At 71.7% G+C, this 54,430-nt stretch carries 64 protein-coding genes and 1 tRNA gene (1 of these 65 running past the window's edge); 53 read left to right on the top strand and 12 right to left on the bottom strand.

Annotated features, from left to right (window positions below; translation table 11 throughout):
- Window positions 1-161 precede the first annotated feature (161 nt).
- Window positions 162-1,250 (bottom strand): ABC transporter ATP-binding protein, encoded by a 1,089-nt coding sequence (locus tag ACIP5W_RS16355; protein WP_392243359.1) that lies wholly within the window; start codon window positions 1,248-1,250, stop codon window positions 162-164.
- Between the two features lie 243 nt (window positions 1,251-1,493).
- Between ACIP5W_RS16355 and ACIP5W_RS16360 the strand changes: the two genes are divergently transcribed.
- A tRNA-Thr gene (locus ACIP5W_RS16360) sits at window positions 1,494-1,566 on the top strand.
- 43 nt (window positions 1,567-1,609) lie between these two features.
- Here the strand turns inward: ACIP5W_RS16360 and ACIP5W_RS16365 are convergent.
- Together ACIP5W_RS16365 and ACIP5W_RS16370 are read right to left on the bottom strand one after the other, a co-directional pair.
- A complete protein-coding gene (locus ACIP5W_RS16365) occupies window positions 1,610-3,172 on the bottom strand; it encodes a tyrosine-type recombinase/integrase (protein ID WP_401472917.1) in 1,563 nt (520 codons plus the stop codon).
- The gene (locus ACIP5W_RS16370) at window positions 3,169-3,978 is read right to left on the bottom strand and encodes a hypothetical protein (RefSeq protein WP_401473344.1); all 810 of its coding nucleotides are present in this window, start codon (window positions 3,976-3,978) and stop codon (window positions 3,169-3,171) included. The genes ACIP5W_RS16365 and ACIP5W_RS16370 overlap by 4 nt, the downstream gene beginning before the upstream one ends.
- Window positions 3,979-4,026: 48 nt before the next feature.
- Between ACIP5W_RS16370 and ACIP5W_RS16375 the strand changes: the two genes are divergently transcribed.
- The 40 genes from ACIP5W_RS16375 to ACIP5W_RS16570 all read left to right on the top strand — a co-directional run bounded on the left by ACIP5W_RS16375 (window position 4,027) and on the right by ACIP5W_RS16570 (window position 34,545).
- Window positions 4,027-4,269 carry a helix-turn-helix domain-containing protein gene (locus tag ACIP5W_RS16375; protein WP_401473324.1) on the top strand — a complete coding sequence of 81 codons (243 nt, stop codon included), beginning with the start codon at window positions 4,027-4,029 and terminating at the stop codon, window positions 4,267-4,269.
- On the top strand, window positions 4,266-4,589 hold the full coding sequence (locus ACIP5W_RS16380; RefSeq protein ID WP_401472920.1) for a DNA-binding protein: 324 nt from the start codon (window positions 4,266-4,268) through the stop codon (window positions 4,587-4,589). The genes ACIP5W_RS16375 and ACIP5W_RS16380 overlap by 4 nt, the downstream gene beginning before the upstream one ends.
- 14 nt (window positions 4,590-4,603) lie before the next feature.
- On the top strand, window positions 4,604-5,074 hold the full coding sequence (locus tag ACIP5W_RS16385) for a hypothetical protein (protein WP_401472923.1): 471 nt from the start codon (window positions 4,604-4,606) through the stop codon (window positions 5,072-5,074).
- A complete protein-coding gene (locus ACIP5W_RS16390) occupies window positions 5,071-5,313 on the top strand; it encodes a hypothetical protein (RefSeq protein ID WP_401472926.1) in 243 nt (80 codons plus the stop codon). The genes ACIP5W_RS16385 and ACIP5W_RS16390 overlap by 4 nt, the downstream gene beginning before the upstream one ends.
- Complete coding sequence (locus ACIP5W_RS16395) at window positions 5,310-7,976, top strand: bifunctional DNA primase/polymerase (protein ID WP_401472929.1); 2,667 nt, start codon at window positions 5,310-5,312, stop codon at window positions 7,974-7,976. Before ACIP5W_RS16390 ends, ACIP5W_RS16395 begins: the two co-directional genes overlap by 4 nt.
- A gap of 330 nt (window positions 7,977-8,306) precedes the next feature.
- Complete coding sequence (locus tag ACIP5W_RS16400) at window positions 8,307-9,932, top strand: DEAD/DEAH box helicase (protein ID WP_401472932.1); 1,626 nt, start codon at window positions 8,307-8,309, stop codon at window positions 9,930-9,932.
- Window positions 9,933-9,943: 11 nt separating this feature from the next.
- Window positions 9,944-10,702, top strand: coding sequence for a hypothetical protein (locus ACIP5W_RS16405; RefSeq protein WP_401472935.1), 759 nt, complete (start codon window positions 9,944-9,946; stop codon window positions 10,700-10,702).
- Window positions 10,699-10,905 carry a hypothetical protein gene (locus ACIP5W_RS16410; protein WP_401472938.1) on the top strand — a complete coding sequence of 69 codons (207 nt, stop codon included), beginning with the start codon at window positions 10,699-10,701 and terminating at the stop codon, window positions 10,903-10,905. The genes ACIP5W_RS16405 and ACIP5W_RS16410 overlap by 4 nt, the downstream gene beginning before the upstream one ends.
- Window positions 10,902-11,522 (top strand): hypothetical protein, encoded by a 621-nt coding sequence (locus ACIP5W_RS16415; protein ID WP_401472941.1) that lies wholly within the window; start codon window positions 10,902-10,904, stop codon window positions 11,520-11,522. Before ACIP5W_RS16410 ends, ACIP5W_RS16415 begins: the two co-directional genes overlap by 4 nt.
- Window positions 11,523-11,563: 41 nt before the next feature.
- A complete protein-coding gene (locus tag ACIP5W_RS16420) occupies window positions 11,564-11,773 on the top strand; it encodes a hypothetical protein (protein ID WP_401472944.1) in 210 nt (69 codons plus the stop codon).
- Window positions 11,774-11,868: 95 nt separating this feature from the next.
- Window positions 11,869-12,030 carry a hypothetical protein gene (locus ACIP5W_RS16425; protein WP_401472947.1) on the top strand — a complete coding sequence of 54 codons (162 nt, stop codon included), beginning with the start codon at window positions 11,869-11,871 and terminating at the stop codon, window positions 12,028-12,030.
- Window positions 12,027-12,371 (top strand): hypothetical protein, encoded by a 345-nt coding sequence (locus ACIP5W_RS16430; protein ID WP_401472950.1) that lies wholly within the window; start codon window positions 12,027-12,029, stop codon window positions 12,369-12,371. The genes ACIP5W_RS16425 and ACIP5W_RS16430 overlap by 4 nt, the downstream gene beginning before the upstream one ends.
- On the top strand, window positions 12,368-13,498 hold the full coding sequence (locus ACIP5W_RS16435; protein ID WP_401472953.1) for a hypothetical protein: 1,131 nt from the start codon (window positions 12,368-12,370) through the stop codon (window positions 13,496-13,498). Before ACIP5W_RS16430 ends, ACIP5W_RS16435 begins: the two co-directional genes overlap by 4 nt.
- Window positions 13,495-13,797, top strand: a complete 303-nt coding sequence (locus tag ACIP5W_RS16440) for a hypothetical protein (RefSeq protein ID WP_401472956.1) — start codon at window positions 13,495-13,497, stop codon at window positions 13,795-13,797. Before ACIP5W_RS16435 ends, ACIP5W_RS16440 begins: the two co-directional genes overlap by 4 nt.
- A gap of 97 nt (window positions 13,798-13,894) precedes the next feature.
- Window positions 13,895-14,077: a DUF6257 family protein gene (locus ACIP5W_RS16445; RefSeq protein ID WP_401472959.1), complete on the top strand. Its 183-nt coding sequence runs from the start codon at window positions 13,895-13,897 to the stop codon at window positions 14,075-14,077.
- 88 nt (window positions 14,078-14,165) lie between these two features.
- Window positions 14,166-16,364, top strand: a complete 2,199-nt coding sequence (locus ACIP5W_RS16450; RefSeq protein ID WP_401472962.1) for an FtsK/SpoIIIE domain-containing protein — start codon at window positions 14,166-14,168, stop codon at window positions 16,362-16,364.
- A gap of 123 nt (window positions 16,365-16,487) precedes the next feature.
- On the top strand, window positions 16,488-16,688 hold the full coding sequence (locus ACIP5W_RS16455) for a hypothetical protein (RefSeq protein WP_401472965.1): 201 nt from the start codon (window positions 16,488-16,490) through the stop codon (window positions 16,686-16,688).
- Window positions 16,689-16,774: 86 nt separating this feature from the next.
- On the top strand, window positions 16,775-17,068 hold the full coding sequence (locus ACIP5W_RS16460; protein WP_401472968.1) for an HNH endonuclease: 294 nt from the start codon (window positions 16,775-16,777) through the stop codon (window positions 17,066-17,068).
- A gap of 11 nt (window positions 17,069-17,079) precedes the next feature.
- Complete coding sequence (locus tag ACIP5W_RS16465; RefSeq protein WP_401472971.1) at window positions 17,080-17,250, top strand: hypothetical protein; 171 nt, start codon at window positions 17,080-17,082, stop codon at window positions 17,248-17,250.
- Between the two features lie 122 nt (window positions 17,251-17,372).
- Window positions 17,373-17,648, top strand: a complete 276-nt coding sequence (locus ACIP5W_RS16470) for a hypothetical protein (protein WP_401472974.1) — start codon at window positions 17,373-17,375, stop codon at window positions 17,646-17,648.
- Window positions 17,611-19,173: a terminase large subunit domain-containing protein gene (locus ACIP5W_RS16475; RefSeq protein ID WP_401472977.1), complete on the top strand. Its 1,563-nt coding sequence runs from the start codon at window positions 17,611-17,613 to the stop codon at window positions 19,171-19,173. The genes ACIP5W_RS16470 and ACIP5W_RS16475 overlap by 38 nt, the downstream gene beginning before the upstream one ends.
- A gap of 12 nt (window positions 19,174-19,185) precedes the next feature.
- Entirely contained in the window at window positions 19,186-20,400 is a 1,215-nt protein-coding gene (locus ACIP5W_RS16480) for a phage portal protein (RefSeq protein ID WP_401472980.1), read from the top strand.
- Complete coding sequence (locus ACIP5W_RS16485) at window positions 20,397-21,071, top strand: HK97 family phage prohead protease (protein WP_401472983.1); 675 nt, start codon at window positions 20,397-20,399, stop codon at window positions 21,069-21,071. The genes ACIP5W_RS16480 and ACIP5W_RS16485 overlap by 4 nt, the downstream gene beginning before the upstream one ends.
- Before the next feature lie 136 nt (window positions 21,072-21,207).
- On the top strand, window positions 21,208-22,599 hold the full coding sequence (locus ACIP5W_RS16490; protein ID WP_401472986.1) for a hypothetical protein: 1,392 nt from the start codon (window positions 21,208-21,210) through the stop codon (window positions 22,597-22,599).
- A gap of 11 nt (window positions 22,600-22,610) precedes the next feature.
- Complete coding sequence (locus tag ACIP5W_RS16495; RefSeq protein WP_401472989.1) at window positions 22,611-22,772, top strand: hypothetical protein; 162 nt, start codon at window positions 22,611-22,613, stop codon at window positions 22,770-22,772.
- A 100-nt stretch (window positions 22,773-22,872) separates the two neighbouring features.
- Window positions 22,873-23,082 (top strand): hypothetical protein, encoded by a 210-nt coding sequence (locus tag ACIP5W_RS16500; RefSeq protein WP_401472992.1) that lies wholly within the window; start codon window positions 22,873-22,875, stop codon window positions 23,080-23,082.
- A 1-nt stretch (window position 23,083) separates the two neighbouring features.
- Window positions 23,084-23,677, top strand: a complete 594-nt coding sequence (locus ACIP5W_RS16505; RefSeq protein ID WP_401472995.1) for a phage gp6-like head-tail connector protein — start codon at window positions 23,084-23,086, stop codon at window positions 23,675-23,677.
- An 11-nt stretch (window positions 23,678-23,688) separates the two neighbouring features.
- Window positions 23,689-24,138 (top strand): hypothetical protein, encoded by a 450-nt coding sequence (locus tag ACIP5W_RS16510; RefSeq protein ID WP_401472998.1) that lies wholly within the window; start codon window positions 23,689-23,691, stop codon window positions 24,136-24,138.
- The gene (locus tag ACIP5W_RS16515) at window positions 24,135-24,365 is read left to right on the top strand and encodes a hypothetical protein (protein ID WP_401473001.1); all 231 of its coding nucleotides are present in this window, start codon (window positions 24,135-24,137) and stop codon (window positions 24,363-24,365) included. Before ACIP5W_RS16510 ends, ACIP5W_RS16515 begins: the two co-directional genes overlap by 4 nt.
- Complete coding sequence (locus tag ACIP5W_RS16520) at window positions 24,362-25,099, top strand: hypothetical protein (protein ID WP_401473004.1); 738 nt, start codon at window positions 24,362-24,364, stop codon at window positions 25,097-25,099. The genes ACIP5W_RS16515 and ACIP5W_RS16520 overlap by 4 nt, the downstream gene beginning before the upstream one ends.
- A 70-nt stretch (window positions 25,100-25,169) precedes the next feature.
- Window positions 25,170-25,580: a phage tail tube protein gene (locus ACIP5W_RS16525; protein WP_401473006.1), complete on the top strand. Its 411-nt coding sequence runs from the start codon at window positions 25,170-25,172 to the stop codon at window positions 25,578-25,580.
- Between the two features lie 4 nt (window positions 25,581-25,584).
- Complete coding sequence (locus ACIP5W_RS16530) at window positions 25,585-26,091, top strand: hypothetical protein (protein ID WP_401473009.1); 507 nt, start codon at window positions 25,585-25,587, stop codon at window positions 26,089-26,091.
- Window positions 26,092-26,105: 14 nt separating this feature from the next.
- Window positions 26,106-26,495, top strand: coding sequence for a hypothetical protein (locus ACIP5W_RS16535; RefSeq protein ID WP_401473012.1), 390 nt, complete (start codon window positions 26,106-26,108; stop codon window positions 26,493-26,495).
- Between the two features lie 164 nt (window positions 26,496-26,659).
- On the top strand, window positions 26,660-28,939 hold the full coding sequence (locus ACIP5W_RS16540; protein ID WP_401473015.1) for a phage tail tape measure protein: 2,280 nt from the start codon (window positions 26,660-26,662) through the stop codon (window positions 28,937-28,939).
- A gap of 14 nt (window positions 28,940-28,953) precedes the next feature.
- Window positions 28,954-32,145 (top strand): hypothetical protein, encoded by a 3,192-nt coding sequence (locus ACIP5W_RS16545; protein WP_401473018.1) that lies wholly within the window; start codon window positions 28,954-28,956, stop codon window positions 32,143-32,145.
- A 13-nt stretch (window positions 32,146-32,158) separates the two neighbouring features.
- Window positions 32,159-32,596: a hypothetical protein gene (locus ACIP5W_RS16550; protein ID WP_401473021.1), complete on the top strand. Its 438-nt coding sequence runs from the start codon at window positions 32,159-32,161 to the stop codon at window positions 32,594-32,596.
- A gap of 88 nt (window positions 32,597-32,684) precedes the next feature.
- The gene (locus tag ACIP5W_RS16555) at window positions 32,685-33,611 is read left to right on the top strand and encodes a peptidoglycan-binding protein (protein ID WP_401473024.1); all 927 of its coding nucleotides are present in this window, start codon (window positions 32,685-32,687) and stop codon (window positions 33,609-33,611) included.
- A 45-nt stretch (window positions 33,612-33,656) separates the two neighbouring features.
- A complete protein-coding gene (locus ACIP5W_RS16560) occupies window positions 33,657-33,839 on the top strand; it encodes a hypothetical protein (RefSeq protein ID WP_401473027.1) in 183 nt (60 codons plus the stop codon).
- Window positions 33,839-34,273: a hypothetical protein gene (locus ACIP5W_RS16565; protein WP_401473030.1), complete on the top strand. Its 435-nt coding sequence runs from the start codon at window positions 33,839-33,841 to the stop codon at window positions 34,271-34,273. Before ACIP5W_RS16560 ends, ACIP5W_RS16565 begins: the two co-directional genes overlap by 1 nt.
- The gene (locus tag ACIP5W_RS16570) at window positions 34,273-34,545 is read left to right on the top strand and encodes a hypothetical protein (RefSeq protein WP_401473033.1); all 273 of its coding nucleotides are present in this window, start codon (window positions 34,273-34,275) and stop codon (window positions 34,543-34,545) included. Before ACIP5W_RS16565 ends, ACIP5W_RS16570 begins: the two co-directional genes overlap by 1 nt.
- Before the next feature lie 52 nt (window positions 34,546-34,597).
- Here the strand turns inward: ACIP5W_RS16570 and ACIP5W_RS16575 are convergent, their stop codons facing one another.
- Window positions 34,598-34,837, bottom strand: a complete 240-nt coding sequence (locus ACIP5W_RS16575) for a GntR family transcriptional regulator (protein WP_401473036.1) — start codon at window positions 34,835-34,837, stop codon at window positions 34,598-34,600.
- Between the two features lie 159 nt (window positions 34,838-34,996).
- Between ACIP5W_RS16575 and ACIP5W_RS16580 the strand changes: the two genes are divergently transcribed.
- The 5 genes from ACIP5W_RS16580 (at window position 34,997) to ACIP5W_RS16600 (ending at window position 38,808) form a co-directional block, all read left to right on the top strand.
- A complete protein-coding gene (locus ACIP5W_RS16580) occupies window positions 34,997-35,209 on the top strand; it encodes a hypothetical protein (RefSeq protein WP_401473039.1) in 213 nt (70 codons plus the stop codon).
- Entirely contained in the window at window positions 35,206-35,508 is a 303-nt protein-coding gene (locus ACIP5W_RS16585) for a hypothetical protein (RefSeq protein ID WP_401473042.1), read from the top strand. Before ACIP5W_RS16580 ends, ACIP5W_RS16585 begins: the two co-directional genes overlap by 4 nt.
- Before the next feature lie 413 nt (window positions 35,509-35,921).
- Window positions 35,922-37,319: an NAD(P)/FAD-dependent oxidoreductase gene (locus ACIP5W_RS16590; protein ID WP_401473045.1), complete on the top strand. Its 1,398-nt coding sequence runs from the start codon at window positions 35,922-35,924 to the stop codon at window positions 37,317-37,319.
- A gap of 122 nt (window positions 37,320-37,441) precedes the next feature.
- A complete protein-coding gene (locus ACIP5W_RS16595) occupies window positions 37,442-38,146 on the top strand; it encodes a pentapeptide repeat-containing protein (RefSeq protein WP_401473048.1) in 705 nt (234 codons plus the stop codon).
- Between the two features lie 5 nt (window positions 38,147-38,151).
- Window positions 38,152-38,808, top strand: a complete 657-nt coding sequence (locus ACIP5W_RS16600; protein WP_401473050.1) for a hypothetical protein — start codon at window positions 38,152-38,154, stop codon at window positions 38,806-38,808.
- A 71-nt stretch (window positions 38,809-38,879) separates the two neighbouring features.
- Here the strand turns inward: ACIP5W_RS16600 and ACIP5W_RS16605 are convergent, their stop codons facing one another.
- The gene (locus ACIP5W_RS16605; RefSeq protein WP_401473053.1) at window positions 38,880-39,380 is read right to left on the bottom strand and encodes a hypothetical protein; all 501 of its coding nucleotides are present in this window, start codon (window positions 39,378-39,380) and stop codon (window positions 38,880-38,882) included.
- Between the two features lie 189 nt (window positions 39,381-39,569).
- Here ACIP5W_RS16605 and ACIP5W_RS16610 point away from each other — a divergent pair, with 189 nt between their 5' ends.
- The gene (locus tag ACIP5W_RS16610; protein ID WP_401473056.1) at window positions 39,570-40,982 is read left to right on the top strand and encodes a M1 family metallopeptidase; all 1,413 of its coding nucleotides are present in this window, start codon (window positions 39,570-39,572) and stop codon (window positions 40,980-40,982) included.
- Window positions 40,983-41,354: 372 nt separating this feature from the next.
- Here ACIP5W_RS16610 and ACIP5W_RS16615 read toward each other — a convergent pair whose 3' ends face one another.
- Complete coding sequence (locus tag ACIP5W_RS16615) at window positions 41,355-41,930, bottom strand: TerD family protein (protein ID WP_055636540.1); 576 nt, start codon at window positions 41,928-41,930, stop codon at window positions 41,355-41,357.
- A gap of 147 nt (window positions 41,931-42,077) precedes the next feature.
- Between ACIP5W_RS16615 and arfB the strand changes: the two genes are divergently transcribed.
- Window positions 42,078-42,515: an alternative ribosome rescue aminoacyl-tRNA hydrolase ArfB gene (gene arfB / locus ACIP5W_RS16620; RefSeq protein WP_401473060.1), complete on the top strand. Its 438-nt coding sequence runs from the start codon at window positions 42,078-42,080 to the stop codon at window positions 42,513-42,515.
- A 49-nt stretch (window positions 42,516-42,564) separates the two neighbouring features.
- Here arfB and ACIP5W_RS16625 read toward each other — a convergent pair whose 3' ends face one another.
- A complete protein-coding gene (locus ACIP5W_RS16625; protein ID WP_401473327.1) occupies window positions 42,565-43,098 on the bottom strand; it encodes a GNAT family N-acetyltransferase in 534 nt (177 codons plus the stop codon).
- A gap of 6 nt (window positions 43,099-43,104) precedes the next feature.
- Window positions 43,105-43,683, bottom strand: a complete 579-nt coding sequence (locus ACIP5W_RS16630) for a flavin reductase family protein (RefSeq protein WP_401473330.1) — start codon at window positions 43,681-43,683, stop codon at window positions 43,105-43,107.
- A 356-nt stretch (window positions 43,684-44,039) separates the two neighbouring features.
- Between ACIP5W_RS16630 and cdgB the strand changes: the two genes are divergently transcribed.
- Together cdgB and ACIP5W_RS16640 are read left to right on the top strand one after the other, a co-directional pair.
- A complete protein-coding gene (gene cdgB, locus ACIP5W_RS16635; RefSeq protein WP_401473063.1) occupies window positions 44,040-45,728 on the top strand; it encodes a diguanylate cyclase CdgB in 1,689 nt (562 codons plus the stop codon).
- 153 nt (window positions 45,729-45,881) lie between these two features.
- The gene (locus ACIP5W_RS16640) at window positions 45,882-46,826 is read left to right on the top strand and encodes a carbohydrate-binding protein (protein ID WP_401473066.1); all 945 of its coding nucleotides are present in this window, start codon (window positions 45,882-45,884) and stop codon (window positions 46,824-46,826) included.
- A 6-nt stretch (window positions 46,827-46,832) separates the two neighbouring features.
- Here ACIP5W_RS16640 and ACIP5W_RS16645 read toward each other — a convergent pair whose 3' ends face one another.
- The 3 genes from ACIP5W_RS16645 to ACIP5W_RS16655 all read right to left on the bottom strand — a co-directional run bounded on the left by ACIP5W_RS16645 (window position 46,833) and on the right by ACIP5W_RS16655 (window position 50,071).
- On the bottom strand, window positions 46,833-47,777 hold the full coding sequence (locus ACIP5W_RS16645) for a 1-phosphofructokinase family hexose kinase (RefSeq protein ID WP_401473069.1): 945 nt from the start codon (window positions 47,775-47,777) through the stop codon (window positions 46,833-46,835).
- 138 nt (window positions 47,778-47,915) lie between these two features.
- Complete coding sequence (nagA, locus tag ACIP5W_RS16650) at window positions 47,916-49,127, bottom strand: N-acetylglucosamine-6-phosphate deacetylase (protein ID WP_401473072.1); 1,212 nt, start codon at window positions 49,125-49,127, stop codon at window positions 47,916-47,918.
- Window positions 49,127-50,071 (bottom strand): ROK family protein, encoded by a 945-nt coding sequence (locus ACIP5W_RS16655; protein WP_401473074.1) that lies wholly within the window; start codon window positions 50,069-50,071, stop codon window positions 49,127-49,129. Before ACIP5W_RS16655 ends, nagA begins: the two co-directional genes overlap by 1 nt.
- A 202-nt stretch (window positions 50,072-50,273) precedes the next feature.
- On the opposite strand from ACIP5W_RS16655, the gene ACIP5W_RS16660 reads away from it, so the two are divergent.
- The 3 genes from ACIP5W_RS16660 to otsB all read left to right on the top strand — a co-directional run bounded on the left by ACIP5W_RS16660 (window position 50,274) and on the right by otsB (window position 52,878).
- On the top strand, window positions 50,274-51,497 hold the full coding sequence (locus ACIP5W_RS16660) for an ABC transporter substrate-binding protein (protein WP_401473332.1): 1,224 nt from the start codon (window positions 50,274-50,276) through the stop codon (window positions 51,495-51,497).
- A gap of 35 nt (window positions 51,498-51,532) precedes the next feature.
- Window positions 51,533-51,787 (top strand): DUF3263 domain-containing protein, encoded by a 255-nt coding sequence (locus tag ACIP5W_RS16665; protein WP_401473077.1) that lies wholly within the window; start codon window positions 51,533-51,535, stop codon window positions 51,785-51,787.
- 224 nt (window positions 51,788-52,011) lie between these two features.
- Window positions 52,012-52,878 (top strand): trehalose-phosphatase, encoded by an 867-nt coding sequence (gene otsB / locus ACIP5W_RS16670; protein ID WP_401473080.1) that lies wholly within the window; start codon window positions 52,012-52,014, stop codon window positions 52,876-52,878.
- A gap of 558 nt (window positions 52,879-53,436) precedes the next feature.
- Here the strand turns inward: otsB and ACIP5W_RS16675 are convergent.
- Window positions 53,437-54,430, bottom strand: the 3' portion of a protein-coding gene (locus tag ACIP5W_RS16675) for a trehalose-6-phosphate synthase (protein WP_401473083.1). 419 nt of this gene lie beyond the right edge of the window; 994 of the gene's 1,413 nt are visible here — the last part of the coding sequence; the start codon falls outside the window, past its right edge; the stop codon is at window positions 53,437-53,439.

Raw genomic sequence — 54,430 nt, forward strand, 5'->3', positions numbered from 1 at the left:
GGGTGTGGGGTTTGCCCCCCCCGGCCCCCACCCGGGGGGGGGGGGGGGTTGGGGGGGGGGGGGGCGCCCCCGGGCGGGGTGGGGCCCCGGGGCCGGGGCCGGGGGGCCCCCTTCCCGTCGGTGCGGGTGGTTCGCCCGGCCGGGCGCGATCCGGTCGTCGCTCAGTCGGAGAGGCGCGCGCCCGTGGAGGTCGAGAACACGTGGGTCTCGCCGGCACGCGGCACGACGTGCAGCGTGCTGCCCTTCTCCGGGACGTTGCGGCCGCCGACGCGGACGACGAGGTCCTTCGACTCGCCGCCGACCGTGGCGGTGCCGTAGACGAAGGCGTCGGAGCCCAGCTCCTCGACCACGTTCACGACGACCGCGAGGCCCTGGTCGGAGTCGGCGCCGGCCACGTCGAAGTGCTCGGGACGCACGCCGACGGTGACCGTCTTGTCGGTGGCGGCGGAGAGCGCGTCACGCTGCACCGGCACGACCGACTTGCCGAACTTCACGCCGCCGTCGGCGATCGGGACCTCGACGAGGTTCATCGCCGGGGAGCCGATGAAGCCGGCCACGAAGAGGTTCGCCGGGCGGTCGTACATGTTGCGCGGGGTGTCGACCTGCTGGAGCAGACCGTCCTTGAGGACCGCGACCCGGTCGCCCATGGTGAGGGCCTCGACCTGGTCGTGGGTGACGTACACGGTGGTGATGCCGAGACGGCGCTGGAGCGAGGCGATCTGCGTACGCGTCGACACACGGAGCTTGGCGTCCAGGTTGGACAGCGGCTCGTCCATGAGGAAGACCTGCGGCTCGCGCACGATGGCGCGGCCCATCGCGACACGCTGGCGCTGACCGCCGGACAGGGCCTTCGGCTTGCGGTCCAGGTACTCGGTGAGGTCGAGGATCTTCGCGGCCTCCTCGACCTTCTGCCGGATCTCCGCCTTGTTGACGCCGGCGATCTTGAGCGCGAAGCCCATGTTGTCGGCGACGGTCATGTGCGGGTAGAGCGCGTAGTTCTGGAACACCATGGCGATGTCCCGGTCCTTCGGCGGCAGGTGCGTGACGTCGCGGTCACCGATGCGGATGGCACCGCCGTTCACGTCCTCGAGCCCCGCGAGCATGCGGAGCGAGGTGGACTTGCCGCAGCCCGACGGGCCGACCAGGACGAGGAACTCGCCGTCCGCGATGTCGATCTCGAGTGCGTCGACGGCGGGCTTGGTGGAACCCGGGTAGATCCGGGTCGCCTTGTCGAACGTGACAGTGGCCATGGTGATGGGCCCCCTTCTACCGGCAGGAACGTGCCGGACGATCCGTTGTAGGAAGGTGGTGAGCCCTCCCGGGCAGCACCCGGGAAGGTGTAGTCCACATGAGTGAACCGGATCTGGACGCTACCTGGCGTTCGCCCGGTCTGTCAGTACCCAAAGGCATGTGAACTTCGCGGAAATTCTCGACAGGGGCTCCCGGCGACCTGGGTACACTGCTCGGGCGCGCCCGCCGCACGCGACGCGCACGCCTCCTTAGCTCAGTTGGTAGAGCACCGCTCTTGTAAAGCGAAGGTCGTCGGTTCGAGTCCGACAGGGGGCTCCGTTTTCAAGCAGCTCAGGGCGCATCTCTCACCAAACGAAGATCACTCCGCAGTCTCCTGCGTGAGCGGTGCGTGAGCATCGGTGCTTTTCCTCGCCCTCGGCACGGCCGCCGCCGACCGCTCCGCGAGATCCTCCTCGTACTCCTCGAACAACTCCATGTAGGTGTTGCTCGTCAGCACGATCGTCGAGTGCCGCAGCTTCACCTTCGCGTCGTGCAGATCCCCGCCGCCCGCCTTCACCAGCGCCGCCGCGCCGTGACGCAGATCCCGCAGGTTGATCGGCGGCAGACCCGTCTCGTTGACGATCCGGCGGAACGTGTCGGACACGGAGTCGGGGTGCAACCACGTTCCGTCCTCCTGGACGAACACCTTGCCCGTGTCCTCCCACGGCAGCCGGTCTTCCAGCCGCTTCGCACGCTCCGCCTGCTGCCGCGCCTGGTGGGCCCGCAGGACGTCGACCGTGCCCCGGTCCACCTTCACGTCCGCCGCCGAACCCTCCGTCTTCGGGTCGGTCTCCACCGGCTTCCAGCCGTCGAGCACCGTCTCCCGCGCGACGCCGATCGTGCGGCCCTCGAAGCTGACGTTCTCCCAGTCCAGGCCGACCGCCTCGCCGCGGCGCAGCCCGTGGTGCGCGATGACGTGGAAGAGGGCGTACAGGCGATCCTGCTCGGCTGCGTCGAGGAACGCGCCCAGCTGCTCTGGCGTCCACACCATGACGGGGGAGGGCTTCTCCCCGGTCACCTTCCAGCGGGCCACCCGCTCCGCCGTCCACAGCATGCCCTTCGCCCGGCGGACGCCGCCGACCTCCACGAACGCGGCCGGGTTGAAGGTGATGTACTGCCGGCGGATCGCGAAGTTCAGTGCGGAGCGCAGGGTGTTGCGGATCTCCAGCTGCGTCGCCCGGCCCGTGACCTTCCGGTGCGGGGGCATCTCCGCCAGCTTGGCCTTCTCCGCGGCGAGCCGTTCCCGCTCGGCGGCCGGCGGGCGCGAGCGCTTCCCCCAGCGGGTGCGCGCCTCCTGCTCCCGCCGCTTCGCGTTGTCCGCCTTGATCTGCTCGTTGGCGTCGTTGATGCCGTCGAAGTAGGCCTGGCAGTGGCCGACGTTGAGGCGGTCGAGCCGGTAGTGCGCGAGCGCCGGCCGCAGGTGGCGGTCCACACGCGACTCGTAGTTGTTGACGGTGGTCACCGCGCGGGACTTCCGCTTCGCTTCCAGCCACTCGTCGAGCAGGTCGCCGACGGTCATCGTCGACGTCAGCTTCTGCCCGTGCACGAGGCGCCGGCGGATCTCCGCCACCTCGGGCAGCGGCGCGTCCTTGTCCTTGGAGATCCCTTCGAGCAGGTCGCCGACCTTGACCTGTGCCTCCGTGTCGTCGCTGTCGGGCAGGTCGAGGAGGGCGCGCACCTTGTCGAGGTCGCCCTGGGCGTCCTTGGCGGTGTCGTACCCGGAGCGGGAGAACGAGCGGCGGGTGCCGTCCTCGCGGGCGGGCAGCTCCTGGCGTACCGCCCACACGCCGTGGCGGCGGCTGGTCATCTGCGGGCAGGACTTGCCCAGCACCTTGCCGTCCGCGTCACGGCAGTAGCAGCGGCGGTACGTCGAACCCTTCACCTGTCCCCATCCTCGGTCGGTTCTGGATTTTCGGGAAGCTGGAAGAGCGGCAGCTGTGAAAGCCCTAGCTGGACCACCTTGTCTACACCCGCCTCTCGCGCCCTATGGAGCCAGGATCGCACAGTGGCTTTTGCTACGTCATTCTGCAGAGCCAGATTCGTGATTGGATCGGTATTTCCCTGGGCAAGCAGTTCCTCGTACTCAGTGTAAATCCTGACGTACCTCATAAGGCTGTTCCAACGACGCCGGGCGCCTGGACCTTGGTCCGGGTTCAGGTCCGGGGCAAGGAGCCTCACCACATCCTCCGGCTTGGGTTTTGGCAGATCAGGTGCCTTGCCTGCGGGTGTGGTCTGCTCCAGGGGTGCCGCTGCTGATCGCTCGACCGCAGGCTTTACGTTCATCATGCTTACGTGACTTGACTCTATCGAATGCCTAGCCCCTCGCAGTTCGTGTACTGCTCGCGACCTGCGAACGGCGGCTTGCGCAATTCGGTCCCACTGGCTCATAGGGAAATCTCGGATGAGGGCAGGAGTGAGCTGCAGCACATCTCCGGATTTCAAAATTTCAGCCCTGGGTTCGAACTGCACCACATGTAGTTTCGCGTCTTCCTCGCCTTCGAGTAGGTAGTCAAAGATCACCAGGATCTTTTCGTAACGCTCGTCGGCAATTGTCACTGTCGCCACAAGGGAGCCGGGACGCTCTTCGGCTTCCCCGATCTCGACGGACAGGCTCATTGCAGTCATGGCGCCCATCGTGACGGGGTCGGGACAGTTCTGCAACACTTCTCCATGATCATTCTGAAACATGTCCGGGAACAGTTGCGCAACGTCACCCGGTCATGTTTCGCTTCTCTCATGACCCCGGAAGAACTTCGGACGGTCGGTGAGCTGCGCTGTCTTGCCGCGAGCGGACGCGCCCGAGCCTTGAGAGAGGCGCAGCGCATCGGACTCCGTGAACTCGCACGCACCATCGGCACCAGCCCGTCGACCGTCTCCAGGTGGGAGACGGGAGCCACTCAGCCCCGTAGTGCACTGGCCCTCAAATGGGCTCAGGTGCTGGGGCTGGGGGGCGCAGCATCAGAGGCGGATGCGGCATGACTACCCCGGGCCTGACCATCGCCGAGATCCTCAACCAGCCCGCGGTCGTGCCTTTGTGGCCCATCGTCGGCAGGGCCCTGGGACTCGCGGAATCCACCACGTATCAATTGGCGGCCGAGGGCCGCCTGCCCATCGAGGTCATCCGCCTCGGGCGACGACGGGTCGCCCGGACCATCGACCTCCACCGCTTCCTCGGGCTGGTCCCGCAGGAGAACGGCGCCGGTCCCGCGTGCGAGGCGGGATCGTCTGCCGGAAACGACGAAGAGGCCGCGTGCGAGGCGGCCTCTCCAGTCGAGCAATCCATCCGTACCTCGAAGTAAGACAGGACAGCTCTATGCACAGCATTGCACAGACGTCAACGGCGACGTCTCGCCTGCCCGAGCAGGCCATCGTCGCCAGCCTCAACGCCGAGATCATGCATGACCTCGACGACGGCCAGCCCACGCTGATCGCCAGCACGCACGGAAACCAGGGTGACCTTCAGGTGGTCACCCCGACCCAACTGCTTGCCAAGGTCGCCGAGCAGCGCGAGCAGCTCGACCGCATCGAGGCGCTCGCCAACGAGTACGCCGAGAAGGTCGCGATCCCCGCGCTCCTCACCGAGTCCGGCATTGAGCTCGAGGAAGTCACCCTCGTCACCCTCGCCGAGATCAACCCCAAGGTGGCCGCCGCTTTCCAGGCCTTCGCCGGAACCATGGACGACGGCACGTTCGTCGTCGCCGTCCCCAAGGGGCAGGCGCCCGCCGAGCGGCTCGCCACGATCCGCGCCCTGGTCCTCGACCGGCAGAAGCGAGGACAGGCGTGACAGTCCTGACGCAGGCGATGGCGGCCGGCACCCCCGGCCGCCTGGCCGACGACAAGCAGCGCCCCGAATGCGGCCACTGGCTCGGCGCCGAACGCCGGTACTGCCGCGAGGTCGACGGCGTCCATCGCTTCCTCCCCGGCCTGCGCTGCCCCGCCCGCACCCCGCGCGCCCTCCAGGGCCTCGACGAGATCCCGCCCGGCTCCGGCTGGCCGATCCACCGCACCGGAGTGTCACGTTGAACGACGCACAGCCCACCGACCTCCGGGCTTCCGCCCGCGAGATGGACGACGCCGGCCTGTGCGTGCTGCCCATCAAGGCAGACGGCAGCAAGGCCGCCGACGTCCGCAGCTGGAGCCCCTACAAGGTCCAGCGCTCGGTCCCCGCCGAACACGACCAGTGGTTCGGCGGGGACCGCCCCCGCGGTATCGCAGTCGTCTACGGCGCCGTGTCGGGCAACGTCGAAATGATCGAGTTCGAAGGGCACGCCATCGCCGACGGCGTCCTCGACGAGGTCACCGAGATCATGGACGCCTCCGGACTCGGCGAACCCTGGGCGCAGATCCTGAACGGCTGGGCCACCGAATCTCCGTCCGGCGGCCGCCACTACCGCGTCCGCATCGAGGGCGGCGACGTCCCCGGCAACACCAAGCTGGCGTCCCGGCTCGCCCGCGAGGACGAGTACACCGACGAGGAGAAGCAGCGCCTCCGCCAGAAGCCGAACAGCCGGATCATCCGCGTGCAGATCGAGACGCGCGGCGAAGGGGGGTACGGCCTGGTCGAACCATCAAGCGGTACCGTCCACGCCTCCGGGAAGCCGTACCTCCGCCACGCCGGAGGCCCGGACAGTATCCCGACGCTGGACGCCGAGACCATGCAGGCCATCCGGGACATCTGCCGGATGGTCGACACGCTGCCTAAGCCCGAGACCCCCAAGACCGCACCGACCGAGCTCAAGCCGCTCCCCGGCGGTGGACTCCGGCCCGGCGAGGACTTCGACGCACGGGCCGACTGGGAAAAGATCATCGGCGCCCACGGCTGGGAGTGCCTGCACCAGCGCGGACGCACCCGCTACTGGCGGCGGCCCGGCAAGGACACCCGCGGTATCTCCGCGACCACCGGCCACGCCCCGGACAAAGACCGGCTGTTCGTCTTCAGCAGCTCCACCGAGTTCGACGCCTGGACGCCGTACTCGAAGTTCGCGGCCTACACCCTCCTTACTCAGGGCAGCAACACCACTCCGGCATTCAAGCGGGCGGCTGCCGACCTGCGCCAGCAGGGATACGGCTCCGAACCGCCCCGGCAGCGCCTCAGCTCCGTTCCCCGGCAGCTCGGCCCGTTCAACGACGGATCGTCTGCCCTCGACCCGGACAGCCTCCCGGACCCGGACGAGCAGGAGATGGCCGGCGGGCCGGACCTCCGGATCGTCCGGAGCAAGCCGGAGCTGGACATCACCAACGAGGCCGACGCCATCGACGGCCTGCTCGACATCATGGCCAACGAGCAGATGCCCGGCCTGTACAAGCGGTCCACCGGTCCGTGCTGGGTCTACGAGGACGATCAGGGCAACCCGCTCGTCAAGCAGTTGGGCACTGACAACCTGCGGGCCTACCTCGCCGAGCACGTCACCACCTTCCAGATCGTGCGCGATCCGTTCACCGAGGGCACCAAGGAAGTCCGCGAGCTGGTCATGCCCAAGACGTGCGGCACGATCCTGGGGCGCAGGGACTGGCCGCTGCTGCCGCTGCGGGGAATCGTCACGTCCCCGGTCGTCCGGCCGGACGGAACGCTGGTGAAGGCGCCGGGCTACGACCGCGGCACCGGCCTGTATATGCACCCGCGGGTGCCGCTCCGGCGGCTGCAGCCGCAGGTGTCCAAGGAGTCCGTCGAGCGGGCCAAGGACATCGTGCTCAACCAGATGCTGGCCGACTTCCCGTTCGTCGACGCATCCGACTGCGCCCAGTACCTCGGCGCCCTGCTGACTCCGATCATCCGCCCCTATGTTCCCGGCCCGACACCCGTCGTCGTCATCACGAGCACCTCCCAGGGCTCCGGGAAGACGCTGCTGAAGGACGCGTTCGGCTACGTCTACGGGCTCGCCGAAACGCCGTGGCCGGAGAACGACGCCGAACTCCGCAAGGCCATCACCGCCAAGCTGTGGGACTGCGGCGACCCGGTGATCGCCATGGACAACCTGCCCAACGGCCACATCATCAAGTCGCCGATCCTGTCGTCCCTCGTCACCTCCGCCAACTGGAGCGACCGGCTCCTCGGCAGCACCAGCAGCGTCAGCATCCCCAACGACCGGCTATGGGTCCTGACCGGGAACAACCTGCGCACCGGCGGGGACAACGCCCGCCGCACCCTCTGGGTCCGCCTGGACCCCGACTGCCCCAACCCCGACCAGCGTGACAACTTCGCAGTCGGCGACCTCCGCACGTGGCTCGCCGACAACGCGTCCACGGTCGTCGCCGCTCTCGTCACCATGGTCCGCGGGTGGCTCGCGGACGGCGCCAAGACCGTCAACACCCGCATGGGCGACTATTCCAGGTGGGCCTCCGTGATGGCCGGGATCCTCGCCTACCTGGAGGTCCCCGGTTGGCTCGCCAACCGCGAGGCGGCGGCCGCCGTCCTCGACGACGAGGCCGAAGAGTGGGCGGCGTTCCTGACCGCCTGGCACGAGACGATCCCCGCCGGCCGCGCGGTCCCCACCAAGGAGCTCTTGGGTCTCAAGGAGGACGTGCCCCGCCTCCACAACGGTGACCTCCCGTCCCCGAAGCAGCTCGGGCACTGGCTCAAAGCCAGGGAGGGCCGCTACTACGACGACCTGAAGGTCGTCCGCGTCCCCGACTCCCACCGGAAGCAGAACCTGTGGCGCGTCGCCAAGTACGGGGAGGGCCGGTGATCCCCACATCCCCGCAGTCTGCGGGAATGCTGCGGGGAAGCGAAACGGCCCCTGGCCTGCGGTTTCGCGGGGATGCGGGGATGTGCGGGATCGGGAGCTATTCCCCCGTATACGTAACCCCCTCATACACAACACCCGCAACACGTCTGTGCATGCGTCGCGTTCCAAAAAATCTCAGCCCCATACGTCAGACCAAAAAGACATTCCGCACTTACCCGCAAACCCCGCAGACCGGCAGGTCAGGGCGCGTCGAGCGTCGCGAGAAGAACCCCGCACGCATCCCCGCAACATCCCCGCAGAATCCCGCAGCCGAGAGCCGAGGTGACTGGCATGTCTGATACGCCCGAGACGTTCACCCCCCGCCCGTACCAGGCCGAGGCCATCAAGGCCCTCATCTCCGGCTGGCAGGGCCCGCACAACCGGCTCGCCGTCGTCCTCCCGACCGGCGCCGGAAAGACCGTCGTCTTCGCCAACCTCATCGACGAACTGCTCACCCAGCTCAACGGCAAGCGCGCCCTGGTCATCGCCCACCGCGAGGAACTCATCGAGCAGGCTGCCGCGAAGATCCGCGCAGTCCGCCCCGACCTCCGCGTCGGCGTCGTCAAGGCCGAACGCGACGAGCATCACGACGTGGACGTCATCGTCGCCAGCATCCAGACCCTCGCCGTCGAACGCCGCCGTAACGCCATCAGCAACATCGGCGTCGTCATCGTCGACGAGTGCCACCACGCTGCCGCCCGCAGCTACATGACCGTCCTCGAGCACTTCGGCGCCTGGCGCGGCCTGCCCGTCGCCGGGTTCACCGCCACCATGACCCGCACCGACGGAGGCCTGGCCGACGTCTGGGAAGAGGTCGTCTTCACCCTCGACATCCTGGAGATGATCGAGGACGGCTACCTGTGCGACGTCCGCGGCAAGCGCGTCACCGTCCCCGGCCTCGACCTGGACGCCGTGAAGTCCCGCGCCGGCGACCTTCAGGACGGGCAACTCGGCCAGGCCCTGGACGACTCCGGAGCCGCCGAGGTCGTCGCCGAGGCGTACCGGCAGCACGCCGGAGACCGGGCGGGCGTCGTCTTCACCCCGACGGTAGACACAGCCCAGTCCATGGCCGAGGCCTTCACCGCCGCGGGTGTCCCGGCCGCCGCCGTGTGGGGGGACATGCCCCGCGACGATCGTGCGGCCGCACTGGAGAAGTACCGGCGCGGCGACGTGCAGGCCCTGACCAACTGCATGGTGCTCACGGAGGGGTTCGACGCGCCATGGACGTCATGCGCGGTCATAGCCCGGCCGACCAAGTCCGCGGGCCTGTACTGCCAGATGGCGGGCCGCGCGCTCCGACTGTGGGAGGGCAAGAAGGACGCGCTGATCCTCGACGTGATGGGCGCCTCCACTCGCCACAAGCTCGCCTCGATCGTCGACCTCACCGGCCGCGACGTCGTGATGTCGGAGGAAGGCCAGTCGCTGCGCGAGGTGGTACGGGAGGCCGAGGAGAAGGCGAAGCGCCGCCTCGACCTCTCCCGGATCCAGGTCGAGGAGATCGACCTGTTCCACGGCTCGACGGTGCGCTGGCTGAAGACCGAGTCGGGGGTGTGGTTCATCCCGGTCACGGACGCCGCCTATGTCTTCCTGATCCGCAACCCGGCGGACCGCACGTACTGGCTGCGCCGCTTCGACTTCAACAACGGGCTCGTCGCTCCCAAGAACGACGTGCCGCTCCCTCTGACGGCAGCGAAGGCGTGGCTGGAGCAGCAGGCCCGAGCCATGGGTAGCCGATGGCTCGCATCCCGCTCAGCGCCCTGGCGTGACAAGCCGGCCAGCGTGAAGCAGCTCAACTTCTGCCGCCTGAAAGGCATCAAGGTGCCGCCTGGCAGCAGCGCCGGCGAGGTCTCCGACCTCCAAGCCGTCCACCAGTTCTCAACGATCCTCGCCCGACTGAACGCGCGGGCCGCGGCGTGAAGGGAGACCCCGTGCAGAACGACGCCGACGACGTGGTGATCGAGGTGACCGAGGCGGAGTTCCACGACGCCGCCGCGGGCGCGCTCGCCCGCCTCGGCCTCACCTACGCCGAGCTCGAAGACCAGGCCCGCCGCCGCGACTTCACCTCAGCCCAGGCCCACAGCCTGTGGGTGTCCATCGGCGGCGCCGTCCGCCCCGAACTCCTCGAGCGGCAAGTGGCACCCGCCCCTCGTAAGGCTAAGGTCCCGAAGGTGATCGGCCTGGACCTGAGCCTCACCTGTACTGGTGTGGCTGGCGAAGGCTGGACCGACACCATCCGGCCCCGGACCGGCGTCCGCGGTCATCCTCGGCTCGCGTTCATCGTCGAACGGGTCGTCGACCACATCGGCGGCGCCGACCTGGTGGTGATCGAGGGCCCGTCGTTCGGCGGTGGTGTCGCCCACCGGCACGAGGATCTCGCCGGCCTGCGCGTGATGGTCCGCCACGCCTGCTGGCGCCGCAGCATCCCCTACGCGGTTGTCCCGCCGTCCTGCCGGGCCTTGTACGCCACCGGCAAGGGCTCCGGCTCCAAGGGCGCCGTCCGCGACGCGGTGCGCACCCGCTACGGCGTCGACTGCGACGGGCCAGGCCGCTACGACCAGGCCGACGCCTACACCCTCTGCGCGATGGGCCTGCACCACCTCGGCTGGCCCCTAGCCGTCGTCCCCGACACCCACCGCCGCGGCCTCGACGGAAGCCAGTGGCCGGTCACGGAAGGACTTGCCACGTGACCCCGAGCGAGATCCAGATCCTCATCTGCGGCATCGGCATCGGCGCCCAGACCATGGCCGTCTGGCACATGGTCCTCGACATGCGCGACGCCCGCCGCAGCCTGGCCGAGTCCACCGAGGCGCGCCGACGCGCGGCCGCCGACCACTACCTCAGCAGCTTCCGCCTCTACCGGCTGCAGCACCGGACGGAGGCCCGCCGGTGAACTGCGGCCTGTGTGAAGACGAGGCTGGCGAGCGCTACCTGTGCGAGCGCGACACCCGCGCGCTCGCCGGGCGCCTCGCCGACCTCCCCACCCTGTACGACGAGGTCGGCCAGTGCCTCGTGCCCCGCGGCCACGGCTGGGGCGAGATCGTCGCCACCCGCAGCGGCGCCGGCCCGCGGTCCCCGCTCAACGAGGACGTCCTCGACACCGTCAACTGGGGCCGGGCCGCCGAGGTCGTGCACCTGTGGCGGGTCGACGTGCAGCGCGAACGCTGGCCGCACCACGGGGCGCCGCCGCCGGCCGACCTGCGCGCGGACTGCCGGTGGCTGGCGATGGAGCTGGAGTGGGTCGTCGCCCGGTACCCGGCCGCCGGGGACCTGGCGCGCGAAGTGCACGAGCTGGAGCGCCAGGCCCGCTCGGTCGTCGGCGACCCGGCGCCGCGGCCGCAGCGCCTCGGTACGTGCGTGGCGGTGGACGGCGAGGGCGTTGTCTGCGGCGCTGTGATCTCCCGGATGCCGGGGCAGAGCCGGTTGCAGTGCCGCTGGTGCTCCTACGTGTACGAGTCCGAGCGTGACTGGCTGCTGCTCCTGCACTTCCAGCCCGCGGAATCGGCGTGATCACCCCCATAGCACAGGGGGGGTGTGCTATTCTCGCAGAGGTGGAAACACCCCCATGGCGGGACCGGCTTCGCGCGGAAGATGAGCTGCTGGAACAGCTCGACAGACGCATGGAGCAAGCCCGCAGACGCAGGGCTCAGGCCCTCAGAGAAGGGGCCCAGGAGTTCGGCAGCGTCTACGCGCTGGCGAAACACCTGGGCCGCAGCGAGACCGCGATCCTCAACGCGATCAAGAAGTACCCAACCGAATAAGGCGAGGGCCGGACAGCAGCTCTCCGGGTGCTGGAACACCTGGAGGCGCGCGCGCCGTCCGACCCTCCAGCCCACGAACGAGATCGGACCTCGTCATGGACCACCAGCACCTTAGCGCGCCCGCATGCGCGCAGATCAGCCCCGGCCGGCGCCTCGTCGCCGCCGGGATCATCCGCCGCCGCCCGGACCGCACGACCACCGTGCGCGTCACCGCGGCCGGCGTCACCGGCACCATCCGCAAGGCGGTGGCCCGGTGACCACCCCCGCCCTCCCCGACGACGTCCGCGACCTCCTCGCCGCCGTCCTCGAAGCGATCGACCTCCCGCACCCCGCGACCATCGGCGGAGCCGAGGCCCACGACCGCCTCCTCAACACCCGCGTCGTCCACGCCCGCATCGCCCTGCGGAACCTCCTCGACGACGGCCCCGCCCTCGGCCCGGCCTGGACCGCCAGCTACCTGCGCGAGCGCCTCGCCGAGCACCCGATCGCCGGGTACGTCACCGTCGACCAGGCCGACGCCGCCCTCAACGCCGGCGCCACCTGGTCCGAGGCCGTCGCCCTCCCCGCACACGACGCCGAACGGGGTGAGCGCCCGTGAACACCCGGACCCTCACCCTCGGGCAGCGCGGCGTCCTCGGTACGGCGGCCGTCGTCATGGTCGCCGTCGGCGCGGCCGGCGCCATCGGCACCTACTCCAACGCCGTCACCGAGTTCGGCCGGGCCGCCACCGCCGCTGGCGTCGTCGCCGCCGGCGAAGGCCTCACCCTGATCCTCGCCCTCACCATGCTGGGGCTGACGCTGCTCGGTCAGTCCGCCCCCCTCTGGGTGCGCGCCGGCCTGTGGCTCGCCCCGCTCGCCGCCTGCGGCACCGGCCTCTCCCTCGCCGACAACCCCACCGAGGCCGTCGTCTACAGCGTCATGCCGCTCGGCATGTCCGGCGCCGCCGAGGGCCTCGGCCTTATCGCCCGCCGGGTCGTCATCTACTCCACCGGCGTCGACGCCGAGGCGCAGCGCCGCAACGCGCACGCCGTGCAGCAGCTCGCCTACCACCAGGCCGCCGCCGAGCGGCACCCCGACAAGGACACCCGCGAGGACGCGCTGCGCAAGTCGTGGAAGCTGGCCCGCAAGGTCGGCGTCGGCGACCAGGTCCTCGGCGCCGCCCTCGTCGACGTCCAGCGGACGCGCATCACCGGCGGAGCCGATGCGGCCCTCGGCTCCATGTACGGCCACCCTGCCTCGCCCGCGCCCGCCCAGCCGCCCGCCCGCCCGCGGCCGGCCTCCGCCACCGAGGTACTGCGGGCCCGCTTCGCCGAGATGGACCCGGTGGACGCCATCCGCCTCGCACACGATGCGCGACCTGATGCGGCACCGCCCGAGCTGGCCACCGTGCTGGCGTCCTACGGGGTGCACGTCGACGCCGTCGCGGTCGCCCTCGTCCTCGGCACCCGGCCCCCCGAGTACGAGGTGCACCGCCCTGATGCGCCCGCGCATCAGCAGGTCAGCGACCCCGTCACGGCCCTGGAGCCGGTCACGCTGGAGGCCGCCGTCGTCGAGGCCGCATCCACCCTCGGACCCGACGCGAAGGCCAAGGAGATCGTCGCCCACGTCGCCGAGCACCGGCGCCTGGTCGTCACCGAGCCCTACGTCCGCACCGCCCTCTCCCGAGCCGCGAAGAAGGAACAGCCGGAGACCCCGGCCACGCCGATGGAGGGCGGATACGCATGAGCGACGCCATCGAGAAGGCCGCCCGCGAGGCGGTCGAGGCCGCCGAGAACACGGAGCTGACCCGGCAGATCGCTGCGATCCTCGCCGCGCAGCAGCTGCTGCAGCAGCAGCCGGTTGTTGCTCAGCAGGCAACGACTCCGTTCAACGCCACCAGGTGGCTGGTGGTCGGCGGGGTGGTGGTGTCGGTCGGCCTGGTCGCCTCCCTGTTCGCCGTCGCCCTGGCCATCGGCGCGACCTGCGCCACCGTCTGCCTGCTGATCCTGCGCAGCGTCTGGCAGGACGTGCAGAAGGGCCGCTGACAGCCCTTCCGTCCCCCGCCAACCATGGTGCAGACGACCACGGTTGCGGGGGTGCGGTGGGGCCGGACAGCCCGGCCCGCAACCCGAGAGGAACCCCATGGACGACCTGACGTTCTCCGACTTCACCACCGGCGAGAAGCTCCGCGTCGCCACCCTGACGGCCCGGATCGCGAAACGGGGCCTGGCCGACGACGGCACCGACCGCGTCGACACCAGCGACCTCAAGCGGCGCATCGAGCGCATCGAGCGCGACGCCCTGCGCCGCAAGCACGGCAAGTAGCAACGCCCCGGGGCGGCCGTCACCGGCCAAGGAAACCGGCCGCCCCGGGTCTCCCGATCACCCTTACGAGCAACCGGAGATCACCAGCATGACGGACACCCTGCCGCGGCCCGTAGTCAACGGGCACGCCAAGCCCAAGATTTCCCTGATCAAGTTCGAGCCGGAGCCGCCGGCCGTCGTCGACGAGGCACCGGTCGTCGAGGCCGTCGACCGGCCGGACAACCCGCTCGCCGACTGGCTGACCGTCCCGGACCTGCCGATCCTGCCCGTGTGGGCCCGCTCCGTAGCCTCCCTGAAGGCCAACAGCCTTGCCCTGGGACGGCTGTGCGCCTGGCACGCCCGCTACCACTCCCTGCGCCTCCCCAAGTACGCGCTGCGCCTCACCTGGCTCGCCCTCAAGGGCGCGTGGCGCGGCGCGCGCGGGCTGTGGCCGACGCTGTCCGCACACGACCAGAGCGCGGCCGTGAAGGCGCTGCAGGCGCAGGTGAAGGCGAAGCCCGACGACGTCGACCTCGCCGTGCGGTACGCGCTGCTGCACCGGGAACGCACCCTCGCCCGCCGCAGCCGGTGGGGCGCCGCCGCAACCGCCGTCGCCGCAACCGCCGTCGGCTGGTGGCTGGCACCGCTCCCCGTACAGGCGGGCATGCTCGCCGCCGTCGCCCTGCCGCTCGCCTACCTCGGGCGCGGCGAGGACGCCCAGCTCCTCGACAACCCCACCCCGCCGCTGCGCGTTGACATGTCCGCCCAGCAGCTCAACGACGCACTGCGCGCCGCCGGGCTGCTGAAGGCGGGCAAGGGCGACGACGAGGGACCGCGCGTCACCTGCGTAATGGGCCCGGTCCGCGACGGCAACGGGTGGGCCGTCATCTTCGACCTGCCCAAGGGCGGCGGGAAGACGGCCGCGGACGTCCTCGCCAAGCGCACGGCGATCGCCGCCGAGTTGGGGGTCGACGAGATCCAGGTCATCGCCTCCCGGGTGCGGGCGGCGGCCGGCGGCAACGCCGGACGGGTGTCCATGTGGGTCGCCGACGATGACCCCTACCTGGGCACGCCGAACCCGTCGCCGCTGGTCAAGGCCGACACGTTCTCCGTGTGGGAGCCGATCCCGTTCGGGCAGGACGCCCGCGGCAACCGCATCACCGTCCCCGTCATGTGGCAGTCCCTCTTCTTCGGCGGCCTGCCCCGCCGCGGCAAGACCTTCACGCAGCGCCTCATGACCGCGGCCGGCCTGCTGGACCCTTTCGTGCGGCACTACGTCGCCGACGGCAAGGGCGGCGCCGACTGGATGCCCATGAAGGCCGTCGCCCACCGGCTCGTCATGGGCGCCGAGGACGACGCCGTCGAGGCCCTCAAGGCGATGCTGAAGGAACTCCTGAGCGAGATGGAACGCCGCTTCGTCCTGCTGCGCGGCCTGCCCGTGTCCGTGTGCCCGGAGGGCAAGCTGACGCCGGCGATCGTCGAGAAGTACAACCTGCCCGTCATCTTCGTGACCATCGACGAGCTGCAGGAGTACTTCACCGCGATGGACCGCGACGACCGTGATCAGGTCATCAACGACCTGTGCCGCATCGCACGGCGCGGCCCGGCCGCCGGGTTCGTCTCCAACTTCGCCAGCCAGCGCCCCGACGCCGAGAGCGTCCCGACGAAGCTCCGGGAGATCATCACCCTGCGGTACTGCACGCAGGTCGTCGACCAGACGTCCTCCGACATGGTGCTGGGCAAGGGCAAGGCCGCCCAGGGCGCGGACGCCTCCGTCCTCTCGGAGGACCACCGCGGTACGGGCGTCCTCGTCACCGGGCCGGCGTCGTTCGTCACGGTGCGGGCCGACTTCCTCGACGGGCCCGGCTTCTCCGAGCTGTGCCAGCGCGGCCGCGCCCTGCGGGTGAAGCACCAGCAGCTCACCGGGGACGCCGTCGGCGACGTCACCGCGGCGGCCGATCAGGCGGGCGTGACCATCGCGCCGGTCCTGTCGGACTGCCTCGACGTGATGCGGCACACCGACCGCATGCACACCGTCGACCTGCTCGACCGGCTCGTCAACGTCGACGAGGACCGATACGGCGACTTCGACGCCGAGCGCCTGGCCGCCGAACTGGAGGCCGCCGGCGTCGACCGCACCACCAAGCAGGTCAAGGTCAACGGCAAGAACCTGGCCGGCTACCGGCGGGCCGACCTCGAAGCCGCCGTGCCCGCCGAACTGCTGCTGGCCGCACGCCGGGTAGAGGCCACCCCCACTACGGACCCCGCTACCGACACCCCGTCCGGACCCGCCGCCGAGGGCGCCTGATGTAGAGGGGGCCCGCTACCCCGGTAGCGGGCCCGGTAGAGGGCTCCCACCTGCAAGGTAGCGCCCGTAAAGGGGGCCGCCGTCCACCCCCAGGGAGCGCGCTGAGGCGGCATCATGGACGGCATGGAGTCGCAGAACATCCGGCCCGGCCACCTCACCGCCCACCAGACCGCCCGCGTCCTCGGCGTCACCCTGGTGGGCCTGCGCAGCATCGTCCACCGCGGTCAGCTCACCCGCTCCGGCGGCACCCCACGCCAGCCCTGGTACGCCGCCGAAGACGTCGCTGCCCTCGCCGCCAAGCGCGCTGGACGCGCCGTCGCTTGACCGCAGGTCAAGCCGAGTGCAACGATCTCGGTGAACACCTGTGCCCTCAGCCAGCGCTGAGGGCATCGCCATGTCGGGGGGTGCACGTGGCCACCGACCGGTCAGAGCTCACGTCCTACGAGTTCCGCCAGATACGCGCCCGCGTCCTCGCAGGGTCCGACGTGTGCATCGTCTGCGGCCACGGCCATGCCGACGCCGTCGACCACATCCACCCCGTCAGCAAGGGCGGCGCCCGCCTCGACCCCGACAACCTCGCCCCCATCCACGGCGTGGCCGGCTGCCCCGTCTGCCTCCGCCGCTGCAACAACGAGAAGGGCGACCGGCCCTTGGCCGACGTCGTCCAGCTCCACACCAGCGTCGACTGGTTCGCCGGACCGTAGAGGGAGCATCCATGAAGACCATCAACCGCCTGCTGCTGCGCTTCGGCTACGTCCTGGCGCCTGCGCCACCGAGTGCGAAGATGCTGCGCGAGCACGCCAACGTGTCTGAGACACACCACCCCAGCCGCGGCGGCCGCACCGTGGCCTGGCTGCGCGGGATGGCCGACCTCGTGGAGCCGTGACCAGTCCGGTCCAGCAGTCTCCCAAGATTTTTTAGAAATCGGACATACCGCAACCCCGCGCCCCCCTTTTATTTTTCTCCCCCCGGGCCAATAACCCCCGGACGATCTTGGAAGGGGGCGTCATGGGCCCCGTCGAGAAAGCCGTCCGGGACGACGTCGAGCAGCTCGGCGACCTGGCCGGCATCGAGCCGTCCCTGTCCGAGATGGCGTACTCGCTGGCCCGGCGGATCGACGCTGCGGCGACCGGCGAGTGCGACACCTGCGGGGAGGCCGTGGCCGTCGAGGACAAGCTCCTGCCCCAGTTGAACCGCGAGCTACGGCAGACGCTCGCCCAGCTGTTGGAGGGGCGGGCCGCTGACGATGACGACGACCTCGGAGACCTGGGCTCCCCCGACTGAGTTCGCCGAGGACCTGCGGGAGCGGTACGGGCTGGAGTGCCCGCCGCGCTGGGGGACGCCGCGGCATCCGGATCGTCCGTCGCTGGGGCCGAAGCTGTGGAAGGTCATGGCCAAGCTCGGGGCTCCGCCGATGCCGTGGCAGAAGTACGTGTCCGACGTGGCCCTGGAGATCGACCCGGCCACGGGGCTGTTCGCGCACCGTGAGGTGGGCCTGTCGGTGTCCCGGCAGCAGGGCAAGACCGAGCTGTGCCTGGGCGCGCAAGTGCACCGGGCGCTGGCCTGGCCGCGGCAGAACGTGGTCTACGCGGCGCAGACGCGGGGCATGGCCAGGCAACGCTGGGAGGACGAGTTCTGGGAGAAGATCTCAGGCTCGGACCTGGCGAAGCTGGCGCGCATCCGGAAGTCGAACGGCAACGAGGCGATCCTGTGGGGCCGGACCCGCTCGCGGATGGGCATCACGGCGAACACGGAGAAGGCCGGCCACGGCCCGCCCCTCGACCTCGGCTTCATCGACGAGGCGTTCGCGCACGAGGACGACCGCCTCGAGCAGGCGTTCAGCCCGGCCATGCTGACCCGGGCCATGGGGCAGCTGTGGTGGGCGTCCGCCGGCGGCACGACGAAGTCGGTGTGGCTGAACAAGAAGCGGGAGAACGGCCGGGCCCTGATCGAGGCGCTGTTCGCCGCGCTCGCCGAGGACGCCGCCGCGGTCCGGCCGCGGGCTGCGTACTTCGAGTGGTTCGCGCCGGAGGACATGGACCGGGCGGACCCGGCGACGTGGCGGGCGACGCTGCCCGCGCTGGGGCACACGGTGACCGAGGCCATCATCGCGGCCGAGCTGGAGAAGATGGACCCGGCCGAGTTCGACCGGGCCTACCTGAACCGGACGCGGAAGCCGACACCGCCGTCGGACCCGAACGTGCCGAAGGCGAAGTGGCCCGGGCTGGTCGACGCGGCCAGCAAGCCGGTGGCGTCCAGCGTCGCCCTGGCCATCGACGTGTCGCAGGACCGGAAGCGGGCGGCGATCAGCGCGGCCTCGCTGCGGCCGGACGGCAAGGTGCACCTGGAGGTCGTGGCGCACCGGCCCGGCACGGACTGGGTGGTGCCCGCCGTGAAGCGGCTGCACAGGCTGTGGAACCCCGTCGCCGTGGCGGTCGCCTCGTCCGGTGCACCGGCCGGCTCCCTGATCGACGACCTGGTCGCGGCGGGCATCGAGGTGCCCAAGGACAAGGAGCACCCGGCGCGCGGCGACCTGGCCGTCATGCGGGCCGGGGACATCACCGAGGCGTGCGGGCAGATGGCCGACGCCATGAACCAGGGCACGGTGCAGCACCTCGACCAGGTGCCGCTCACGGCCGCCGTGAACGGGGCGCGCACGCGCCGCAACGGTGACGCGTGGACGCTCGATCGCACCAGCTCTCTGGTGGACATCAGCCCGTTGTGCGCCGCCACGTTCGCCCGGTGGGCGCTGCTCATCCGGGGCCCGCACGTGATCGACGACTACGACATCGCGGACTCGTTCGCGTGAGGGGAGGTGGACATGGGCGCCTGGTCCAGGCTCAAGGGCGCGTTCACCCGGGACGCCCAGATCAGCTCCGCCGAGGACGCCCTGACGCAGTCGCGGGAGCGGCGTTCCAGCAGGGTGCACGTCACCAGCGAGACGGCGCTGCGCAACAGCGCGGTGTGGGCGTGCCTGCGGCTGCGGGCCGACCTGATGTCCAGCTTCCCGATCGACGTCTACCGGTACGTCAACGGCATCCAGGTCGAGGTGCCCAAGCCGCCCGTCCTGGTCTCTCCGGGCGGCACCGAGGTCGGCATGAAGGAGTGGATGTACTCCACCGAGTTCGACCTGGACCGGGGCGGCAACTGCTTCGGGATCATCACCGAGCGGTCCGGGGTGATCGGCCCGGACGGCCGTGGCCTGCCCGGCCGGGTCGACCTCGTCGAGCTGGGGTCGGTGTCGGTGCGCGGCAACGGTTCGACGATCACCAAGTTCGTGATCGGCGGCAAGGAGTACGAGCCGTGGGAGGTCTGGCACGAGAAGCAGTACACCGTCGCGGGCTGCCCGCTCGGCCTGTCGCCGGTGGCGTTCGCCGCGTGGACGATCGAGGAAAGCTTGTCCGCGCAGCAGTTCGCCCGCGACTGGTTCGCCGGCGGGGCCGTGCCGCTGGCCGAGCTGAAGAACAACCAGAAGACCGTCGACAAGGACGGCGCCCGGATCGCTCGTGAGCAGTTCCGCGCCGCGGTCGACAGCTCGGGCCTGTTCGTCCACGGCATGGACTGGGAGTACAAGCCGATCCAAGCTGTCGCCTCGCAGTCGAGTTTCCTCGAGGCCCGCCAGTACGGGGCCTCGGACATCGCCCGCTTCTTCGGCGTCCCCGGCGACCTGGTCGACGTGGCCGTGTCGGGCAGCAGCATCACCTACGCCAACATCGGTCAGCGCAACCTCCAGTTCCTGATCATGAATCTGGGGCCGGCCGTCGGCCGCCGCGAGGACGCGTTCAGCCGCAGGCTCGTCTCGGGCCCGCGGTTCGTGAAGCTGAACACCGATGCGCTGCTGCGCATGGACCCCGAGGCCCGGGCCCGCACGATCGGCTCGCAGATCACCAGCCGGATCCTCGCCCCCTCCGAGGCGCGCGCGCTGGAGAACCGGCCGCCGTTCACGGACGACCAGCTCGCCGAGTTCGACCGGCTGTTCGGCTCGCGGTCCGTCCCCGCCCAGCCCACCACCGCCGTACCGGGAGCACCGTCATGACCACACCCACGCTCGCCGCGGCCGCGGCGGAACGAGCCCAGCACATCCGCCAGCGCGCCGACCGCCCCTCGCAGCGGAGGTGCGCCGAGCACGCCGGCGCCCGGGCCACGGTCCGCGCCGCGCTGTCCGGCGTCCAGGTCCGCGAGAGCGGAGACACCGGCGCGCTGGAGTTCGTCGGCCGGGCCTCGGTGTACGAGCAGGCCTACGAGATGTGGGACATGTTCGGCCCGTACACCGAGATCGTCACCGAGGGGGCAGGCTCTGACTCGCTCGCCCGCGCGGACCTCGACGTGCCGCTCGTCCTCGGGCACGACCAGCTGCGGCGCCTGGCCCGCACCACCACCGGCACGCTGTTCCTCACCGAGAGCGCCGACGGCCTGGACGTGCGCGCGCCCGCTCTGGACCCGGCGGACTACGACGTCGCCTACATCGCGCCGAAGCTGCGGTCCGGCCTGGTCGACGAGATGTCCTTCGCGTTCCGCATCGAGTCGGGCCAGTGGTCCCCGGACTACACCGAGTACCGGATCAACCGGTACGACATCCACCGCGGTGACGTCGCGATCGTCGGCTACGGCGCGAACCCCTACACCGGCGCGAGCATGCGGCAGCCCACGGCCGCGCCCACGTCGAGCCGGGCCCGCGCGCTGCTGGAGATCGCGCTCGCCCGCTGACCCTTGATCTTCCCGCCGCCCGGCGGGAGCTACTGCCCTGCGCTCTGCGCGCACGAGTCCACCCGGCGCACTGCCTCGGGTGGCCGTCTGTCTGGACCGGGGCGCCTGGAATCCACACTCAGAGAGGACCGACGAGATGACTCTCGCCGAGCTGATCGCCCAGGCGCGCACCGCGCTGGACACGGCGATCACCGCACGCCAGCAGGAGCAGGACGCGCTGATGGCGCTGCGCTCCGACGACAACCTGACCGAAGAGGCGGTGACCGCGCAGGTCGCCCGCCGCGACTCGGCCGACGCCGAGGTCACCCGCCGCCAGGACGCCCTCGCCGCCCTGGAGGCGGAGCAGGCCCGCGAGGACGAGCTGGCCGCGCTGCAGGCCCGCACCGTCCCGGCGGCCAACCGGGCCCCGGCCTACGACCGGGTCCACCGCGTCGGCCAGGACGAGCGCACCTACCGGCCCGACCAGGACCGGCGCGGCGCCCAGTTCGAGCGCGACGTCGCGGCCGCCTTCATCGGCGACTACGACGCCCAGGCCCGCCTCGCCCGGCACATGCAGGAGGAACGCGTCGAGCGCGGCGACCAGCTCCAGCGCGCGGTCGGCACGGGCGCGTTCGCCGGCCTGGTCGTGCCGCAGTACCTCACCGACATGTACGCCCCTCAGGCGCAGGCGAACCGGCCGTTCGCCGACGCGATGCGCACACACGACCTGCCGCCGCAGGGCATGCAGGTCAACATCTCCCGCGTCACGACCGGCTCGTCCGTCGACCTCCAGTCGGCGGAGAACGCGGCCGTGGCCGAGCAGGACATGGACGACACGAACCTGTCGATCCCGGTGCAGACTGCGGCGGGCCAGCAGACCATCGCCCGGCAGGCCGTCGAGCGCGGTGCCGGCGTCGAGGCCGTCGTCCTCGACGACCTGTTCCGCCGGTACAACACCAACCTCGACAACAAGGTCCTGAACCAGGCCAGCACCGGCCTGACCAACGCGGCCACCGCCGTCGCCTACACCAGTGGTTCGCCGACCGCGACCGCGCTGTACCCGAAGGTCATCGAGGGCCTCGCCGGGGTCGAGGGCGCCATGCTCGACATGGCGTCCGGGGACAACCTCGCGGTGATGCACTCCCGCCGCTGGTACTGGATGCAGAACGCGCTGGGCTCGACCTGGCCGCTGATCACCCAGCCGGGGATCATCGCCCAGACCCTCGGCGCGAACTACGCCACCGCCTACGGGCGCGGCATCCGGGGCGTCCTGCCCAACGGCACGCCGGTCGTCGTCGACAACAACATCGCGACGAACCTCGGCGCGGGCACGAACGAGGACGAGATCTACCTCGTCGACCGGCAGGAGTGCCACCTCTGGGAGGACCCCGACGCCCCGATGTACATCCGGGCGGAGCAGGCCAAGGCCGCCTCGCTGGGTGTCCTGCTGGTGGTCTACGGCTACTTCGCCTACACCCACCAGCGCTACGCCCACGCCCGGAAGGTCGGCGGGACCGGCCTGGTCGCGCCCGTCTTCACCGGCCAGTAGGGGGAGCGGAGATGGCGTGCAACATCGAGAGCTTCGCGTATCCGGCCTGGTGGTCCGGGGCTTCCACCGTGCAGATCAGCTACGTCAGCGGCGGCTCCACCACGGCCAACCGGGCCGACGTGGAGTTCCTGCCGCAGGGCGTTTCCACGGCGGCCGGTCTGCTGGTGCCGTAGTCGAACGTCAAGGACGTCCAGAAGCTCACCTGACCATGCCCGACACGTGGTGCCCGCCCTTCCCCGGGGGCGGGCACCCGCTCAACGCAGGAGCCAAGCAATGACCGAAGACACGATGATCGCTGCCCTTCGCCGTGAGCGGGAAGGGTACGCAGCCCTGGGCCTGGACGACCGCGTCGCCGAGGTCGACGAGCAGCTGCGGCTGCGGGGCGTTCAGCCGCCCGCCGCCGGCAGCGACGTGGCCGCCGGGCCGTCCACCCGCACGACGCCGCCGAAGGGCCGCCGGGTCCGGGGCGCCGAGCAGGCCTGACGTGGCCAACGAGTACGTCACCCTTGAGGAGCTGAAGGCCCAGTTCGACATCCCGGCCGACGACACCAGCCGGGACACGCAGCTGAACCGGGCCCGCGCCGCCGCGTCCCGCAGTATCGACAAGACCACCGGCCGCCGCTTCTGGCTCGACGCGGAGCCGGTGCAGCGGGTGTTCAACCCGCGGGGCCGCATCGTGCGCGAGGACGACGGGGACCTGTTCCTCGTCGACGACATCGGCAACACCGACGGCCTGGTCGTCGAGACCGGGTCGGGCTCGTCGTGGTCGGCGGTCACCGCCTACGAGACGAGCCCCGACAACGCGCTGGCCGACGGCCGGCCCGTCACCGGGCTGTTCCGCTCGCTCGGCACGTGGGGCCCGTCGACGGGACGCCTGAGGATCACTGCCCGCTTCGGCTGGCCGGCGGTCCCGGACGATATCCACGAAGCCGCGCTCATCCAGGCCTCCCGCCTCTTCAAGCGGAAGGACTCCCCGGAGGGCATCATCGGCTCGGCCGAGTGGGGCGTGCGCAACCTGTCCCGCCGGGACCCCGACGTGTGGGCGCTGATCGAGCCGTACATCATCCCCGGGTTCTGAGAGGAGGCAGCGTGCAGATCTCCGCCATCCGTGAGGCGATCGCCGACGCGGCCCGCGCTGTTGTCCTGCCCGAAGGCGTCGGCAGGCTCACCTGCTCCGGCTACGTGCCGGACGCCGTGACCGCGCCGCACTTCTTCGTGGCCGAGTACGAGCAGGTCTTCGACCGGGCCATGAGCCGAGGCCTGGACGAACTGACCTTCACCAGCCGTGTCCTGGTGGGCAGGGCTGACGACCGGGCCGCTCAGCGGATCCTCGACGCGATGCTGTCCGGCTCGGGCCCGGCCTCGCTGAAGCAGACGATCGAACTCGCGCGAGGGGCGCCCGGCGAGTACGCCCTGGGCGGCCTGGCCCACGACCTGCACGTGATGCGCGTGCAGGGCTACCGCTGGTACGAGCACGCCGGCACCACCTACGTCGGCGCCGAACTGATGATCAAGGTCATCGGAGAGGGGAACGCATGAGGATCCGCATGCTGACCGAGCAGCCGGAAGGTGCCGTCCTGAACGGCGAGCCCTGGCCCGCCGTGGGCGAGGAGGCCGACGTGCCGACCGCCCAGGCCGCGCACCTGGTCGCCTCCGGCGTCGCCGAGGAATTCACCGCCTACGACGACCAGGCGCTCGCCGAGGAGCGGGCGCCGGCCGCGCCGCGCCGCCGCAGGGCGGCCAACCCCGAGGGTGAGGCGACGTGAGCAAGACCGTCCTGCTCAACGTCCGCACGTTCGCCGCGGGCGTCGACCTCACCGGGAACTCCAACAAGATCGAGCTGTCCGCCGAGGTCGAGGACAAGGACAGCACGAACTACGCCAGCCAGGGCTGGAAGGAAGTCCTCGGCGGACTCGGCTCGGCCGAGCTGTCCGGCGAAGGCCAGTGGGAGGCGGGCGACCCGGGCAAGGTCGACGACGCGTCCTGGGCGCATCTCGGCACGGTCATCCCCTGGTCCGTCAGCGCGAACAACGGCGCGGCCGTCGGGGACCTGGCGTACTTCATGGCGGCGCTGCGCTCGGACTACAAGCTGTTCGACGCGGTCGGCGAAGTCGCCCCCTGGTCCGGCACCGCGAAGAGCAGCTGGCCTCTGGTGCGGGGGCAGTTCGCCCACCCGCCCGGCACCGCCCGTACTGCGACCGGCACGGGCACCGCCCTCAACCTCGGCGCGGTCGCCGCCGGCAAGCGGCTGTATGCCGCGCTGCACGTCTTGTCCGTGGCCGGTACGACGCCGTCGCTGACGGCCCGCGTTGAGTCGGCGCCGGACAACACCTTCGCCGCGCCGACGACGCGGGCGACGTTCACCGCGGCGACGGCCGCCGGCGGACAGGTCGCGCGCACCGACGGCACCGCGATCACCGACAGCTGGTGGCGGATCGCCTGGACGATCGCCGGCACCACGCCGTCGTTCCTGTTCGTCGCCTCCCTCGGCATCCGCTAGCCCGCCCCCTACCGTCCCGCACCCGGCCCGTACCGGGGCCGTTCGCCTGCCCTGAAAGGGGACCCGTGCCATGCCCAAGATGGTTCTGCTCGCCCAGTACCTGAGCATCAACGCCACCGTCCTGAACGAGTTCACCAAGAAGGCGGAGATCTCCGTCGAGGTGGAGGACAAGGACGTCACCACCTACGCCAGCCTCGGCTGGAAGGAAGTCATCGGCGGCCTGAAGTCCGGTGAGCTGGGGTGTGAGTTCCTCCAGGACTTCGCCGCCACCAAGCTCGACTCGCTCATGTGGCCGCTGCTGGGAACGGTCGTGCCGTTCGAGGTGCGCGCCGACCAGGGCGCGGTGAGCGCCTCGAACCCGAAGTACTCGGGCAGCATCCTGATCAACGGCTGGAGCCCGATCACCGGGTCGGTTGGCGACGAGGCCACCGTGTCGGTGGGGTTCCCCACCTCCGGGGCCGTGACCCGGGCCACCACGTAAGGCGATGGCGGACACGTCCCGGCTGGGCCTGGAGCTGACTCCGCAGAACCTGCGGGAGATCTCCAACGCGCTCAAGGCCGAGGAAGACGGCAAGCAGCTCCGCAAGGAGCTGACGAAGAACATGCGCGAGGCGCTCAAGCCGGGGGCCGCCAGCGCCAAGAGCGCCATCATGTCGATGGCCTCGGCCACGCCGCACGGCGGCCCGGCGCTCAAGTCCTCCATCGCACGGAAGATCCGGCCCGAGGTCCGCATCACCGGCAAGTTCCCCGGCGCCAAGATCAAGGCGTTCAAGACGCCCAACCTGCGCGGCTTCGCCAACGCGCCCAAGCGCACCAACCGCGCCTCCGGCTGGCGGCACCCGGTCTACGGCAACCGCGAGGTGTGGGCCCAGCAGACCGGCAAGGCCAAGTGGTTCGACCGCGCCTTCGAGGGCCAGGACGGCCACTACCGGCGGGCCGTCCAGTTCGCCCTGGCGGACATGGTCAACCGCATCGCATCCCGATCCGACTGAACGAAGAGGCCAGCGTGAAGGTCACCTACACCCCCGAAGACGGCGACGAGCAGGTCTTCGACTACAACCCGAACAAGCTGATGTCGGCCGAGCGGGAGGCGCTGGAGAAGCGCACCGGCCGGTCCTTCAACGAGTTCGCGATGGGCGTCCTGAAGGGCAACGCGCTGTGCCGCCGGGCCCTGCTGCACGTCCTGCTCAAGCGGCAGCACCCCACCATCGCGTTCGACGACGTCGACTTCTGCTGGGACGAACTCACCGTCGAGATGACCAAGGGTGAGATCACCCTCGCGGTGGAGCGGCTGCGGGAGAAGAACGGCGACGAGGACATGATCGAGGCCATGCTCAAGGCCTACGACGAGGCGCCGGACGACGAGGGAAAAGCCCGGCTGCCGTTCGCCGTCTGAGCCATCTCGGCAACGCCGCGCACCTGCTGCACATGACGCCCCGGGACTGGGACCTGCTGACCGTCGAGGAGGCGGACCACCTCCTGGACTGGCTGGACAGCTACCTCGCGCATCTGGAGAAGGCCCGCCAGAACCAGCGGTGACCCGCACAGAAAGGGGGCGTCATGTCGGACACCAGTCTCGTCTTCGCTCTGTCCACCAGGGACGACACCGCCGGCGGGATGCGGTCGGCCCGCCAGACGGTCAACTCCGAGACGGAGGGCATGGCCGACGACGTCGCCGCCAACGGCTCGAAGATGGGCACGGCCCTGGCGGCGGCCGGGGCGGCGGCCGGCGCGCTGGCGGGGGCCGCGCTCATGTCGACGCTCGCGCAGGCGATGGACGTGTCCGAGGCGACCACCCGCCTCGAGGCCCAGCTCGCCAACACCACGGCCGACGTAGGCGCGGCCACCTCCGCCATGAAGAACGTGTTCACCGCCGGGTGGGGGGAGTCGGCCACCGAGGTCGGCGACGCCATCAAGTCCGTGACCTTGAACATGGACGAGTTCACCGGGAACCAGCAGGGCCTGGAGGACATGACCACGAAGGCCCTCGGCCTGGCGAAGGTCTTCGACCAGGACCTGAACAAGGTCACTGCGGCTGCCGGGCAGATGGTCAAGACCGGCATGGCGGCCGACTTCGACGAGGCGATGGACCTCATCTCTGCGGGTCTGGGCAGCACCGCCAACAAGTCGGACGACCTGCTCGACACGTTCAACGAGTACCCCACTCAGTTCCGCCGCCTGGGGCTGGACGGCAAGACCGCCATGGGGCTGATCAGCCAGGGCCTGGAGAAGGGTGCCCGAGACGCCGACTCCGTCGCGGACGCCATCGGTATCTTCGGCGAGATGGCCCTGGCCGGCGGCGACAAGGTGAACCAGGCCTTCGCCTCGATCGGCCTGAACGGCGAGGACATCGGCCGCAAGATGCGGGCCGGCGGCGACCAGGCCACCCAGGCGCTGCAGGACACCATGGACGCGCTACGCGGTACCGACGACGCGACCGTCCGCCTCGGCGCCGCGCAGACCCTGTTCGGGGACCTGGCCAACACCCAGGCCGACGCCCTGTATGCGCTGGACCCGGCGTCGGCCGCCGCGGCCGGCGGCTTCGACGAGGTGGCCGGGGCCGCCGACAAGGTCGTCGACAAGCTGGAGAAGTCCCCGGCGATGCGGATGGAGGCCTTCAAGCGGGGCGTCCAGCAGAACGTCATCGACTTCCTCGGCGGCACCGTGCTCCCGGCGGTCGCCGACTTCAAGACCAAGTTCCAGACCGAGTTCGCCAGCGTCTGGACCGAGGCCGGGCTGGGCGGCACCGACGGCATCGACCGCGTGCTGGACTTCGTCGTCATCCTCGGCCAGCGCCTCGGCCAGAAACTCGTCACCGACCTCGTACCGAAGGCCATCGAGGGGATGCAGACGGCGGGCCAGCGCGTGGCGGACTGGGCCATGGCCAACCCGACGGAAGTCCTCAAGACGGCCGCGATCGCGGGGGCCATCCTCATGGCGCTCGTCGCACTCCCGGCCCTCGTCGCCGTGGGCATCAGCGCACTCGCCATCTCCCTGATGGTGGGTTTCGTCTCCTCCATGATCGAAGCGCTGACGGCCAACGTGCCCCGCTGGTGGGCGTCCTTCACCGGCTGGGTGTCGCAGAAGGCGGGCCAGGCCGGCGCCGTGCTGTCCACGCTGGGCAGCGCGATCGGCGCCTGGTTCTCCCGACTGTGGTCCACCTACATCGCGGGCCCGGTCAGCGGCGCGTGGGCGTCCTTCATCGGCGGGGTCGCCGCGCTGCCCTCCCGTGCCGGCGCCGCCCTGGGCAACCTCGCGGGCGTCGTCAGGAGCCGGGCCAGCACCGCGTTCCAGTCGATGAAGGACGCCGCCGTGCAGCGCGCGCAGTCGATGATCGACTGGGTGCGCGGCCTGCCCTCCCGCGTCACCGGCGCGCTCGGCAACCTCGGCCGCCTGCTGTGGAACTCCGGTGCCGCGCTGATCAACGGGTTCATCAACGGCATCATGTCCAGGATCGGCAGCGTCCGCGACGCGGCCAGCAGCGTGGTGTCCGCGGCCCGGGACTTCTTCCCCTTCAGCCCTGCCAAGGAAGGCCCGTTCTCCGGCACCGGCTACACCACGTACTCCGGCGAGGCCCTCATCCAGGACTTCCAGGGCGGCATCAGCAGCCAGATCCCCGCCCTGCAGTCCCTCTTGGCCGGCCTCCCCGGCGTCGCCCCGCAGTCCGTGCAGCCCGCCCCGCTCACGGCGGGCATGGCGCCCGCCCTCGCCGCCGCCGGCGGCCCGGCCCGCGTCGTCGTCGACGTGCGCGGCGCCGACGAGGAATGGAAGCGACTGCTCCGCAAGATGATCCGCGTCGACGGACGCGGCAGCGCCGACGGCCTCGTCGGCCGACGATAGGAAGGAGCCCCGGGGTGGCGTTCCCCCAGACCCCGCTCGACATCCAGGCGGACCTCAAGATCGACGGCGTGTGGCAGCCCGTCACCGCGGACGTCTACACCCGCGACCTGCTGACGATCGTGCGCGGCCGCCCCGACGAGGGCGCCCGCACCGACCCCGGCAAGTGCAAGCTCACCTTCAACAACGGGACCAGCCGCGTCGCGCCGGGCGTCTCCGGCCGCTACAGCCAGGGCAACCCGCTCTCCGACCTGTACGGGAAGATCGGCCGCAACACCCCCGTGCGGGTGCACCTGCCGGCGGCCGAGGCGCACCTGGAGCTCGACGGCGATGCGACCGGCACCGTCTCCACCCCGGACACCGCCGTCCTCGACATCACCGGCGACATCGACGTGCGCGCCGAGTTCGACGCCGACATGACCGACACCGCCCTGAGTCAGGCCATCATCGGCAAGTGGGGGCCGACCGTCGCCGAACGGTCCTGGATGCTGCGCGTCTTCAGCGGCAACATCTACCTCAGCTGGGTCGACGCCGGCGGCTCCGCCCAGTTCGCGTTCCTGAGCGTGGTTGCTTACGGCGGCCGTGCCCTGCGCGTCACGCTCGACGTCGACAACGGCGCGGGCGGCCTGACCCTGCGCTGGTACCAGGCCGACTCCCTGGACGGCCCGTGGGAGCAGATCGGCGGCGACGTCGTCGGCTCGTTCACGACCAGCATCCAGGCCACCAGCAGTCCGCTGTACATCGGCCCCACCGACGCCACCACCACCCCGCCGAGGAAGCCGTTCGTCGGCACCGGCACCCGCTTCCAGGTCCGCTCCGGGATCGACGGCACGATCGTCGCCAACGCGGACTTCCGCGCCCTGGCCGACGGCGCCACCTCCTTCGTCGACAGCGCGGGCCGGACCTGGACCGTCAACGGCACCGCCAAGGTACGCAAGCGCGAGGACCGGTTCGTCGGGGAGATCTCCGCCTGGCCGCCGCGCTGGGACGTCTCCGGCCTCGACCGCTGGGTGCCCGTCGAAGCGTCCGGGGTGCTGCGCCGCTACGGCCGCGCGACCGCCCCGCTCGCCTCGACGCTGCGCCGCCGCATCCCGTCCGGGAACCCGACCGCCTACTGGCCGATGGAGGAAGGCTCCGGCGCCACCCAGGCCTACAGCCCCCTCGCCAAGGTGGCGCCCATGGTCGTGAGCGGGGTGACGTTCGCCGGCGTCGACACCCTGCCCGGATCCGAGGCGCTGCCCACCCTCGGCTCGGCGTCCACCCTGCGCGGCACCGTGCCGAGCGGGACGACGACCGGCTGGCACGTCGAGATGGTCTACCGGCTGGAGAAGCTGCCCGCCACCCAGCAGCAGATCGCCCGCGTCCGCGTCACCGGCTCGGCCATGACGTACTGCAACGTCCTCGTCGGCACCGGCGGCATCCGCATCGAGGCCCGCGACTCCGACGACACCGTGCTCGGGTTCGCCAACTACGCCGACGCCGACGCCCTCGCCGCTTTCGTCGGCCCCTGGAACCGCCTCCAGATCTACACCTCGGTATCGGGCGGCACGACGTTCCTGCACGCGTCGTGGCGGCGCACGGACGGGCTGGCCTCGTACTGGTTCGCCCGCACCTCCTACGCCGGCACGCCCGGCCGCGCCGCCCAGGTCCTCGGCATCTGGGGCCCGGACTTCCAGGGCATGGGCCTCGGGCACGTCGCCGTGTGGAACGGGGTAACCGCCTCGCTCACCTCGCCCTACCCGTCGGCCGTCACCACCTTCGAGTCTGCGGATGACGGCTTCCTCGGCGAGTACGCCGGGACGCGGCTGCTGCGCCTGGCCAGCGAGGAGAACATCCCGCTGTCCGTGCGCGGCCTCGTCATCGGGCAGGAGGCGATGGGCGCGCAGCGCCCCGCCCAGCTGCTCGAGCTCCTCGGCCAGGCCGCCGACTCCGACGGCGGCATCCTGATGGAGCACCGCGCCCGGCCGGCCCTGCGCTACCGCGGCCGCGCCACGATGTACAACCAGGCCCCGGCCCTCACCCTGAACTACGCGGCCGGCGGCGAGGTCGCCCCGCCGCTGGAACCGCTCGACGACGACGCCGACGTGGTCAACGACGTCACCGTGCAGCGCATCGACGGCAGCGCCGGGCGCGCGGTCCTCGAGGACGGGCCGCTCTCCGTGCAGGCACCGCCGGACGGGGTCGGCCTGTACGACAGCAGCATCCAGCGCTCCCTCGCCCGCGACGACCAGGCGCAGCCGATCGCCGCCTGGATGCTGCACCTGGGCACCTGGGACGCACCCCGCTACCCGGTCGTCCACGTCAACCTGGCCGCCGCCCCGCACCTGATCCCGGCCGTGCTGCGGGTCGACCAGGGCGACCTGATCCGCATCACCAACCCGCCGCCGTGGCTGCCGCCCGGCGACATCAACCTGATCGTCCAGGGCTACACCGAGTCCTTCGACCAGTACGCGTGGGACGTCTTCTTCACCTGCACCCCAGCCGACCCCTGGACCACGGCCGAGCTGGCCGTCGTCGAGGACTTCGAGGACACCACCTACGAGGCGGCGTGGACGAACGGCGGCACCCTGCCGTGGGCACGCTCGACGGCGCAGGCGCACACCGGTTCCTGGTCGCTGAAGTCAGGGGCGATCACCAACAACCAGACGAGCGACGCAGTGTTCGCTGTCCCGGCCGGGAAGACCGAGCTCAGGTTCTGGTACTGGACGAGCAGCGAGGCGGCCGGGGCGGGCTTCGAAGGCGACCGGCTGCTGGTCCTCGTCGACGGCGTCCAGGTGCTGCGCGCCCAGGGCACCACCCCGTGGACGCAGGCCACTGTCGACGTCACCGGCAAGAGCAGCGTGACCTTCCGCTACGTCAAGGACAACTCGACGGCGGTCGGCGCTGACGCGGTCCACATCGACAACCTCAGCTTCACCGGGCGCGGCCCGACCCGCGTGGACACCGACGGCTCCGTGCTCACCGCCGGCATCTCGGCGACCGCCACCTCGGTCTCCGTCACGACCACGACCGGACCGGTGTGGACACAGAACCCGGCCGAGTTCCCCCTCACCGTCCGGGTGGGAGGCGAGGTCATGACCGTCACCGGCATCACCGGCGCCGCCAGCCCGCAGACCTTCACGGTCATCCGGTCGGTCAACGGCATCGTCAAGAGCCACACCGCCGGCACGGACGTGCGCCTCGCCCACCCCGCCCACCTGGCTCTCTGAAGGGAGAACCCGCATGGCCTTCCTCGCAGGAGAGCGGCTCACCGCCGGACGCGCCAACCGGCTGCAGCCGCGGACGTACCCCATCGCGATCGGCACGGGCACCGTCCCCGCCTCGTCCACCAACGTGGACGTCTCCGGCGCCACCATCACCCTGACCACCGAGGCGGCCGGCGCCACCTTCAAGGCGTGGGCGGTGTGGGACTTCAACTCGCTGGGGGCGTCGGCCGGGTCCTCGACGGGCCGTCTCGTGGTCGACGGCGCCAACCAGCTGCCGCTCGCCGTGTTCCGCCAGGACGCCTCCGCGGATCGTGGCACGCACGCCCAGAGCTACGTCGGGACCCTCGCCGCAGCGGGCAGCCACACCTTCAAGTTGATCGCGAGCACGTCCACGAACACGGAGTGTCTGGGCAGCAACTGCAGCCTCGTCGTCGAGATCACCGAGGTGGCCTGACCGGCCATTCCACCGCCTGACCCCACCCACACCTCACCGCCCTGAGCCAGATGGCCAGGGCGTTTCTCATGCCCACAGGGAGGGCCCCGTGCCGAGATCCGGACCGCAGTACTACCCCGCCGCCAGCCAGACGTACTGGTACGAGGACAACTACGAGGCCACGGCAATGGAGATCAATGCCGCATGCCTGCACACCACCGAGGGCACGACCATCCCGACCTACGCCGACAGCCAGGGCAGGAAGGGCGCCTCCGCCCCGAACCTGACCGCGGTCCCGGATTTCGGCGCGAAGCGGCTGCGCTGGCACCAGCACTTCCGTATCGACTCCTCAGCGCGGGCCCTGGCCAACCGGTACGGGGGCGTCGAGACCAACACCCTCAACGTCGCCCAGGCCGAGCTCGTCGGTACCTGCGACCCGGCCACCCACGCCAAGTGGACCAAGGCCGGCATCCAGCACATCTACTGGCCCGAGGCCCCCGACTGGGCCCTGCGGGACGTGGCCGAGTTCCTGGCCTGGCTACACAGCGAGCACGGTGTCCCGCTGTCAGGCCCGGCCCGCTGGCCGGCCTACCCCTCTTCCTACTCCAACGGGGCCGGGCAGCGCATGACCAGCGCGCAGTGGTCGAGCTTCAAGGGCGTGTGCGGGCACATGCATGTCCCGGAGAACGACCACGGCGACCCGGGCGCCATCGACTTCGACGAGCTGCTGGCCCTCGCGCGGGCCGCGCTCAACCTGCCCACCCCGCCCAAGACGACGCCCCCTCCCGCAACACCCGTCCCGGCGTTCCCCGGCCGGAAGTACTTCGCGCTGGGGCAGTCCAACAAGTACGTCACCCAGCTGGGCAAGCAGCTGGTCAAGCGCGGCTACGGCCGCTACTACTCTGTCGGCCCCGGACCGAAGTGGTCGGAGTCCGACCGGCGCGCCGTCGCCGCCTTCCAGCGCGCCCAGAAGTGGACCGGGGCGGACGCCGACGGCTACCCCGGCCCCGAGACCTGGCGGCGACTCTTCGCCTGACCGGCGCCCGCCCCTGATCCACCCATCGAGAGGAACCGATCCGCCATGAGAATCTCCAGCATCGCCAAGAGCCTCGTCGCCGGCGCTGCCGCGGGCGCGACCGCCGCCGTCACCGCCGTCCAGGACAGCGTGCTCACCACCGGCGAGGGCGTCACCATCGCGCTCGCCGTCCTCGGCGCCTGGGGCATCACCTACGCCGTGCCCAACCGGCCGAAGACGGACGCCTGATGCGGGGCGCGGCGGCGGCCCGGCGGTTCTCCCACCGCCGCGCCTTCCTCGTCACCGTCGGCCTGGGCTGGGCCGGGTACGGCGGCCTCGGCATCGTCGGCCAGCCCCGGTACGGCACGGCCCGCGGGCTGGCCGAGCTGACCAAGCACGTGCCCGGCGGGCTGAACACCCTCGGCTGGATGTGGGTGGTGTGCGGTCTGACCGCCGCCATGGCGGGGCTGCTCGTGCGCTGCCCTCGGGTGCAGGCACTCGGCTACGTGGCGCTCGCCGTCCCGGCCGCGTTGTGGGCTGGGGTGTTCTCGGCGGCCGCCGCCTCGACGTACCCGCCGGCCGTCGGCTCCGCTTGCGGGTGGGGGGCGTTCACCATCGGCGTCGTGCTGGTGTCCGGCATGGACGACCCGCTGCCGCCGCACCTGAGAAAGAGGATCCGCTGATGGACGTTGGGGCACTGGTGGGGGGTGGCGTCGCACTGATCGTCGGCGTACTGACGTGGGGGCAGAGCAGGGCGACGAACCGGCGCTCGGACTTCATGGCGATCACCGAGCGGCTGGACCGGGAGGTGAAGGAGGAGCGCACCCAGCGCAAGCTGCTGACTCGCGCGTACCTCGACCTGCACCGGTGGGCCCGGCGGGTCGGCCCGGACACTCCGGCCGGCCCGGCGCCCGAACCGCCGGCGGAACTCGACCTCACCCCCTGGCACCTGTGACTGCGGCCCCGCTCTCCTTCGGGAGGGCGGGGCCGCTTCGTCATGTCCGGGGTCAGGCGCCCGGCGGCTGGTCGGCGACGAAGCTGCCCATGCCCGGCGTGGTGACGAGGAGGCCCTCCTCGCGGAGCGCGGCCGTGGCCTTGCGCACGGTGCCGCGGGCGACGCCGAACTCCGCCTCGAGCTGCACCTCGGAGACGAGGGCGCGCGGTGCCAGTTCGCCGGTGGCGATGCGCTCGCGCAGTACGTCGGCGATCTGTTCCCACTTGGGCCGGGTCGGGTCGTAGTCGATCACCCGTCCGACTCTAGATATGCGGACGTAACAGGGCATAGATATCTACATCCATACCTAGGCATGGACAGGGGTGTACAGGGGTCCCTACCGTGGGTCACGTAACTGACCCCCGCGGCCGCGCGAACGGCCCGGGGGCTTGGCCGACTGGTTGGAGTCGACATGCACGAGACTACGCAGGCCCAGGCCGGGGACAACACCCCCCGCGCATTCGGCTGGTGCTCATGGCACAGCGGGTACGCCGAGGGGATCCGGCTCATCAACTTCCAGGAGCAGGGCTCGGGGCCCGGCGGCGGGGCGTTCGCCTGCGGCCCCTGCATCGAGACGCACGGACTCATCCCCTTCGCGGACCAGCCGTGCACCCCGGCTTCGTGAACGCCTTGGAGGTGCTGCCCGTACCGAAGGCGGCCGACCTCCCTCCGGCACGGGTCGAGGGGAAGCGATGCGTGTGGTGCGGCAAGGCCGCAGAGACCGCCATCGGTGCGCGCCTCAGCGTGATCGGCGGGGAGCTCCACCGGTGGCAGCCGATCGGATGCCGCCCCTGCATCCGGCGTGAGGCTGGCCGGGTGTACGGCATCCACGTCAGGGTGTGCGCGCGCTGCTCGCACCGCGACTACTGCCCGGAGGGCAAGGCCCTGTATGACCTGTCGCAGCCCAAGCGGCAGGCCGACTGACCCCCCGCCCGCCCCGCACCCCGTGCCGTCGGGGCGGGCGGGATCTGTGGCCCCGGCTGGCGCACCGTCGCCGACCGGGGCCGCTTTATGTCTGGCCGTTGCGCCGACTGGGTGGTGCGCGGGACAATGGATAGGCCCAGCTCAGGCGCCCCGCGGGAAGCCCGGATTGCGTGAGCGATGCGTGAGCGGAGGTCCCGCAGGGGGCTGGATTGGTCGGAGTGAACCGGACTCCCGGAGCACTCCGACCAGGGATCTTCGGACTAGCCAGAGTCCTCCGGAGTGAGCCAGAGTGAAACCTCAGGACTTGTAAAGCGAAGGTCGTCGGTTCGAGTCCGACAGGGGGCTCCGTTTCCTCCTGCCGTCGACGGAATCCGAAGGAGACACCGGCCGCTCGGGCGGGTTAGCGTCCGGCCATGAGCAGCGGTGTCGTGAACGGCGGGATCTCCTACTGGTACGCGGACGACGGCCTCCCCGCGGTGCGGGAGCCGCTCTCCGGTGACGCCTCCGCGGACGTCGTGATCGTCGGCGGCGGCTACACGGGCCTGTGGACCGCGTACTACCTGAAGAAGGCCGCGCCCTTCCTGCGGATCACCCTCCTGGAACAGCGGTTCTGCGGGTACGGCGCCTCCGGGCGCAACGGCGGCTGGCTCTACAACGGCATCGCGGGCCGCGACCGGTACGCGAAGCTGCACGGCCGGGACGCCGCCGTACGCCTGCAGCGGGCGATGAACGACACCGTCGCCGAGGTGGTCCGGGTGGCCCGCGACGAGTCGATCGACGCCGACGTGCATCGCGGCGGGGTCCTCGAAGTGGCCCGCACGCCCGCCCAGCTCGCGCGGCTGAAGGCCTTCCACGCACACGAGCTGGCGTACGGCGAACAGGACCGTGAGCTGTACGGCGCCCGGGAGACCGCCGCGCGGATCCGGGTGGCCGGCGCGGTCGGCTCCACGTGGACCCCGCACGGGGCGCGGGTGCACCCGGTGAAGCTGGTGAAGGGGCTGGCGGCGGCCGTCGAGGCGCTGGGCGTCGTGGTGCACGAGTCGACGCCGGTCACCGAGATCCGGGCGGGGCGCGCGGTGACGCCGTACGGGACCGTGCGGGCGCCGTACGTGCTGCGGTGCACCGAGGGCTTCACGGCCTCGCTGAAGGGACAGCGGCGGACCTGGCTGCCCATGAACTCCTCGATGATCGCCACCGAGCCGCTGACCGACGAGCAGTGGGCGGCGCTCGGCTGGGACGGCCGGGAGACGCTGGGCGACATGGCGCACGCCTACATGTACGCCCAGCGCACCGCCGACGGACGGATCGCGCTGGGCGGGCGCGGGGTGCCGTACCGCTTCGGGTCCAGGACCGACCACGACGGGCGGACGCAGGAGGCGACCGTCGAGGCGCTGCGCGAGATCCTCGTCGCGTTCTTCCCCGCGCTGGCCGGGGTACGGGTCGCGCACGCCTGGTCGGGGGTGCTCGGCGTGCCGCGGGACTGGTGCGCGACGGTCACCCTGGACCGTTCGACGGGCCTCGGCTGGGCGGGCGGGTACGTCGGCTCGGGCGTCGCCACCGCCAACCTCGCCGGGCGCACGCTGTGCGACCTCGTCCGGCTGGACTCCGGACAGGCCGGGCGGACGGACCTGACGGAGCTGCCGTGGGTCGGCCACAGGGTCCGCCGGTGGGAGCCGGAGCCCCTGCGCTGGCTGGGCGTGCAGGGCATGTACGCCACCTACCGGGCGGCGGACCGCCGGGAGACGGAGACCCACAGCGCCGGGTCGTCACGGCTGGCGCGGATGGCGGACCGGGTGGCGGGGCGGCACTGAGCCGGACCGCCGGGCGGCTCCGTCGTGTCGGGGACCGGACCGGCCGGGGGCGAGCAGGGCGCCGGTCGGGGCGTTCGCGCCGGTCGGCGGGGATTGTCAGTGGTGGGGTGCAGCATGGGGGCATGGCGAGGACGGGTGCGGGCGTCGGGAGCAGGGCGGGGACGGGCGGTGCCGGCCGGGTGAAGGCCGCGCGGCGGCCGGAGGTGCGGCTGCCGCCCCTCGAGCCGTACGACAGCGGAGGGCTGGAACCCGACGGGGACTACGACGGGCTGGAGTTTTGCGAGTCGGATCTCTCCGGGCAGGACGGCGGGGGCGCCCGCTTCATGGACTGCGCGCTGTCGGCCTGCGTGCTGGACGGGACGCGTCTGCACCACGCCCGCCTGCTCGACTCGGTCCTCACCGGCATCCGCGGCGTCGGCACCGACCTGGCCGAGGTGACCCTGCGCGACGTCGAGCTGGTCGACGCCCGCCTGGGCGGGACGCAGATGCACGGTGCGGTGCTGGAACGGGTGCTGATCCGCGGCGGCAAGATCGACTTTCTGAATCTGCGTCAGGCCCGGCTGCGGGACGTCGTCTTCCAGGGCTGCGTGCTGATCGAGCCGGACTTCGCGGGCGCCCGCCTGGAGCGCGTGGAGTTCGTGGACTGCGCTCTGAAGGCGGCCGACTTCACGGCGGCGACCCTGAGGGACACCGACCTGCGCGGTGCGACGGAGCTGGGCATCGCGGGCGGCCTGGACCGGCTGTCCGGTGCGGTGATCAGCACGGGTCAACTCCTGGATCTCGCGCCGGTGCTGGCGGCGGAGCTGGGGATCAGGGTGGAGGACTGAGGCGGGTGGGGACGTTCTCCGGAAACGTGCTGGTGGCACGGCCTTTCGAGGAGGCGGTGCCGCTGCCGGCCGGGGAGGGCCTGTCGGGGTACGCGCTGCCGGCGGGTCAGGGGCACACCGTGGTCCACCCGGACCCGGACACCTCGTCGGTCGACGCCGCGGGAGGACTGAGCAAGCTGCTCGGGGCACCGGTGCCGGGGACGTACGTGTTCGACCCGGACGTCCTCGTGATGCTTGTTCACGGGGACGGTGCGCTCCGGCTCCACCACGACTCCTGTCCCGGCTGCTTCGACGGGCCGGAGACCGGCGAGAACGGAAACCCGCTGACCCCCGTCGACGACTTCGAGTTCCCGGCACCGGAGGGCGTCGACCCGCAGGCCTTCCTGCCTCTGGCGGCCGGCCCCGTGGACCGCGCGGCACCGGAGTCCGCGCTGCGCGGCATACCGCTGGACCCCGACGACGGGGACGACGGGCGTTACGCGGACGGGCGTTACGCATTCGCCGAGGCGCAGCACTACGACGTGATGGTCTGCCCGCGGCTCGATGCGAGTCGTTCGACCACGGGGTTCAGCCACCTGGCCGGGGGAGATCTGCCGCACGGCACGTCGGCGGGGGATCCGGTGACGCTCGGCGGGGCGGCGCGGCCGACGCCGGTCGGGTGAAGAGGGGGGCGCGGCCGGGGTGCGGTTCGGGCGGCCGGTTCGGGGCCCGGTCGGGTCGACGTGAGTACTTCTCAGCCCAGTCGGGGGAAGCGGGCCTGGAGGGTCCAGATCGCCGGGTTCTCGTCCAGGTCGTCGTGGAGGTCGACCAGGTCCGCGATCAGGTCGTGCAGGAAGTCGCGTGCCTCGCGGCGCAGTTCGGTGTGGGAGAAGGTCAGCGGTGGTTCCTCGGCCGGCATCCAGTCGGCCTCGATGTCGACCCAGCCGAAGCGGCGCTCGAAGAGCATGCGGTCGGTCGACTCGGTGAAGTCCAGCTCCGCGTGCTGGGGGCGGGAGGCGCGGGAGCCCCTGGGGTCCCGGTCGAGCTGCTCCACGATGTCGCACAGCGCCCACGCGAAGTCGAGCACCGGTACCCATCCCCAGGCCGTGGAGATCTCCCGGTCCGCCTTGGTGTCGGCCAGGTAGACGTCCCCGCAGAACAGGTCGTGCCGCAGCGCGTGGACGTCCGCGCGGCGGTAGTCGGTCTGCGGGGGGTCGGGGAAGCGGTTGGAGAGGGCGTAGCCGATGTCGAGCACGTAGGTGATGGTGTCACGGCTCCGAAGGGGCGGGTGCCCCTGAGATTCCCGGCACATCCCGCTCCGCGCGGTCCTGCGATCCCGGGCCTTTCCCGGTCCGCGCGGTCCCGCGATCCCGGGCCTTTCCCGGTCCGCGCGGTCCCGCGATCCCTGACATGTCCTGATCCGCGCCCGCCTAGGATCGCTCACATGTCCCGATCCGCGCGCCTTGTCAGGACCGTCGCCGTGGCCGCCGTCTGGGGTCTCGCCCTGCCCCTCGCCCTCTCCGGGTGCGACGGGAGCGGGCCGGACGACGCCGGCGGCGCGGGGGTCGGCGACCCGTACTTCCCGAAGGCGGGCAACGGCGGCTACGACGTCCGTCACTACGGCCTCGACCTCGCCTACGACCCCGCCGGGCGCCGTCTGTCCGGCACCGCCCGCCTCACCGCCCGCGCCACCGAGCCCCTCTCCGCCTTCGACCTCGACCTGACGGGCATGACGGTCGAGGAGGTCACCGTCGAGGGCCGGGAGGCGTCCTTCGACCGCGACGGACAGGAGCTGACCGTCCGCCCCGAGGACCGCCTCGGCAAGGGCGAGACCTTCGAGGTCACCGTGCGCTACGCCGGCCGCCCCGAGACGATCACCGACCCGGACGGCTCGCAGGAGGGCTGGCTGCGGACCGCCGACGGTGCGCTGGCGCTCGGCGAACCGACCGGTTCCATGGCCTGGTTCCCCGGCAGCCACCACCCCTCCGACAAGGCGTCGTACGACATCGCCGTCACCGTGCCGCGGGGCCTGACGGCCGTGTCCAACGGGGAGTTGCGCGGCGAGCGGACCATCGGTGGCCGTACGACGTTCGTCTGGCACGCCGCCGAACCCGTGGCGAGCCACGTCGCCACGCTCGCGATCGGCCGGTACACCGTCACCCGGTCCCGCACCGGCGACGGCCTGCCGGTGTACGTCGCCGTCGACCCCACCCAGGCCGCCGCGAGCCGCACCGCGCTGGCCCGGCTGCCCGAGGTCATGGAGTGGGCGGCGGACAACTTCGGTCCGTACCCCTTCTCCTCCACCGGCGCGATCGTCGACCGCCCGCGCGACTCCGCGTACGCCCTCGAGACGCAGAACCGCCCCGTCTTCCCGGGCGCCCCCGAGGTCGGACTCCTCGTCCACGAACTCGCCCACCAGTGGTTCGGCAACTCCGTGACCCCCAGGACCTGGCGGGACATGTGGCTCAACGAGGGCTTCGCGACCTACGCCGAGTGGCTGTGGACGGAGGACGAGGGCGGCCCCACCGCCGAGGAGACCTTCACCGAGCTGTACGAGGACGGCGAGGACACCTACGAGGACCTCTGGGAGTTTCCGCCCGCGCGGCCCACGAGCGCCGCCGAAATCTCCGCCGACCCCGTCTACCAGCGCGGTGCGATGGTCGTCCACAAGATCCGGCAGGCCGTCGGCGACGACGCCTTCTACGACCTCGTCCAGGGCTGGACCGCCGCCCACCGCCACGGCAACGCGGACACCGGCGACTTCACGGCGTACGTGGAGGAGCAGGTCCCGGACCAGGACTTCGCGCCGCTCTGGCACGACTGGCTGTACGGGAAGGACAAGCCGGAACGTCCTTGACGGCCCGTCACCGGCGGCCGCGCGCGGCCGCCCACGCGTCGAGCAGCCCGGCGAGGCCCCGCGGCCACACCGGCTCGGCCTCCTCGCCCCGCGCGCGAGCAGCACCTCCGCCCCCGGCTCGGCCATCTCGTCGGCCGGCGCCCGGGCCACCTGTTCGGGCCGGATGCCGTCGGGGTCGGGGAAGTCTCCGCCGATCGCCCGGAACTCCCGGTCGCCCGCGTAGAGCGCGGTGAGTTCGGTGAGCAGGGGTGCCGGGACGTCGTGGTCGGGGGTGAGGGGGAGCGGCTCGAGGATCACGGAGGCAACCCGTCGCCGCGGACGGCGGAGCCCCCGGCCTTCGCGGCCGAGGGCTCCGACAGGGCGCCGTGTCCGTCAGACGTTGACGCCGAAGTCCTGGGCGATGCCCACCAGGCCCGAGGCGTAGCCCTGGCCGACGGCGCGGAACTTCCACTCGGCGCCGTTGCGGTACAGCTCGCCGAAGACCATGGCCGTCTCGGTGGCCGCGTCCTCCGACAGGTCGTAGCGGGCGATCTCGGCGCCGCCGGCCTGGTTGACGATGCGGATGTAGGCGTTGCGGACCTGGCCGAAGTTCTGCGAGCGGTTCTCCGCGTCGTAGATGGAGACCGGGAAGACGATCTTGTCGATGTCGGCGGGGAGGCCCGCGAGGTTGACGTTGATCGCCTCGTCGTCGCCCGCGCCCTCGCCGGTGCGGTTGTCACCGGTGTGGACGATGGTCTGGTCCGGCGTCTGCTTGTTGTTGAAGAAGACGAAGTGGGCGTCGGAGTAGACCTTGCCCTGCGTGTTGACCGCGATCGCCGAGGCGTCGAGGTCGAAGTCCGTGCCGGTGGTGGTGCGGACGTCCCAGCCGAGGCCCACGGTGACGGCGGTCAGGCCCGGAGCCTCCTTGGTGAGCGAGACGTTGCCACCCTTGGACAGGCTTACAGCCATTGTTGGGAGTCCTTCCCTCGTTGTGTAACGGGCACGAAGCTACAGCTACCCCTATGAACGCCGCGAGGGGTCGCCAAGGTTCCCCGTGTCTTTACTTTCTTTGCCAAACCCTAATTCGCGTGACGTGGACGGGTCAGGCGGGGGAACATGTACGGCATGTCCGGTCCCCATGTCATCAGAGGCTCCGTCTGTCTTCCCGAGGCCGAGCTGGTGTGGCGTTTCTCGCGGTCCTCGGGGCCCGGCGGGCAGCATGTCAACACCAGCGACTCGCAGGTGGAGCTGCGCTTCGACCTGGCGCGCACCGAGGCGCTGCCCGAGGTGTGGAAGGCGCGCGCGCTGGAGCGGCTCGCCGGCCGCCTCGTCGACGGCGTCGTCTGCGTCCGTGCCTCCGAGCACCGTTCGCAGTGGCGCAACCGCGAGGCCGCCGCCGTACGCCTGGCCTCCCTGCTCGCCGAGGCCACGGCTCCGCCGCCCAAGCCGCGTCGCGCCACCCGCATCCCGCGCGGGATCAACGAACGCCGGCTGCGGCAGAAGAAGCAGCGCTCGGAGACCAAGCGCGGCAGGACGGGCCGGGACTGGGGCTGAGGGCCGCGCCGCCGGGTGGCCGTGGCCTTCGGTGCCGGGTGGCGCGCCTTCACTTCCGTACACGCTCCAGCGCCGGCACCCCCACCGTCTCGTCCCCGCTGCGCTCCCCCGTGTCGCGGAAGCCCAGGCCGAGGTGGAAGTCCTCGGGGCCGTGGGCGCCGGGGTGCCGGGTGACGTACAACTCCTCGCCCCCGCGGTCGCGGACCTGCCGGGCGACGGACTCGACGGCGAACCGCCCGTAGCCGCGGCCCTGCTCGCCCGCCTGGATGTTCGGCCGCCACAGGCCGGAGCGGATCAGGCCGCCGTCCCCGCGCCGGCCGATGCCGAAGAAGGCCGTCAGGAAGCCGACGGGCCGTCCGTCGTCGACGATCGGGCGCGGCCAGGCGACCCCGGGATGCACGTACGCCTCCGCGAGGGACTTCACCACGGGGGAGGCCGCGAATTCCTGCTCGGGGCGGACCCGAATGCCGAGAGCTGCTTCCGGATTTGCGGCGGTTATTTCTTCGAGACGGAGCGCGGAAGTCGTCGGCGGGGTGGTCGTGGCGCGAGCGCAGGAAGGGAGTTCCGCGCGCGGCCACTGAATTACCGTTCAGTCCAAGTGGCGGTAACGGCCCTTGAAATAGAGCAGCGGTCCGCCCTCCGTGCTCGGCACGCGCGCGTGCAGCACCCGGCCGATCACGAGCGTGTGGTCCCCGGCCGCCACCCGCTGCTCGGTGCGGCACTCCAGCGTGGCCAGCGCGCCGTCGACCAGGGGTGCGCCGGTGGCCTCGCCGCGGGTGTGCGGGAGGTCCTCGAAGAGGAGCCGGTCGCTGAGCCGGCCCTTCATCGCGAAGCGTCCGGCGATGTGCCGCTGGCTCTCCGACAGCACCGACACCGCCCACAGGGGCTGCTCGTCGATCAGGTCGTCCATCCGGGAGCCGGTGCGCAGGCTGACCAGCACCAGGGGCGGATCCAGGGAGACGGACAGGAACGCCGTGGCCGTCATCCCGGCGTTCTCGCCCTCCGGCGCCCCCGGGTCGTCCGGGTCCAGCGGGGGCTCCTGCGCGGTCACCAGGACCACTCCGCCGGCCAGCCGGGACATGGCGGCACGGAACTCTTCGTCGCTCACCCCCACAGCATGCCCAAAGGGGCCGGTGGCGGCGGGCGCGGCGGGCGGGGTCTTGAGCAGGTCGGCAGGCACGCTCCGCACGCTAGTCCCCGCTCCGGCCGGCCCGCATCGGACCTTCGCCCGAGTACGGTCGTAGGTCCCCGGACCGATTCCCGTACCCTCTCCGGAAGGGGAGCCGTACGCTCAGTAAACGCACAGGGAAAAACGCGGAAACCCTTCTCAATTGCTCAGGTTTTCCTGTGACTTGAGTCACAAGGGCCGGGAATTGTTGACCCTGTGTACCGAGTGGGCAGCGCGCTGTGATTCAGTGGCGGAGGCGTCACCGGTACGGACACAACGACATGCGCAACGACAGAAACGACGTTACGCCGAAGACAACCCTTGATTCGCTGCGAAGTCTCGGGGGGAGGGCGAGCATGGAGGCCGAGTCGGAGCCTTACGTCCGTCTTGCGTCCCTGCGACAGCTGCACCAGGTCATGGCCGACATGAACACGGCCCGCAGCCTGGCCGACACGCTGCAGACGGTCGCCAACGGCGTCGTGACCGCCCTCGGATACGAACTGGCCTGCGTCAACCTCGTGCGCCCCGACGGCGACCTCGTCGTCGCCGCCCTCTCCGGGGACCCCGCCGCCGAGGCCCTCATCACCGGCCGGGTCGGCTCCCGCGACTCCTGGGAGCGCCGGCTGAGCATGGGCGAGACCTGGGGCGACCTGATCTTCATACCCCACACCGAGGGCTGGGTCCTCGACGACGACGACGTCCCGCAGTGGTACACGGACGGGCCCGCGCCCCGCTTCGAGGACGAGTGGCACCCCTCCGACCGCCTCTTCGCCCCCATGTACACGCCCGCCGCCCCCGGCGGCAACGGCGTCTGCGGCGAACTCATCGGCGTCCTGTCCGTGGACCGCCCGCGCAACGGCCGACGGCCCGGCGCCTGGGGCCGCGAAGCCCTCCAGATGTACGCCTTCCAGGCCGCCATCGCCATCAGCAACGCGCGTCTGCGGTCCAACATGCAGCGCGCCCTGGTCCGCCTCGAACGCGAACAGCAGGCCCTGCGCGCCAGCGAGGAGAGCTTCCGCCAGGCCTTCGAGTACGCCCCCTCCGGCATGGCCATCGCCGAGATGGGCGGCGACCAGCACGGCCGGATCCTGCGCACCAACGACGCCCTGTGCCGCCTGCTGGGCCGCCCCGCCTCCGCGATGCGCCGCTACTCCTTCTCCGACCTCGTCCACCCCGAGGACATCGGCACCCTGCTGCGGACCTCCGCCGAGGGCGGCCGCGCCGAACTGCGCCTCGGCCGCCGCGACGGGACGTACGTCTGGGTGTCGCTGCGCAACTCCGTCGTCGCCGACGCCGCCGACGGACCCCGCTTCCTCCTCACCCACGTCGAGGACATAGAGGACCGCAAGCGCCGCGAACTCCAGCTCGCCCACCGCGCCTCCCACGACTCCCTCACCGGCCTGCCGAACTCCGCCGAGCTGCGCTCGCGCCTGTCCTCCCGGCTCTGTGCGCGCCCGCGGTCCGCCCACCCCGCCGCCGTCGACGCGATGGACGCCCAGGGGCACCCCGCCTTCGACACCGGCGACCGCGCCTTCGACACCCGCGACCGCGGCTTCGACTTCCGGACCGACGGCGCGGAGCGGTTCGACGCCTACGACCACCACGTGCACACCGTCGCCCCCGAGGACGGCGTACGCGACGACGGCACCAAGGGGCTCGCGGTCCTCTTCTGCGACCTCGACGGCTTCAAGTCGATCAACGACCGGTTCGGGCACAACGCCGGTGACGCGGTCCTGATCGAGGTCGCCCGCAGGCTGTCCCGGGGCGTCCGCGACGGCGACACCGTCGCCCGGCTCGGCGGCGACGAGTTCGTGATCCTCGCCGACGGCCTCGGCCGCGCCGACGCCCAGGACCTCGCCGTACGCCTGCGCAACGAGATCATCCAGCCGATCCGCGCCGAGGGGCGGGCCGTCCGGGTGGGCGCCAGCTTCGGCATCGGCTGGGCGCACTGCGGGATGACCGCGGACGAGGTGTTGAAGTCCGCCGACGAGCGGATGTACGTAGAGAAACGATCTCGTCCCAAACAGCACAGACGGGCGGGCTGATCCGCAGGTCAGCACCCGGCTGCCCGCAACGGTGCGATCCGGGTCACCCGTTCGGCGGGTCCGGAGCGGGTAGGCTCGCTCTTCTCCGCACGTATGGACGCGTAGGGATACGCGGACCACATCCGCCCCGCACCTGTTGAGGAGTACGAAGGGATGACGCCCGGCAACAACGGCGCGAGTACGCCCGAGGACGACGACCCGTTCGGCTACCTCTACGCCGACGGCCAGGCCAACGGAGCCCAGCCTCCGTCCGGCGGCGGCTACGGATACCCGTCGGTCAACCGCGTGCGCCCGGTCGGCGAGCGCCAGTACGGCCAGCAGCAGACCGCGCAGTACGGGCAGCAGGCGCCGCCCCAGCAGGGTGCGTACGGCCGGCCGAACGGCGCTCCCGCGGGGCCCGAGAGCTTCTCCGGCGCCGGTGGCACGACCACCGGCAACCGGCAGCAGGGGCTCGGCGGCGGCCGGGGCCGCGGCCCCAACACCAAGGGACTGCTGATCGGCGCGGTCGCGGTGGTCGCGGCCGTCGTCATCGGCATCGCGGTGGCGATGACGGGCGGCGACTCGGACGACGACAACAACAAGGCCGGCGGCGAGGCCTCCGCCTCGCCCACCGTCTCCGAGAGCGCCTCGCCCAGCGCCTCCGGCAGCGGCGACACCGAGGACGAGGTCGAGCTGCCGACGATCGACGCCAAGGCCCTGCGCCTCGGCGGTGCGGCCGCCCTGGCCTCCGACGTCCAGGGCGCCAAGGCGGACGGCGGCATCTACGTCTCCCTGAACCAGGTCGGCAACTCCGTCACCTGGAGCGTCGACGGCATCCCCGAGGACGGCGCGTACACGCTGTTCGCGCACTACAGCACCGCCGGTGAGAACCAGTCGATGACCCTCACGGTCAACGGCAAGAAGTTCGGCCAGCCGCTGAGCCTGGAGAACTACGCGCACGCCGCCGAGGGGGACTTCGCGAAGGGCTGGACCACCACCTACGCCTGGCCCAGGCTCACCAAGGGCACCAACACCATCAGCCTGTCCTGCGAGAACGGCGACAAGTGCAACGTGCTCCTGGACCAGTTCTGGCTGAAGAAGGGCGAGGTCAAGCGCTGACCGCGGTCAGGCTGCGGTGACCTCACCGGTCACCGCGACCCGGCCCAGCAGGTCCTCGTAGGCCGCCCGGTCGAACTCGCCGGCCGTCGGGCACAGGGCGGTGGCCGCGGACAGGGCGAGCGCGCGGGCCAGGGTCTCGGGCCAGGGGAGCCGCTCGACGAGGCCGGAGAGCAGGCCCGCGGAGACCGCGTCACCGGCACCCGCCCGGGCGCCGGACAGCCGGGCCCTCGGATTGCCGGGCGGACGGGCCGGCGGGGTGGCCCGCCAGCGGCCCTCCGGGGTCGCCGCGACCAGGCCCTGCGCGCCCAGGGACGCCACCACCGAGCGGGCACCGCGCCGACGGGCGTCCTGCGTCGCGCGCGACGGCTCGTGGGAGCCGGTCAGTTCGGCCAGTTCACCGGCGTTCGGTTTGATCAGGTCGGGGCGCGCCGCGACCGCGCGGCGCAGTGCCTCCCCGCCGGTGTCCAGCAGCACGGGTACGCCCGCGGCCCGCGCGGTGCGCACCAGGCCCCCGTACGCGCCCACCGGCACCCCCGGCGGCAGGCTGCCGCACAGGGCCACCGCGTCGGCGCCGGCCAGCAGCCGCTCGTACGTCTCCTGGAAGGCGGACCACTCGGCGGGGGTGATGACCGGGCCCGGTTCGTCGAACCGCGTGGTCTGCCCGGTGCGTTCGTCGGCCACGGTGAGCGTGCGGCGGGTCGGGGCGGCGCACGGCACGAGCGCGTCGGTCACCCCGGTGAGCCGCTCCCGTACGACGCGTCCGGTGGGACCGCCCGCGAAGCCGGTGACCGTCACCTCGTGCCCGAGGGCGGCCAGGATGCGCGCCACGTTCAGTCCCTTGCCGCCGGAACGTTCCGCCACCTCGGTCACCCGGTGCGTGGCGTGCGGGAGCAGGGCCGGGACGCGGTAGGTGACGTCCAGAGCGGTGTTCGGCGTGACCGTGAGAATCACCTGGCCCGACCTCCCCCGATCAGCGGCGTTCGGCCGCCGTTTGCTTGAATTCGCCCTTCCGGACGGCCTGATCATGCCAAAGAGACGGCGGTCGGCCCAGCCCCCGGGTCGGCCACCGTCCCTGTGCGGGCGGAGATTTCAGCCCAGCCCGGGATCCACCACCCAAACCCCCTGCCGCATCACGCCCTTGAGGTCGAAGTTCTCGTCCAGCAGGACCAGGTCGGCGTCCTTGCCCGGCTCCAGGGAGCCCACCCGGTCGGCCATGCCCAGCAGCCGGGCCGGGTTCGCGGACAGGGCCGCGACCACGTCCTCCACCGGCAGCCGGTCCACCGTCACCGCCCGCTTGAACGCGCGGTCCAGGGTCAGCGTGGAGCCGGCGATCGAACCGCCCTCCACCAGCCGGGCCACGCCCTCGCTGACCTCGACCTCCAGCGGGCCGAGCATGTACCGGCCGTCGCCGGTGCCGGCCGCGTCCATCGCGTCCGTGATGAACGCGACCCGCCCCGCGCCCGCCCGGTGGAACGCCAGCTCCAGTGCCGCCGGATGCAGGTGGACGCCGTCGTTGATCAGCTCGACCGTCACCCGCTCGTCCTCCAGCAGCGCGGCGATCGGGCCCGGCGCGCGGTGCCCGAGCGGTGGCATGGCGTTGAAGAGGTGGGTGGCGACCGTCGCGCCCGCCTTGATCGCCGCCACCGTCTGCTCGTACGTGGCGTCCGTGTGGCCGACGGCCGCGATCACCCCGTGCTCGGCCAGCATCCGTACGGAGTCGATGCCGCCCGGCAGTTCGGTCGCGAGGGTGACCATCTTCGCCCTGCCGCGCGCCGCGTCGATGAGCTTGCGCACCTGGGCCGGGTCCGGGTCGCGCAGCAGGCCCTCCGCGTGCGCGCCCTTGCGGCACGGCGAGATGAACGGGCCCTCGAAGTGGATGCCGGCCAGGTCGCCCTGCTCGGCCAGTTCGCTGAGCAGGCCGGCCTGCCGGACCAGGACGTCCATGTCGTCGGTGACGGTGGACGCGACGAGCGTGGTGGTGCCGTGGCGGCGGTGGGTGCGGATCGCCCGGTGCACCTCGTCGGCGGTGCCGGAGAAGGAGGCCCCGCCGCCGCCGTGGTTGTGCAGGTCGACGAAGCCGGGGACCAGCCAGTGGCCCTTCACGTCGACGACGTGGGCGGTTCCGGGCGGGGCGTCGGGGGCGATTCTCGTGCCGTCGACGGTGACGCGGCCGTCGGGCACCGTGCCGGTGGGGAGCACCACCCTGGCGCCGGCGAGTACCTGCGGGTGCGTGGTGGCGTCTCGCGCCCGTACGGCGGAGCCGCGTGCCGTGGCGCCTCGCGCCCCTGGGAGGGTGGCCATCAGGGTGTTACCTCCGTGCCGTCGGTTGTTTCGAGGAGATCCCAGGCCAGCAGGCCCGCGCCGAGGCATCCGGCGGTGTCGCCCAGCGCCGCCGGGACGATGTCCGGGAGCTTCTGGAAGGTGACCCGCCTGCGGACGGCGTTCCGCAACGGTGTGAACAAGGTTTCCCCCGCCTCGGCGAGGCCGCCACCGACGATGAGGGTGCGCGGGTCCAGCAGGGTGAGGGCGGTGACCAGGCCGTCGGCGAGTGCGTCGACCGCCTGCTGCCAGATCCGGACGGCGTTCGGGTCGCCGGACGTGACGGCCTTCGCGCAGTCCGCGGCGTCCGCCTCCGGTTCCCCGCAGGCCGCCGCCCACGCCTCGCCGACCGCCGCCGCCGACGCGAACCGCTCCAGGCAGCCGCGCTGCCCGCAGGGGCAGGGCGTACCGCCGGGGCGTACGACGATGTGGCCGATCTCGCCCGCGAAACCGTGCGCGCCCGCCTCCACCCGGCCGGCCACGCCGATGGCGCCCGCGATGCCCGTGCCGAGGGCCACGAAGAGGTAACGGTCGGCGCCCCGCCCCGCACCGATGCGCCCCTCGGCGAGTCCGCCGGTGCGGACGTCGTGGCCGAGAGCCACCGGGACGCCGCCGAGCCGGCCGGTGAGGAGCCGGCGCAGGCCGACGTCGCGCCAGCCGAGGTTGGCGGCGTAGACGGCGACGCCGTTCGCCTCGTCGACGATGCCGGGGACCGCGACTCCGGCCGCGGCCGCGCCCCCGCCGAGGTGCTCGGCGCCGTACGCGTGCAGCTCGGCGGCGAAGTCGAGGATGCCGGCGACGACCTCGTCGGGACCGCGCTCGCGGCCCGTGGCCCGGCGGGCCCGGTGCAGCAGCGCGCCGTCCGCCCCGACGAGGGCGGCTTTCATCCCGGTGCCGCCCACATCGAGGGCGATGACATGTCTCACGGGGACAGTGTGGCCCGAGGACCCGCAAGAGGTCTAGTCCACTTACGTGGTGTAGACCTTGATCCGGATATCGGTTTCATTGGTCGGAGCAATCATGTGTGGGTTGTGTGTGCACAGCGGGCCCGGCCGTCCAGGGGAGCGGGAGAGCACAGTGCAGCGGGCAGCGAAGTCGGGAACGATCGCGGTGGCGGCCGCCCTGAGCATGACGGCGGTCCTCGCCGGCTGCGGGGTCACCGGCGGCTCCGGCGACGTCACCCTGACCCTCGTCGCCGCCGACTACGGCGACAGCGACGCCAACAGCTCCGAGAAGTACTGGGACGCGCTGGTCGAGGCCTACGAGAAGGACCACCCCGGCGTCACCGTCGAGGTCACCGTCCACTCCTGGAACGACGTCGACCGCGAGGTCAAGAAGCTGGTCGACGCCGGCCGGGCGCCCGACATGGCGCAGATCGGCGCCTACGCCGACTACGCCGCCGAAGACCTCCTCTACCGGGCGGGCGACGTCCTCTCCATCCCCGTCCAGGCCGACTTCGTGCCCCAGCTCGCCGACGCGGGCGAGGTGCGCGGCGTGCAGTACGGCATGCCGTTCGCCTCCTCCACGCGGCTGCTGTTCTACAACAAGACCCTCTTCGCCCAGGCCGGCATCACCGCACCGACCACCTGGGCCGAGCTGGCCGAGGACGCCCGGGCGCTCAAGGCGGACGGCGTGAAGTACCCGTACGCCCTGCCCCTCGGTCCCGAGGAGGCACAGGCCGAGACCATGCAGTGGCTGCTCAGCGGCGGGGGCGGCTACACCGAGACCGCCACCGGCTACAGCCTCGACTCCACCGAGAACGTCCACACCTTCACCTGGCTGAAGAACGAACTGGTCGGCGAGGGCCTCACCGGACCGGTCGCGCCGGGCAGGCTCGACCGGGCCGACGCGTTCGCCGCGTTCGCCGTCGGCCAGGTCGGCATGCTCAACGGGCACCCCTCGCTGATGAAGACGGCCGCGAAGAAGGGGGTGAAGTTCGGCATGGTCCCGATGCCCGGCCTCGACGGGCCGACCAAGGTCTCCATGGGCGTCGCCGACTGGATGACCGCCTTCAAGCAGAACGGCCACGCCGAGCAGGTCAAGGACTTCCTGAACTTCGTCTACAGCGAGAAGAACGTCCTCGACTTCTCCCGCGAGTACGACCTGCTGCCCGTCACCAACTCCGCCTCCCAGACCATGACGGCCGCCTCCCGGGACGCCGACCTCAAGCCCTTCCTCGACCAGCTGCCCGTCTCCGAGCTGTACCCGGTGGGGCGCACCTCCTGGGCGGCGGTCAGCGCGGACGTGAAGAAGCGGATCGGCCAGGCCGTGCAGCCCGGTGGCAGCCCGGCCGGGGTCCTCGGCCGGCTCCAGACGACGGCCACCACCGCGGAGAGCGGCACCGGCGGCTGAGCCGCGTCCCGTGCGGTTGGGTTACCGTGCAGGGCATGGAGCGGGCAGCGGACGACGAAGGGCACGAGGGGCTCGGGGCGCGGGAGCGGGACATCCTCGCCCTGGAGCGGCGTGGGTTCCCGGGGCCCGGCGCGAAGGAACGGGCGATCCGTGAGGAGCTGGACCTGTCGCCCGTGCGGTACTACCAGCTGCTCAACGCGCTGCTGGACGACCCGCGGGCGCTGGCGCACGATCCGGTGACGGTGAACCGGCTCCGCCGGGTGCGGGAGGCCCGCCGGGCGGACCGGTGAGTCCGCCGGGCGGACCGGTGAGTCCGCCGGGACGGGGAGTCCGTGCGGGTGGGCGGGAGCGCCGTCCCGGAGCGCCGCCCCCGGACCCCGCTTCGGCCCCGAAGGGGCCTCGTCCGCAGAGGCCGGACGGGCCGGGCCGCCGTGCCCGGCACCGGGAAGGGCGGGCCCGTCCGGTCCTGGACCCGTTTCCCTCGCCGTCGAACCCGTCCGGTTATCGTCACCGTATGGGCACCCACGAGACGCACTCCACGGACTCCCACTCCTCCCTCCCCACCCCCACCACCCCCCGCGGCCGCGAGGCGCTCGCCGCGATCCTGGCCGCGCCGCGCACCGCGCTCGTCGCGCTCGACTTCGACGGGACGCTCGCGCCGATCGTCGAGAACCCGCAGGACGCGCGGCCGCATCCGGACGCGCTCCCCGCGCTCGCGGAGCTGGCGCCGAAGGTGGCCGCGGTCGCCGTGGTGACCGGGCGGCCCGCCGCCGTGGCGGTGAGCAACGGCGGGTTCGCCGGGGTGCCGGGGCTGGAGCGCCTGGCCGTGCTCGGGCACTACGGGGCCGAGCGGTGGGACGCCCGCACCGGGACCGTCTCCGCGCCCGCCCCGCATCCCGGTGTCGCGGCCGTGCGGGCCGAGCTGCCCGCCGTGCTGGAGGCGGCCGGGGCGTGGCCGGGGATCTGGGTCGAGGAGAAGGGGCGGGCCGTCGCCGTGCACACGCGGCGGGCGGAGGATCCGCAGGCCGCGTTCGAGGCGTTGCGCCGCCCGCTCGCCGACCTCGCGGCCCGGCACGGACTCGTCGTCGAGCCGGGCCGGATGGTGCTGGAGCTGCGTCCGCCGGGCGTGGACAAGGGCGTGGCGCTGACGGAGTACGTCCGCGAGACCGGCGCCGGGGCGGTTCTCTACGCCGGCGACGACCTCGGGGACCTGCCCGCCTTCGCCGCCGTCGACAAGCTCCGCTCCGACGGCGTCCCCGGTCTGCTCGTGGCCAGCGGCAGCTCCGAGGTGACCGAACTGTCGGAGCGGGCGGACCTGGTCGTCGAGGGCCCCGCCGGGGTGGTGGAGCTGCTGCGGGCCCTCTCCGGTGAGCTGCGGTGAGAGGCCGGACTCGGGTGCGCGGGTCCGCCCGGGGCGGACCGGGGCGACAGGGCCGCTGCGGGCGCTCCTCGGTGGGCTGTGGTGACGGGTCTCAAAGTGCCCGCGGGTGCTGTCGGGTTCTGCCGGGTGTGTGGGGCGGGTGAGGGCGTCGCCGGGCCGGCTGCGGTGACGGACCGGGCGTGGGTGCGCGTGCCCCCGGCGGGTGGGCCGGGTTCGTGGGGGCGTTGCGGGTGCTCTCCGGCGAGTTGTGGTGGCGGGTGTACGAGTGGCTGCGAGGTGTCGTCGGGTCGTGCCCGGGTTCGTGGGGCCGGTGGGCCGGCTGCGGTGACGGACCGGGTGTGGGTGCGCGTGCTCCCGGCGGGTGGGCCGGGGGAGCAGGATCGCGTTGCGGTGCTCTCCGGCGAGTTGTGGGTGACGGGCGTAGGAGTGGCTGCGAGGTGTCGTCGGGTCGTGCCCGGGTTCGTGGGGCCGGTGGGCCGGCTGCGGTGACGGACCGGGTGTGGGTGCGCGTGCCCCCGGCGGGTGGGCCGGGGGCCTGGGGGCGCGGGTGTTCTCCGGTCAGTCGCGGTGAAGGGCCTGGAGGGCCTGCAGCTGCTCCAGGAACCACCGGGCCGGAGGGAGCGCGGTCGCGGCCGCCGTCAGCCTCTTGCTGCGCTCCGCCCGCTCCTCCGGCGCCATGGTCAGTGCCTCGTGCAGGGCGCCGGCGGTCTCCAGGACGTCGTAGGGGTTCACCACGATCGCGTCCTCGCCCAGCTCCCAGTACGCCCCGGCCTCACGGGACAGCACCAGGGCGCAGCCCCCGTCCGAGACGATCGGGACCTCCTTGGCGACCAGGTTCATGCCGTCGCGGATGGGGTTGACCAGGGCCACGTCGGCGAGGCGGTACGCGGCCAGCGAGCGGGCGAAGTCGTCCTTCACGTGCAGGACGACCGGGGTCCAGCCGGGTGTGCCGTACCGCTCGTTGATCTCCTGTGCCAGCCGCTGCACCTCGGCCGTGTAGTCGCGGTAGACGGCGAGGTCCTGGCGGGAGGGGTAGGCGAACGCCACGTGGACGACGCGCTCGCGCCACTCGGGGTGGTCGTCGAGGAGCTGCCGGTAGGCCAGCAGGCCGCGCACGATGTTCTTCGACAGCTCGGTGCGGTCGACGCGCACGATGGTCCTGCGGCCCTCGCCGATCTCCTCGCGCAGGGCGACGATGCGCTCCTCGACGTCGCTCTCGTGGGAGCGGGCGCGCAGGAAGTCGGCGTCGGCGCCGAGGCCGTGCACCCCGATCTCCGTGCTGCCGGGGCCGCCCACGAACTCCGCGCAGCACGCGGTGAAGGCGTCCGCCCAGCGCCTGGTCAGGAAGCCCAGGCGGTCCGCGCCGAGCATGCCGCGCAGCAGCTGCGCGCGGATGTCGGAGGGGAGCAGCGCGAAGTAGTCCACCGGCGCCCACGGCGTGTGCGAGAAGTGGCCGATGCGCAGGTCGGGCCGCAGCTCGCGGAGCATGCCCGGGACCAGACAGAGGTGGTAGTCCTGCACCAGGACCGCCGCGCCCCGGCCGGCCTCCTCG

Source organism: Streptomyces sp. NPDC088766 (genome assembly GCF_044750845.1).
In the GTDB taxonomy this organism is placed as follows: Bacteria; Actinomycetota; Actinomycetes; order Streptomycetales; family Streptomycetaceae; genus Streptomyces.

What these genes read in the sequence shown, in the direction of transcription:
- ACIP5W_RS16370 (WP_401473344.1), bottom strand. Translation starts at nt 3,978, where the DNA reads ATGTTTCAGAATGATCATGGAGAAGTGTTGCAGAACTGTCCCGACCCC.
- ACIP5W_RS16500 (WP_401472992.1), top strand. Translation starts at nt 22,873, where the DNA reads ATGACCGAAGACACGATGATCGCTGCCCTTCGCCGTGAGCGGGAAGGG.
- ACIP5W_RS16385 (WP_401472923.1), top strand. Translation starts at nt 4,604, where the DNA reads ATGCACAGCATTGCACAGACGTCAACGGCGACGTCTCGCCTGCCCGAG.
- ACIP5W_RS16525 (WP_401473006.1), top strand. Translation starts at nt 25,170, where the DNA reads ATGCCCAAGATGGTTCTGCTCGCCCAGTACCTGAGCATCAACGCCACC.
- ACIP5W_RS16475 (WP_401472977.1), top strand. Translation starts at nt 17,611, where the DNA reads ATGACGACGACCTCGGAGACCTGGGCTCCCCCGACTGAGTTCGCCGAG.
- ACIP5W_RS16570 (WP_401473033.1), top strand. Translation starts at nt 34,273, where the DNA reads ATGGACGTTGGGGCACTGGTGGGGGGTGGCGTCGCACTGATCGTCGGC.
- ACIP5W_RS16355 (WP_392243359.1), bottom strand. Translation starts at nt 1,250, where the DNA reads ATGGCCACTGTCACGTTCGACAAGGCGACCCGGATCTACCCGGGTTCC.
- ACIP5W_RS16640 (WP_401473066.1), top strand. Translation starts at nt 45,882, where the DNA reads ATGACGCCCGGCAACAACGGCGCGAGTACGCCCGAGGACGACGACCCG.
- otsB (WP_401473080.1), top strand. Translation starts at nt 52,012, where the DNA reads ATGGGCACCCACGAGACGCACTCCACGGACTCCCACTCCTCCCTCCCC.
- ACIP5W_RS16470 (WP_401472974.1), top strand. Translation starts at nt 17,373, where the DNA reads ATGGGCCCCGTCGAGAAAGCCGTCCGGGACGACGTCGAGCAGCTCGGC.
- nagA (WP_401473072.1), bottom strand. Translation starts at nt 49,127, where the DNA reads ATGGCCACCCTCCCAGGGGCGCGAGGCGCCACGGCACGCGGCTCCGCC.
- ACIP5W_RS16375 (WP_401473324.1), top strand. Translation starts at nt 4,027, where the DNA reads ATGACCCCGGAAGAACTTCGGACGGTCGGTGAGCTGCGCTGTCTTGCC.
- ACIP5W_RS16400 (WP_401472932.1), top strand. Translation starts at nt 8,307, where the DNA reads ATGTCTGATACGCCCGAGACGTTCACCCCCCGCCCGTACCAGGCCGAG.
- ACIP5W_RS16560 (WP_401473027.1), top strand. Translation starts at nt 33,657, where the DNA reads ATGAGAATCTCCAGCATCGCCAAGAGCCTCGTCGCCGGCGCTGCCGCG.
- ACIP5W_RS16540 (WP_401473015.1), top strand. Translation starts at nt 26,660, where the DNA reads ATGTCGGACACCAGTCTCGTCTTCGCTCTGTCCACCAGGGACGACACC.
- ACIP5W_RS16595 (WP_401473048.1), top strand. Translation starts at nt 37,442, where the DNA reads ATGGCGAGGACGGGTGCGGGCGTCGGGAGCAGGGCGGGGACGGGCGGT.
- arfB (WP_401473060.1), top strand. Translation starts at nt 42,078, where the DNA reads ATGTACGGCATGTCCGGTCCCCATGTCATCAGAGGCTCCGTCTGTCTT.
- ACIP5W_RS16485 (WP_401472983.1), top strand. Translation starts at nt 20,397, where the DNA reads ATGACCACACCCACGCTCGCCGCGGCCGCGGCGGAACGAGCCCAGCAC.
- ACIP5W_RS16660 (WP_401473332.1), top strand. Translation starts at nt 50,274, where the DNA reads ATGACGGCGGTCCTCGCCGGCTGCGGGGTCACCGGCGGCTCCGGCGAC.
- ACIP5W_RS16610 (WP_401473056.1), top strand. Translation starts at nt 39,570, where the DNA reads ATGTCCCGATCCGCGCGCCTTGTCAGGACCGTCGCCGTGGCCGCCGTC.
- ACIP5W_RS16590 (WP_401473045.1), top strand. Translation starts at nt 35,922, where the DNA reads ATGAGCAGCGGTGTCGTGAACGGCGGGATCTCCTACTGGTACGCGGAC.
- ACIP5W_RS16455 (WP_401472965.1), top strand. Translation starts at nt 16,488, where the DNA reads ATGGAGTCGCAGAACATCCGGCCCGGCCACCTCACCGCCCACCAGACC.
- ACIP5W_RS16440 (WP_401472956.1), top strand. Translation starts at nt 13,495, where the DNA reads ATGAGCGACGCCATCGAGAAGGCCGCCCGCGAGGCGGTCGAGGCCGCC.
- ACIP5W_RS16565 (WP_401473030.1), top strand. Translation starts at nt 33,839, where the DNA reads ATGCGGGGCGCGGCGGCGGCCCGGCGGTTCTCCCACCGCCGCGCCTTC.
- ACIP5W_RS16665 (WP_401473077.1), top strand. Translation starts at nt 51,533, where the DNA reads ATGGAGCGGGCAGCGGACGACGAAGGGCACGAGGGGCTCGGGGCGCGG.
- ACIP5W_RS16495 (WP_401472989.1), top strand. Translation starts at nt 22,611, where the DNA reads ATGGCGTGCAACATCGAGAGCTTCGCGTATCCGGCCTGGTGGTCCGGG.
- ACIP5W_RS16465 (WP_401472971.1), top strand. Translation starts at nt 17,080, where the DNA reads ATGAAGACCATCAACCGCCTGCTGCTGCGCTTCGGCTACGTCCTGGCG.
- ACIP5W_RS16580 (WP_401473039.1), top strand. Translation starts at nt 34,997, where the DNA reads ATGCACGAGACTACGCAGGCCCAGGCCGGGGACAACACCCCCCGCGCA.
- ACIP5W_RS16445 (WP_401472959.1), top strand. Translation starts at nt 13,895, where the DNA reads ATGGACGACCTGACGTTCTCCGACTTCACCACCGGCGAGAAGCTCCGC.
- ACIP5W_RS16515 (WP_401473001.1), top strand. Translation starts at nt 24,135, where the DNA reads ATGAGGATCCGCATGCTGACCGAGCAGCCGGAAGGTGCCGTCCTGAAC.
- cdgB (WP_401473063.1), top strand. Translation starts at nt 44,040, where the DNA reads ATGGAGGCCGAGTCGGAGCCTTACGTCCGTCTTGCGTCCCTGCGACAG.
- ACIP5W_RS16450 (WP_401472962.1), top strand. Translation starts at nt 14,166, where the DNA reads ATGACGGACACCCTGCCGCGGCCCGTAGTCAACGGGCACGCCAAGCCC.
- ACIP5W_RS16380 (WP_401472920.1), top strand. Translation starts at nt 4,266, where the DNA reads ATGACTACCCCGGGCCTGACCATCGCCGAGATCCTCAACCAGCCCGCG.
- ACIP5W_RS16490 (WP_401472986.1), top strand. Translation starts at nt 21,208, where the DNA reads ATGACTCTCGCCGAGCTGATCGCCCAGGCGCGCACCGCGCTGGACACG.
- ACIP5W_RS16480 (WP_401472980.1), top strand. Translation starts at nt 19,186, where the DNA reads ATGGGCGCCTGGTCCAGGCTCAAGGGCGCGTTCACCCGGGACGCCCAG.
- ACIP5W_RS16615 (WP_055636540.1), bottom strand. Translation starts at nt 41,930, where the DNA reads ATGGCTGTAAGCCTGTCCAAGGGTGGCAACGTCTCGCTCACCAAGGAG.
- ACIP5W_RS16550 (WP_401473021.1), top strand. Translation starts at nt 32,159, where the DNA reads ATGGCCTTCCTCGCAGGAGAGCGGCTCACCGCCGGACGCGCCAACCGG.
- ACIP5W_RS16530 (WP_401473009.1), top strand. Translation starts at nt 25,585, where the DNA reads ATGGCGGACACGTCCCGGCTGGGCCTGGAGCTGACTCCGCAGAACCTG.
- ACIP5W_RS16425 (WP_401472947.1), top strand. Translation starts at nt 11,869, where the DNA reads ATGGACCACCAGCACCTTAGCGCGCCCGCATGCGCGCAGATCAGCCCC.